At 58.6% G+C, this 56049-nt stretch carries 54 protein-coding genes (1 of these 54 only partly in view); 24 read left to right on the top strand and 30 right to left on the bottom strand.

Annotated features, from left to right (window positions below):
- The 4 genes in view from BR48_RS0118465 to BR48_RS0118450 are tightly spaced (at most 15 nt apart) and all read left to right on the top strand, a layout consistent with a single transcriptional unit that may run on beyond the window.
- Positions 1-140, top strand: the 3' end of a protein-coding gene (locus tag BR48_RS0118465; protein WP_051615233.1) for an ABC transporter substrate-binding protein. Its footprint begins 829 nt before the window's first position; only the last 140 of its 969 coding nucleotides appear in the window; its start codon lies off the left edge, out of view; the stop codon is at positions 138-140.
- A 15-nt stretch (positions 141-155) separates the two neighbouring features.
- On the top strand, positions 156-1160 hold the full coding sequence (locus BR48_RS0118460) for an iron ABC transporter permease (RefSeq protein ID WP_027232668.1): 1005 nt from the start codon (positions 156-158) through the stop codon (positions 1158-1160).
- The gene (locus BR48_RS0118455; RefSeq protein ID WP_027232667.1) at positions 1157-2194 is read left to right on the top strand and encodes an iron ABC transporter permease; all 1038 of its coding nucleotides are present in this window, start codon (positions 1157-1159) and stop codon (positions 2192-2194) included. The genes BR48_RS0118460 and BR48_RS0118455 overlap by 4 nt, the downstream gene beginning before the upstream one ends.
- 8 nt (positions 2195-2202) lie before the next feature.
- A complete protein-coding gene (locus BR48_RS0118450) occupies positions 2203-3000 on the top strand; it encodes an ABC transporter ATP-binding protein (protein ID WP_027232666.1) in 798 nt (265 codons plus the stop codon).
- On the opposite strand, the gene BR48_RS0118445 is transcribed toward BR48_RS0118450, so the two are convergent.
- On the bottom strand, positions 2990-3673 hold the full coding sequence (locus tag BR48_RS0118445) for a class I SAM-dependent methyltransferase (RefSeq protein ID WP_027232665.1): 684 nt from the start codon (positions 3671-3673) through the stop codon (positions 2990-2992). The genes BR48_RS0118450 and BR48_RS0118445 overlap by 11 nt on opposite strands.
- A gap of 155 nt (positions 3674-3828) precedes the next feature.
- On the opposite strand from BR48_RS0118445, the gene BR48_RS0118440 reads away from it, so the two are divergent.
- From BR48_RS0118440 to BR48_RS0118430, 3 genes are all read left to right on the top strand, one after another.
- Positions 3829-4620: a pyrroline-5-carboxylate reductase dimerization domain-containing protein gene (locus BR48_RS0118440; protein WP_027232664.1), complete on the top strand. Its 792-nt coding sequence runs from the start codon at positions 3829-3831 to the stop codon at positions 4618-4620.
- Positions 4621-4632: 12 nt separating this feature from the next.
- Positions 4633-5622 carry a GlxA family transcriptional regulator gene (locus tag BR48_RS0118435; protein WP_027232663.1) on the top strand — a complete coding sequence of 330 codons (990 nt, stop codon included), beginning with the start codon at positions 4633-4635 and terminating at the stop codon, positions 5620-5622.
- 362 nt (positions 5623-5984) lie between these two features.
- A complete protein-coding gene (locus BR48_RS0118430) occupies positions 5985-6809 on the top strand; it encodes an alpha/beta hydrolase (protein ID WP_027232662.1) in 825 nt (274 codons plus the stop codon).
- Positions 6810-6865: 56 nt separating this feature from the next.
- On the opposite strand, the gene BR48_RS0118425 is transcribed toward BR48_RS0118430, so the two are convergent.
- The 8 genes from BR48_RS0118425 to BR48_RS0118390 all read right to left on the bottom strand — a co-directional run bounded on the left by BR48_RS0118425 (position 6866) and on the right by BR48_RS0118390 (position 16243).
- Positions 6866-8293 carry a gamma-aminobutyraldehyde dehydrogenase gene (locus tag BR48_RS0118425; protein WP_027232661.1) on the bottom strand — a complete coding sequence of 476 codons (1428 nt, stop codon included), beginning with the start codon at positions 8291-8293 and terminating at the stop codon, positions 6866-6868.
- A 22-nt stretch (positions 8294-8315) separates the two neighbouring features.
- A complete protein-coding gene (locus BR48_RS0118420) occupies positions 8316-9125 on the bottom strand; it encodes an ABC transporter permease (RefSeq protein ID WP_027232660.1) in 810 nt (269 codons plus the stop codon).
- Positions 9115-10068, bottom strand: a complete 954-nt coding sequence (locus BR48_RS0118415) for an ABC transporter permease (protein WP_027232659.1) — start codon at positions 10066-10068, stop codon at positions 9115-9117. The genes BR48_RS0118420 and BR48_RS0118415 overlap by 11 nt, the downstream gene beginning before the upstream one ends.
- On the bottom strand, positions 10065-11066 hold the full coding sequence (locus BR48_RS0118410; protein ID WP_027232658.1) for an ABC transporter ATP-binding protein: 1002 nt from the start codon (positions 11064-11066) through the stop codon (positions 10065-10067). The genes BR48_RS0118415 and BR48_RS0118410 overlap by 4 nt, the downstream gene beginning before the upstream one ends.
- A 126-nt stretch (positions 11067-11192) precedes the next feature.
- A complete protein-coding gene (locus tag BR48_RS0118405) occupies positions 11193-12353 on the bottom strand; it encodes an ABC transporter substrate-binding protein (RefSeq protein WP_027232657.1) in 1161 nt (386 codons plus the stop codon).
- Positions 12354-12482: 129 nt separating this feature from the next.
- Positions 12483-13391 carry a LysR family transcriptional regulator gene (locus BR48_RS0118400; RefSeq protein ID WP_027232656.1) on the bottom strand — a complete coding sequence of 303 codons (909 nt, stop codon included), beginning with the start codon at positions 13389-13391 and terminating at the stop codon, positions 12483-12485.
- 55 nt (positions 13392-13446) lie between these two features.
- On the bottom strand, positions 13447-15030 hold the full coding sequence (locus tag BR48_RS0118395; RefSeq protein ID WP_027232655.1) for a DHA2 family efflux MFS transporter permease subunit: 1584 nt from the start codon (positions 15028-15030) through the stop codon (positions 13447-13449).
- A 22-nt stretch (positions 15031-15052) separates the two neighbouring features.
- Positions 15053-16243: an HlyD family secretion protein gene (locus BR48_RS0118390; protein ID WP_027232654.1), complete on the bottom strand. Its 1191-nt coding sequence runs from the start codon at positions 16241-16243 to the stop codon at positions 15053-15055.
- A gap of 126 nt (positions 16244-16369) precedes the next feature.
- Here BR48_RS0118390 and BR48_RS0118385 point away from each other — a divergent pair, with 126 nt between their 5' ends.
- The gene (locus BR48_RS0118385; protein WP_027232653.1) at positions 16370-17017 is read left to right on the top strand and encodes a TetR/AcrR family transcriptional regulator; all 648 of its coding nucleotides are present in this window, start codon (positions 16370-16372) and stop codon (positions 17015-17017) included.
- 64 nt (positions 17018-17081) lie between these two features.
- Here BR48_RS0118385 and BR48_RS0118380 read toward each other — a convergent pair whose 3' ends face one another.
- The 6 genes from BR48_RS0118380 to BR48_RS0118355 form a co-directional block, all read right to left on the bottom strand.
- Positions 17082-18020, bottom strand: coding sequence for a GlxA family transcriptional regulator (locus BR48_RS0118380; protein ID WP_027232652.1), 939 nt, complete (start codon positions 18018-18020; stop codon positions 17082-17084).
- Between the two features lie 165 nt (positions 18021-18185).
- Entirely contained in the window at positions 18186-19301 is a 1116-nt protein-coding gene (locus BR48_RS0118375) for a porin (protein ID WP_027232651.1), read from the bottom strand.
- A 159-nt stretch (positions 19302-19460) separates the two neighbouring features.
- Positions 19461-19709 carry a hypothetical protein gene (locus BR48_RS0118370; protein ID WP_036814894.1) on the bottom strand — a complete coding sequence of 83 codons (249 nt, stop codon included), beginning with the start codon at positions 19707-19709 and terminating at the stop codon, positions 19461-19463.
- The gene (locus tag BR48_RS0118365) at positions 19709-20944 is read right to left on the bottom strand and encodes an aminomethyltransferase family protein (protein WP_027232649.1); all 1236 of its coding nucleotides are present in this window, start codon (positions 20942-20944) and stop codon (positions 19709-19711) included. The genes BR48_RS0118370 and BR48_RS0118365 overlap by 1 nt, the downstream gene beginning before the upstream one ends.
- A gap of 4 nt (positions 20945-20948) precedes the next feature.
- A complete protein-coding gene (locus BR48_RS0118360; protein ID WP_027232648.1) occupies positions 20949-22517 on the bottom strand; it encodes an NAD(P)/FAD-dependent oxidoreductase in 1569 nt (522 codons plus the stop codon).
- Positions 22504-24123, bottom strand: a complete 1620-nt coding sequence (locus BR48_RS0118355; protein WP_027232647.1) for an NAD(P)/FAD-dependent oxidoreductase — start codon at positions 24121-24123, stop codon at positions 22504-22506. Before BR48_RS0118355 ends, BR48_RS0118360 begins: the two co-directional genes overlap by 14 nt.
- 274 nt (positions 24124-24397) lie before the next feature.
- Here BR48_RS0118355 and BR48_RS0118350 point away from each other — a divergent pair, with 274 nt between their 5' ends.
- From BR48_RS0118350 to BR48_RS0118340, 3 genes are read left to right on the top strand one after another with little or no spacing between them, the layout of a single operon-like run.
- A complete protein-coding gene (locus BR48_RS0118350) occupies positions 24398-25069 on the top strand; it encodes a TetR family transcriptional regulator C-terminal domain-containing protein (RefSeq protein WP_027232646.1) in 672 nt (223 codons plus the stop codon).
- 22 nt (positions 25070-25091) lie between these two features.
- Positions 25092-26171, top strand: a complete 1080-nt coding sequence (locus BR48_RS0118345; RefSeq protein ID WP_027232645.1) for an extracellular solute-binding protein — start codon at positions 25092-25094, stop codon at positions 26169-26171.
- The gene (locus BR48_RS0118340) at positions 26168-27484 is read left to right on the top strand and encodes an FAD-dependent oxidoreductase (RefSeq protein WP_027232644.1); all 1317 of its coding nucleotides are present in this window, start codon (positions 26168-26170) and stop codon (positions 27482-27484) included. The genes BR48_RS0118345 and BR48_RS0118340 overlap by 4 nt, the downstream gene beginning before the upstream one ends.
- Here the strand turns inward: BR48_RS0118340 and BR48_RS0118335 are convergent.
- Genes BR48_RS0118335 through BR48_RS0118325 form a run of 3 tightly spaced genes read right to left on the bottom strand, consistent with a single transcriptional unit; the run spans position 27448 to position 30264 of the window.
- Positions 27448-28521: an ABC transporter ATP-binding protein gene (locus tag BR48_RS0118335; RefSeq protein ID WP_027232643.1), complete on the bottom strand. Its 1074-nt coding sequence runs from the start codon at positions 28519-28521 to the stop codon at positions 27448-27450. The two genes, BR48_RS0118340 and BR48_RS0118335, sit on opposite strands and share 37 nt — an antisense overlap.
- A 7-nt stretch (positions 28522-28528) precedes the next feature.
- The gene (locus BR48_RS0118330) at positions 28529-29350 is read right to left on the bottom strand and encodes an ABC transporter permease (protein WP_027232642.1); all 822 of its coding nucleotides are present in this window, start codon (positions 29348-29350) and stop codon (positions 28529-28531) included.
- Positions 29347-30264 carry an ABC transporter permease gene (locus BR48_RS0118325; protein ID WP_027232641.1) on the bottom strand — a complete coding sequence of 306 codons (918 nt, stop codon included), beginning with the start codon at positions 30262-30264 and terminating at the stop codon, positions 29347-29349. The genes BR48_RS0118330 and BR48_RS0118325 overlap by 4 nt, the downstream gene beginning before the upstream one ends.
- 259 nt (positions 30265-30523) lie before the next feature.
- Between BR48_RS0118325 and BR48_RS0118320 the strand changes: the two genes are divergently transcribed.
- Positions 30524-31930 carry an aminotransferase gene (locus BR48_RS0118320; RefSeq protein WP_091924373.1) on the top strand — a complete coding sequence of 469 codons (1407 nt, stop codon included), beginning with the start codon at positions 30524-30526 and terminating at the stop codon, positions 31928-31930.
- Between the two features lie 78 nt (positions 31931-32008).
- Here the strand turns inward: BR48_RS0118320 and BR48_RS0118315 are convergent, their stop codons facing one another.
- The 9 genes from BR48_RS0118315 to BR48_RS0118275 form a co-directional block, all read right to left on the bottom strand.
- Positions 32009-33199 (bottom strand): aromatic ring-hydroxylating dioxygenase subunit alpha, encoded by a 1191-nt coding sequence (locus BR48_RS0118315; RefSeq protein WP_027232639.1) that lies wholly within the window; start codon positions 33197-33199, stop codon positions 32009-32011.
- 261 nt (positions 33200-33460) lie between these two features.
- Entirely contained in the window at positions 33461-34258 is a 798-nt protein-coding gene (locus tag BR48_RS0118310; protein WP_027232638.1) for a tetratricopeptide repeat protein, read from the bottom strand.
- Positions 34259-34572: 314 nt separating this feature from the next.
- Positions 34573-36414, bottom strand: coding sequence for an adenylate/guanylate cyclase domain-containing protein (locus BR48_RS0118305; RefSeq protein WP_027232637.1), 1842 nt, complete (start codon positions 36412-36414; stop codon positions 34573-34575).
- 104 nt (positions 36415-36518) lie between these two features.
- Entirely contained in the window at positions 36519-37520 is a 1002-nt protein-coding gene (locus tag BR48_RS24940) for a hypothetical protein (RefSeq protein ID WP_036814891.1), read from the bottom strand.
- A 99-nt stretch (positions 37521-37619) separates the two neighbouring features.
- Complete coding sequence (locus BR48_RS0118295; protein WP_027232636.1) at positions 37620-38753, bottom strand: helix-turn-helix domain-containing protein; 1134 nt, start codon at positions 38751-38753, stop codon at positions 37620-37622.
- Between the two features lie 146 nt (positions 38754-38899).
- The gene (locus BR48_RS0118290) at positions 38900-40207 is read right to left on the bottom strand and encodes an MFS transporter (RefSeq protein WP_027232635.1); all 1308 of its coding nucleotides are present in this window, start codon (positions 40205-40207) and stop codon (positions 38900-38902) included.
- The gene (locus BR48_RS24935) at positions 40197-41222 is read right to left on the bottom strand and encodes an AraC family transcriptional regulator (protein WP_051615181.1); all 1026 of its coding nucleotides are present in this window, start codon (positions 41220-41222) and stop codon (positions 40197-40199) included. The genes BR48_RS0118290 and BR48_RS24935 overlap by 11 nt, the downstream gene beginning before the upstream one ends.
- A 170-nt stretch (positions 41223-41392) precedes the next feature.
- Positions 41393-41806 carry a nuclear transport factor 2 family protein gene (locus BR48_RS0118280; protein WP_027232634.1) on the bottom strand — a complete coding sequence of 138 codons (414 nt, stop codon included), beginning with the start codon at positions 41804-41806 and terminating at the stop codon, positions 41393-41395.
- 41 nt (positions 41807-41847) lie between these two features.
- A complete protein-coding gene (locus BR48_RS0118275; RefSeq protein ID WP_027232633.1) occupies positions 41848-42111 on the bottom strand; it encodes a hypothetical protein in 264 nt (87 codons plus the stop codon).
- A 108-nt stretch (positions 42112-42219) separates the two neighbouring features.
- On the opposite strand from BR48_RS0118275, the gene BR48_RS0118270 reads away from it, so the two are divergent.
- From BR48_RS0118270 to BR48_RS0118255, 4 genes are all read left to right on the top strand, one after another.
- Positions 42220-43440 (top strand): hypothetical protein, encoded by a 1221-nt coding sequence (locus BR48_RS0118270; protein ID WP_027232632.1) that lies wholly within the window; start codon positions 42220-42222, stop codon positions 43438-43440.
- Positions 43441-43449: 9 nt separating this feature from the next.
- On the top strand, positions 43450-44082 hold the full coding sequence (locus tag BR48_RS0118265) for a DUF5074 domain-containing protein (protein ID WP_027232631.1): 633 nt from the start codon (positions 43450-43452) through the stop codon (positions 44080-44082).
- A gap of 182 nt (positions 44083-44264) precedes the next feature.
- Positions 44265-45353, top strand: coding sequence for a patatin-like phospholipase family protein (locus BR48_RS0118260; protein ID WP_027232630.1), 1089 nt, complete (start codon positions 44265-44267; stop codon positions 45351-45353).
- 6 nt (positions 45354-45359) lie between these two features.
- Complete coding sequence (locus tag BR48_RS0118255; RefSeq protein ID WP_027232629.1) at positions 45360-46814, top strand: GntP family permease; 1455 nt, start codon at positions 45360-45362, stop codon at positions 46812-46814.
- A 5-nt stretch (positions 46815-46819) separates the two neighbouring features.
- Here BR48_RS0118255 and BR48_RS0118250 read toward each other — a convergent pair whose 3' ends face one another.
- A complete protein-coding gene (locus BR48_RS0118250) occupies positions 46820-47254 on the bottom strand; it encodes an SRPBCC family protein (RefSeq protein ID WP_027232628.1) in 435 nt (144 codons plus the stop codon).
- A gap of 120 nt (positions 47255-47374) precedes the next feature.
- Between BR48_RS0118250 and BR48_RS0118245 the strand changes: the two genes are divergently transcribed.
- The 7 genes from BR48_RS0118245 (at position 47375) to BR48_RS0118215 (ending at position 54043) form a co-directional block, all read left to right on the top strand.
- Positions 47375-48445 (top strand): adenylate/guanylate cyclase domain-containing protein, encoded by a 1071-nt coding sequence (locus BR48_RS0118245; protein WP_027232627.1) that lies wholly within the window; start codon positions 47375-47377, stop codon positions 48443-48445.
- A gap of 123 nt (positions 48446-48568) precedes the next feature.
- Complete coding sequence (locus BR48_RS0118240; RefSeq protein ID WP_027232626.1) at positions 48569-48898, top strand: hypothetical protein; 330 nt, start codon at positions 48569-48571, stop codon at positions 48896-48898.
- A gap of 152 nt (positions 48899-49050) precedes the next feature.
- A complete protein-coding gene (locus BR48_RS0118235) occupies positions 49051-49833 on the top strand; it encodes a DeoR/GlpR family DNA-binding transcription regulator (protein WP_027232625.1) in 783 nt (260 codons plus the stop codon).
- Complete coding sequence (locus tag BR48_RS24930; protein ID WP_036814885.1) at positions 49830-50912, top strand: ABC transporter ATP-binding protein; 1083 nt, start codon at positions 49830-49832, stop codon at positions 50910-50912. Before BR48_RS0118235 ends, BR48_RS24930 begins: the two co-directional genes overlap by 4 nt.
- Before the next feature lie 63 nt (positions 50913-50975).
- The gene (locus BR48_RS0118225) at positions 50976-52244 is read left to right on the top strand and encodes an ABC transporter substrate-binding protein (RefSeq protein WP_027232624.1); all 1269 of its coding nucleotides are present in this window, start codon (positions 50976-50978) and stop codon (positions 52242-52244) included.
- Between the two features lie 69 nt (positions 52245-52313).
- On the top strand, positions 52314-53207 hold the full coding sequence (locus BR48_RS0118220) for a sugar ABC transporter permease (protein WP_027232623.1): 894 nt from the start codon (positions 52314-52316) through the stop codon (positions 53205-53207).
- Positions 53204-54043 (top strand): carbohydrate ABC transporter permease, encoded by an 840-nt coding sequence (locus tag BR48_RS0118215; protein ID WP_051615179.1) that lies wholly within the window; start codon positions 53204-53206, stop codon positions 54041-54043. Before BR48_RS0118220 ends, BR48_RS0118215 begins: the two co-directional genes overlap by 4 nt.
- 53 nt (positions 54044-54096) lie before the next feature.
- On the opposite strand, the gene BR48_RS0118210 is transcribed toward BR48_RS0118215, so the two are convergent.
- Positions 54097-54717: a hypothetical protein gene (locus BR48_RS0118210; RefSeq protein ID WP_027232621.1), complete on the bottom strand. Its 621-nt coding sequence runs from the start codon at positions 54715-54717 to the stop codon at positions 54097-54099.
- A 397-nt stretch (positions 54718-55114) separates the two neighbouring features.
- On the opposite strand from BR48_RS0118210, the gene BR48_RS0118205 reads away from it, so the two are divergent.
- A complete protein-coding gene (locus tag BR48_RS0118205) occupies positions 55115-55468 on the top strand; it encodes a hypothetical protein (protein WP_027232620.1) in 354 nt (117 codons plus the stop codon).
- 380 nt (positions 55469-55848) lie between these two features.
- On the opposite strand, the gene BR48_RS24925 is transcribed toward BR48_RS0118205, so the two are convergent.
- On the bottom strand, positions 55849-56049 hold a 201-nt coding region (locus BR48_RS24925; RefSeq protein ID WP_036814881.1), incomplete at its 5' end, for a DUF2950 family protein.

Genomic DNA, 56049 nt, shown 5'->3' with positions numbered 1-56049 from the left:
AGTGGGTCGAAACAAATGGTCCGATCGCTCGCGAGATCGTTCTGAGGGAAGCGGCGCACTATCTCTATCCGGACACCTTCCCGGCCGTCGATGTCCGTGCGGAAGCGGCAAAGATCATTCCCGCGACCGTCCAGGACTGACGGCCAGTCCGACGAATGAGCCCAAGCCGATCATTCCTGCTCATTGGGCTGATCGTGCTGGCCTGCCTGGCAACGATCGCCGTCGGTTTGCTGGTTGGCGCAAAAACACTTTCGGTCGCGACGGTTTTCCATGTTCTTGTCGCGCCCGATGGCAAGATCGATTCTATCCTCGTGTGGACGCTGCGGCTGCCGCGAAGCCTGACAGCTGCCGCCGGGGGTGCGGGGCTCGCTGTTTCAGGCTACCTGTTGCAGACGCTGACGCGCAATCCGCTGGCCGATCCCGGCATTACCGGCGCGACGGCCGGAGCCGTTGCGCCGATCGTTTGTTGCTTTGTGTTCGTGCCGTGGCTCTCACCGGTTTATTACCCGGTCATCGGGCTCCTGGGCGGGCTCGCGGCTTCTTCCGTGACGTTCTGGGTTTCACGCGGCGGGCAGGGGCGTCCGTTGCAACTGGCACTTGGCGGTGTCAGCGTTTCCCTGTTTCTCGGCGCGATAACCACCTATGTCCTGTTGATGACGGGGCCGCAGGCCGCGTCACTGCTGTTCTGGCTATCGGGCGGTTTTCAGGGAAGGACTTGGACACATCTCATGCATATGCTTCCCTGGACGGTAACAGGTGTCGTCGGGGCGCTCGTTTTTCGTCGTGTAATCGGAATGTTCATGCTGAGCGACCATGCCGCTGCCGGAATGGGCCTGCATCTTGGTCTCTGGAAGCCGGTCATTCTCATTCTGGCGATTATCCCGGTCGCGGGTATCGCGCCGATCGCCGGTCCGGTTGCCTTTGTCGGCCTTGCGGCACCCCACATTGCGCGCCTTCTCAGACCAGGCGGGACTGGATGGGACATCGGGTTGAGCGCGGCCATCGGTGCGCTCATCGTCACCTTTGCCGATGTTGTTGGACGCAGCATCGCCGTCCCGCGGGAATTGCCAGTCGGGATAATCACGGCGCTGCTAGGCGGCCCAATCTTCATCTACCTTGTCCAGCGCGGCCGGCTCAACCTTTCGGGCGCTGAGCGATGAATGCAGTTGCCTCCACGCGAGCGGGCTCGAACGCCGGCTGGATCGTTTTCGCTCTGGTCGCCGTTACCACCGCTTCGATCGTCGCAGCGGCGTTGCTGGGCGTCGCCGATATTTCCCACAACGACATCATGGCTGTCCTGAAGGGCAACGGATCCGATGAGGCCCGGGCGATCATCCTCGATATCAGGCTTCCACGCATCGTAACCGGCGTATTGGCAGGAATTCACTTTGCATTGGCGGGGTTCCTTCTCCAGGCAATCACACGCAACCCGCTTGCGGACCCATCGCTGATGGGGATCTCGCAAGGGGCCACGCTGTCGGTAACGACCTTCCTGATGTTCACGGTCTATATCTTCCAACCGGGCTCGAACACGCTCGCAGAGTTGCCGGTGGCTTGGCTTCCGGCGGCGGGGCTCGCCGGGGGACTGCTTGCGGGCGGCATCATCTACCTGCTGGCGTTTCGCCTCGGTCTCAGCGCCATGCGGATCACGCTCTGCGGCGTGGCGGTCGGCGCTGTGCTGCATGCGATAGCCATCGGCCTTATTGCAGGATGGGGCTCGGCACGCATCGAGATCATTCTGGAATGGTTGTCCGGAAGCCTTTATGCCCGGACCTGGGACCATGCGCTCTTCCTACTGCCCTTTACGATTGCCGGCCTGTTAATGCTTCCAGTCATCTATCGGCCGCTGCGCCTCCTCAATTTCGATGCAACGGTGGCGCAATCGTTCGGGCTTGCTTATCGCCGCCAGTTTTCCATCGTTCTTGTCGTTGCCTGCATGCTCGCTTCAAGCGCCGTCGGAGCGGTCGGGCCGCTTGTCTTCGTTGGCCTGATCGTGCCTCATATGGCAAAATTCATTGCCGGCCGAAACTTTGTGCTGTCGCTGGCGCTAACGATAGGCCTCGGCGCCATTGTCGTCACGCTTGGCGATCTGATCGGGCGTTTGCTCGGACAGGCCGAGGAAATTCCCATCGGGGTTGTGACCGCCATTGTCGGCGTCCCCCTACTTCTAGCATTGTTGCGCAAAACCACGTGAGACCGCTCATGCCACTCTCCTGTTCCAACGTGTCGGTTGCCTATGGAGAGCGCAGGGCGCTCAACCAGTTCGGCCTTTCGCTGGAGCAGGGAGAAATCCGCGCGCTCATTGGCCCTAACGGTTCGGGCAAGAGCACTGCCCTTCATGCTTTGGCCGGATTGATCCGACCGGTCGAGGGCCGGGTGCTCCTTGGCGAAACGCCGGTCGCAACCTTGTCACGGCGAGCGCTTGCCAAGAAGCTCGCATTCCTGCCGCAACAGCCGGCAGCGCCGGACGAATTGACCGTGGCCCAACTCGTTCGGCAAGGGCGCTATCCGCATGTGGGATTATTCCGCTCCTACGACAGCACGGACGAAAAAGCCATCGACTGGGCGCTAGAAAGCACTGGATTGGGCGGTCTCGCCGACCGCAGCCTCAACGAGCTTTCGGGCGGCGAGCGCCAGCGGGCCTGGATATCGGCCGCTTTGGCGCAGGAAGCAGCCATTCTTCTCCTCGATGAACCGACATCCTTCCTCGATATCGGCTACCAGGTGGAAGTCCTTGACCTTATCCACCGCCTCAGCCGCGAAAAAGGCGTCACCATCGTCATGGCAATCCACGACATCAACCAGGCGATCGCCGTTAGCGACCGCATTTCATTGTTGGAGAAGGGCAGGCTTCGATTTGACGGCTTGCCGGAAGACCTGGCCGGCAGCGGGTTGATCCAGGATATTTTTCGCGTGAGAGGCCGTTTCGTTCAAGTCGCCGCCGACAGCCCGCCGCACTTTGACGTCGAGCTTGCCAGGTTGCAGCGGCCTATGGTTTGACCAATCGGAAGACGATCTTGGTCTGCGTATAATATTCGAGCGCGTCGGCGAAATTCGGGGTCCAACCATCGGCCACGAAGGGGATAAAACCATTGAATTCAAGCTTGCGCGCCGAAACTCCGAAACCCGCCTTCTCGAAGGCGCGCCCGTAATCCGTGATCGAGCGATCCTGTACGATCGTATTGGTCCGCTTGGCCACAAGCTCGCGCCATTTCGGCCACAGCGGATTGTCCATATGACAGCCGGTTACCGCATAATAGACGCCGCCGCGCTTCAGCGCCTGCCAGATGTCCGCGGCATGCGCATCGATATCGGGAACGAGGTAGATTACTTCGTGACTGATCGCGACATCGAATTGATCCGCCCAACCCGTAAGACTGCTTGTGGCCTGATGCTGGATTGGCAGGTTGCCTTTCAGTGCCTCGGCCTTGGCGACGGACGTGTCGGCGATATCGACGCCAAGAGCCTTGTGAAAGGGCCGGATCGCATAGAGATGCCTCAGAAGGCCACCTTGATTGCAACCGAAATCAAGCACGCTCTTGGCGGTAAGATCCTTCTCCACGATAAGGTCGATAAGGTGCCGCCAGATCGGCGCATGACCGTCGGCCATCTTGTCTTCTGCATCGGGATCGATATACCACGTGCCGATGTTTGCTGATTGAGTTTGAGCCATACCTGTCTCGTTCACCGGGATCGGAGCGCGGTTTTACAATGGCTTGTCTCGCTTGGCCAGCGTCTCAGACGTGTAAAGCCGTAAGACGACAACCATATGTCGCGGTCATGGAACCGCAGATCGCGTATGATGCTTGAAAGCAAGGAGGTCCCCGCATGGTTGACATCGGTCGCGTAGGCATCATTGGAGGGTCGGGGTGGCTGGGAACAGCCATAGCGAAAGCTCTTGTCGGTTCGGGAACAGTCGGGTCTGAACGGCTCACTTGCTCGTTCCGCAGCGGACGACCAGAAAATTCGCTCGGCTGTCATTGGACGTCTGACAACACGCAACTCGTAAATAATTCTGATGTCATTGTGCTCTCGGTGCGGCCGAACGACTGGAATGCTGTCGATATCGACGCCGCGGGAAAATTAGTGGTGTCGGTAATGGCCGGTGTGACGATCAAGGACATCAAGCAACGAACCGGCAGCAACAGGGTAGCCCGCGCACTGCCCAATGCGGCAGCAGAACTCGGCTATTCCTATACCCCCTTCTTCATCGATTCGCCTGAACCCGGAGATAGCGATACGATAGCGAGGCTGTTCCGCAGTTGCGGCGTGGTCGACGCGGTCAGCCAGGAGGAGCACATTGATTACTTCACCGCCATGTCGGGTTCGGGCGCTGCATTCCCGGCCTTGCTCGCCGAAGCGATGATGAATCATGCGGTCGCCCGGGGTGTTTCCCCTGACGTCGCGCGACGCGCCGCACAGCAGGTGATCATTGGCGCTGGCCGGCTTCAGGAGTTCAACGGCGCATCGCCATCCGAGACGGTCAAATCGTTCGTGGACTATAAGGGGACGACGGCGGCAGGCATCATTGCCATGCGGCAAGGGGGCTTTGACGCCGCGGTGGACACCGGTCTTGATGCCGCTTACCGCAAGGCCAAGGCATTATCGACGACGCCATAGAAGGACTGACGGATGAATGCGAGACCCCTGACCTCCGAGACGGCGCGATTGAAAATCGGATTCGTGCTCGCGCGTTCCTTCACTCTGTCGGCCTTTGCCATGTTCGTCGATACGTTGCGGCTGGCAAGCGATGAGCTCGACCGTTCTGGACGGGTGCATGCCGACTGGCAGGTGCTCGGCAGCACCCGGCATCTGATCACGTCAAGTTGCGGCGTCGAGGTGGCTCCGACGTCGGATTTCGTTGATCCCGGCCAGTTCAGCTACATCGTGGTGGTCGGGGGGCTGTTGACCGTAGAACGCCCCATCGACAACGACACGATCGCTTTCCTCAAGCGGGCAGATCTGCAAAAGGTGCCTCTGATCGGCGTGTGCACCGGATCGTTCATTCTAGCGGAAGCCGGATTGATGGATCATCATGAGACGTGCGTCAGCTGGCTACACTACCAGGCATTCAGGGAGCGCTTTCCTGATCTGGCGGTACGTTCGGATCGACTGTACAACCTCGACAAGGCGCGCGGATCATGTGCTGGCGGCACCAGTGCCGCCGATCTGGCGGCGTCGATCGTGCGCCAGTCGATCAGCAGGGACGCCGAACGCAACGCGCTCGAAGTGCTGCAGATAGAACGGGCACGAACTGCGCTGGATATTCAGCCGCGCAGGCCGCTGGATATCGACTGCAGCGACGATCGCCTGAAGTCGATCCTGATCACCATGGAACGGCATGTCGAGGACATTATCAGCATCCCCGACCTCGCAGCGTCTGTCGGCATCTCGCGTCGCCAATTGGAGCGTCTCTTCCATGAAAAGACAGGCCGCTCGCCCGCCCAGGCCTATATGGCGTTGAGACTGCATCGCGCACGGGCGCTGCTCCTGCAGACCAAGGCGCCGCTGATCGAGATCGCCATTGAGGTAGGCTTTGAGACCGCGGGGCACTTCATAAAGGCCTTCAAAAAGGCTTACGGGGAGACGCCGGGGCGGGTACGGGGCGCAACGACGCACTGATACGCAGAGTGCGCATGTCTGTACCAAACGATTGCGTGCGATCCATTCAGCAGGCCTCGTCCCTTGCTACAAGCCACCTCACGCTAGAAACAAATGCGCCCGCCGCTGCCAGGGGTTTGCAGCAGCGGCGGGCCAAGTTTCAAGTCTAGAGAGGGGAACTTGAGATATCGACAATATTGAGAGGATCAGCACGCCGCAATCAGCACTAACCCTAGCCTCTGCCGAGAAAACTACGTAGAGCAGCCAATGATTGACTTCGATCGGAATATTTCCCCGATAAGTTGTGTCTAGATGGCATTTGCTTTCGGGCGCGGCTGCAATACCCTCCGTCCGTCCAATTCAAACCGTCAGGAGAGAGCGATATGCCAACGATCAACACAAAGGATGGGGTCGAGATTTTCTACAAGGACTGGGGAGCAGGGCAGCCCATCGTCTTCAGCCACGGGTGGCCGCTATCGGCGGACGATTGGGATGCGCAGATGATGTTCTTCGCCAACAACGGTTTTCGCGTCATCGCCCATGATCGGCGCGGTCACGGGCGTTCAAGTCAGGTGAGCGACGGCCACGACATGGATCATTATGCCGATGATCTTGCTGCATTGACCGAAAAGCTCGACCTGAAGAACGCCATTCACGTCGGCCATTCCACCGGCGGCGGGGAAGTCGTGCACTATATTGCGCGTCATGGCGAAAGCCGGGTAGCCAAGGCGGCGATCCTGAGTGCCGTCCCGCCGCTCATGGTCAAGACCGACGCCAACCCCGGCGGACTGCCGAAGGATGTATTCGACGACTTCCAGAAGCAGCTCGCCGCAGGCCGCAGCGATTTCTATCGTGCGATAGCCGCCGGCCCGTTCTACGGCTACAACAGACCCGGCGCAAATGTGTCGGAGGCCGTGATTCAGAACTGGTGGCGTCAGGGCATGATGGGCGGCGCCAAGGCGCATTATGACGGCATCGTCGCCTTCTCGCAGACCGATTTCACCGAAGATCTGAAGAAGATCAAGGTCCCGGTACTCGTGATGCACGGCGACGACGACCAGATCGTTCCTTATGCCGATTCTGCTCCTTTGTCGGCAAAGCTTTTGCAGAATGGAACGCTCAAGACCTACAAGGGCTTCCCGCACGGCATGCCGACGACGCACGCGGAGACAATCAACGCGGACCTTCTCGCATTCATCCGCAGCTGATCGACGCGGCGGGGCCGACCCTTGGCCCCGCTTCTTTTTTTACAAGGCGCAAGGCCTTACCCATGATTGATCATGATGTGGCGCACGGCCGTATAGTCCTCCAGCGCATAGACGGACATGTCCTTGCCGTAGCCTGACTGCTTCACGCCGCCATGCGGCATCTCGTTGGTGAGCATGAAATGCGTGTTGATCCAGGTGCAGCCATACTGCAGGCGTGATGCTGCCTGCATCGCCTTGGTGATGTCGCGAGTCCAGACCGACGACGCCAGACCGTAATCGCTGTCATTGGCCCAGCTAACTGCCTGCTCGTCCTCTTTGAACCGTGTCACGGAAACGACCGGTCCGAACACTTCCCGGCGCACGATTTCGTCTTCCTGCGTGGCGCCGGCGACCACCGTCGGCTGAAAGAAAAATCCATTGGTGCTGCCGGGGCCGCCGCCCGTCGTGATCTCGATGTGCTTCTGTTCCGTTGCCCGTTCGACGAAGCTCGCAACCCGGTCGCGCTGGCGTCCCGAGATCAGCGGCCCGATCTCGTTGACCGTGTCATCAGGGTCGTTATAGCGGATTGTCGACACCGCCGAAGACAGGTCGGCTACAAGGCGCTCATAAATGCTGTCCTGCGCGTAGATGCGGCAGGCCGCAGTGCAGTCCTGGCCGGCATTGTAGTAGCCGAACGTGCGGATGCCATTGACGACGGCTTCAAGGTCGGCGTCTCCATATACGATCACCGGCGCTTTGCCGCCAAGCTCGAGATGGGTGCGCTTGACGGTCTTGGCCGCCGCCTGCAAGACTTTCTTGCCTGTCGCAATGTCACCGGTAATGGAAACCATGGCGATCTTCGGATGGTTGATAAGGGCGTTGCCGACGGTCTCGCCGCGGCCAAGGATGATGTTCACGACACCTTCAGGCAATATTCCGGCGAGCAGGCGCGCCATTTTCAAGGCTGTAAGCGGTGTCTGCTCCGATGGCTTGAACACGACTGTGTTGCCCCCCGCGATCGCTGGCGCGAGCTTCCAGGCCATCATCATCAATGGATAATTCCATGGGGCAATCGAGCCGACGATGCCGATCGCATCGCGGCGGATCATGGAGGTATGTCCGGGCAGATATTCTCCGGCAACAGGGGAGGTCAATGTTCGAACCGCTCCGGCAAAAAACCGCCAGCAGTCGATGATGGCCGGCAGTTCATCGTTGCGCACCGCATTGATCGGCTTGCCGCAATTCAGTGCTTCGAGCGCGGCAAAACCGTCCGCCTCCGCTTCGATGGCGTCCGCAATCTTCAGAAGATACCCCGCGCGCTCGGCCGGCGTCGTCCGCGACCAGCCCAGGAAAGCTCCTTCGGCGGCATCTACCGCCGCGTCGATCTGACTGTGGGAAGCCTCGGCGAGATCGATAATCCTGGCGCCGGTCTTGGGATTGAGGATCTGTTCCTCCGTTTCCGTTCCGGCTTCGAACCTTGACCCGATGAGCAATTGCGTATCCATGACATGTTCTCCCATAGTCTTATTATTTGCCTGAACCGGCGATCTGGTCGCCGTCACGTGTGAGGTAATAGGCGGCAAGGATCGGCAGGAACGTCACGAGCACCACTACCATTGCCACGACGTTGGTGACGGGCCTTTGGCGCGGACGAATAAGCTCCTGCAGCATCCAGATCGGCAGTGTCGATTGCTGGCCACCGGTAAAGGTGGTGACGATCACCTCGTCGAACGACAGGGCGAAGGCGAGCATGCCCCCGGCCAACAGGGCGGTTCCGATGTTCGGCAGGATGATGTAGCGGAACGTCTGGAAGCCGTTGGCGCCGAGGTCCATCGATGCTTCCATCAGCGAGCCGGAAACGCGGCGGAAGCGGGCCACCGCATTGTTGTAGACGACGACGATGCAGAAGGTCGCGTGACCAAGGACGATGGTCCAGAACGAGAAGGGTATATCGGCCAGGCTGAAGGCGGAACGCAGCGCAATGCCGGTGATGATGCCGGGCAGCGCGATCGGCAGGATGACGAGGAGCGAAATCGTCTCGCGGCCGAAGAAGCGCGTCTGGCTCACGGCGGCGGCGCAAAGCGTGCCGAGAACTAGCGCCAGTATGGTCGATACCGTCGCGACACGCACAGAGAGAAACAGCGCCTGCCACACATCGGGCCGTTCCCAGGTCACGGCAAACCATTGGAGGGTCAGGCCGGGCGGCGGGAACTGGTAGCTCTTGTCTTCGGTCGTGAAGGCATAGAGAAAGATCAGAAGCAGGGGCACATGCAGGAAGAGGAGGCCGCAACCGGCAGCGATTTTCAGTCCGAGCGGGGCAGAGCGATCAGAGCGCATCGAATGCCCCCATGCGCCGCGCCATCCACAGATAGAAGCCCATGATCAAGATAGGGACAACGGTGAACGCCGCTGCCAGCGGTATGTTGCCCGCCGTGCCCTGCTGCGCATAGACCGCCTGTCCAATAAACAGCCGCGACGAACCGATGATCTGCGGAATAATGTAGTCGCCGAGCGTCAGCGAGAAGGTGAAGATCGAGCCCGCGACGATTCCCGGCAGGGCAAGAGGGAAAAGGACATGGCGGAAGGTTTGTTGCGGCGTGGCCCCAAGGTCGGAAGAAGCTTCGATGAGGTTGCCGGGGACCCGTTCGAGCGCTGCCTGGATCGGGAGTATCATGAACGGCATCCAGACATAGACGAAGACGATGAACGTCCCCGTATAGCTGACCGAGAGGGAATTGCCTCCGATGACCGGGAGGGAGAGCCAGGCGTCGAGCAGCCACATCAGATTGAGCTTGGTCAGAAACCAGGTGAGGATGCCTTCCTTGGCGAGGATCAGTTTCCAGGCATAGATCTTCACGAGGTAGCTCGACCAGAGCGGCAACATCACGCCGAGGTAGAAGAAAGCCTTCCATTTTCCTTGCGCATAGCGCGCAGCATAGTAGGCGATGGGAAAAGCAATGACCGCCGAAACTAGCGTCACGATCGAAGCCATGAGAACCGTCCGGAGGATGATGTCCAAATTGGCTTCGTTGAGCAACTGGCCATATGTGGCGAGTGTAAACTGGTAGTTGATAAGCCCGGAGTAGTCGTCAATGGAAAAGAAGCTTTGCAGCAGGAGCGCAAAGAGGGAACCGAGATAGATTATGCCGAGCCACAGCAGCGGCGGGGCGAGCAGGAGCATGAGCAAAACATGCGGATGCTTCCACAGGAAGTCCGAGAGCCGCCCGCTCAGGCTGCCGCGATCGGTGAGGGTTGATCGTTGTTGCGCGATGGCGCTCATGACGCCTGGTCCATCAGGTGGAGATCGGCCCGGTCGAAACTCAATGTTACGCGTCCGCCTTCGGCGGGGACCGTCGCTGCGGCCGGGCTCATCACGTGGATGCGCGTGCCATTGACGCTGACGAGGATGCGGTTGGTCGCACCAAGGAAGCTGCGCGACACGACGGTGCCGTCAAGCACCAGCTTACCGTCGCCAGCGCGGCCGAGCGTGATAGCTTCGGGGCGCAGGCTTGCATAGCGGTTGGCAGCGCCAAACTGGCTGACGAATTCCGGTGGCAGCACGTTCGACGAACCGACGAAGTCGGCGACGAAGCGCGTCTGCGGTCGCTTGTACACCTCCTCCGGTGTGCCAAGCTGTTGAATTTTTCCATCATTGAACACAGCAATGCGGTCGGCCATCGACAAGGCCTCGCCCTGGTCGTGGGTAACGAAGACAAAGGTGATGCCGAGCGACTTCTGCAGGGACTTCAGTTCCTCCTGCATCTGCTCGCGCAACTTCAGATCGAGCGCGCCGAGCGGCTCGTCAAGCAGAAGTACTTTCGGTTTGTTGACGAGCGCACGGGCGAGCGCCACGCGCTGGCGCTGGCCGCCCGACAACTGCCCCGGACGCCGCGAGCCATAGCCGGGAAGCTTCACCATGGCGAGCGCGTCCTCAGCCGCCTTGCGCCGCTCGTCCTTGCCTGCGCCCTTCACCATCAGCCCGTAGGCAACGTTGTCGAGAATATTGAGGTGCGGAAACAGTGCGTAGTCCTGAAACACCGTGTTGACGCTGCGCTTGTAAGGTGGAACGCCCTCGGCGGTTTCTCCGAAGATCTCGATGTGACCGCTCGTCGGTTGTTCGAACCCGGCCATCAGCCGCAGGCACGTCGTCTTGCCCGATCCCGATGGGCCAAGCATTGCGAAGAACTCGCCTTCAGCGACTGCCAGATCAACTGCATCTACCGCACGAACGGCACCGAAATGGCGGGATACGTTCTGGAATAGAACAGCAGGTGTCATGGCCTTGCTCCACTAAGTTGGGTTATGATTGGTCCGGGCCTAGCCTATGCAGTTCGCGATCGACCGGCGTCCATGGCCGGTCGACAAATCTGCAAACATCAAGCGGCGTAGCGGCAGTGACCGGTATCAGCGTCCGCCAATGACGGCGATATAATCCGAGACCCAGCGGTTGTAGGGAATGCATTGGCCCTGTGATTCACACTTGGCAACCGGCGTCTTCCAGAACTTGATCTTGGCGAAGTCGTTATAGCCGTTGGCGGTGCAGCCCTCCTCCGTCAGCAGTTCATTGCCCTTGCAGGCAGCACCGACCGAAGGATTGGCGCCGAACCATGCCGAAACGTCACCCTGCACCTTGGGCGAAAGTGAATGTTCGATCCACATATAGGCGCAGTTGGGGTGCTTGCTGTCAGCGTGCAGCATGGTCGTATCGGCCCAGCCTGTCGTTCCCTCCTCCGGGAAAACCGATGCGACCGGCTGTTTCTCGCCTTTCAGAAGATTGACCTGGAACGGCCAGGATCCCGATGCGACAACACCCTCATTCTTGAAATCGTCAACCTGTACCATCGCATCGTGCCAGTAGCGGCCAGCGAGCGTGCGCTGGACGCGCAAGATGTCGAGCGCCGCCTTGTACTGATCCTCATTCAATTCATAGGGATCCTTGATGCCAAGCTCGGGCTTGTGGAACATCAGGTAGTTGGCAGCGTCGGCAATGTGGATTGGACCATCGTAAGCCTGAATCCGGCCCTTGTTGGACTTCCCGTCCGGCAGATTCATTTCCTCGAACACCACGCTCCAGCTCGTCGGTGCCTTGTCTTTGAAAACATCCGTATTGTACATGAGGATATTCGGACCCCAGACATAGGGGACGCCGTAATGGACGCCATCAATCGTATGCCATGGCGCATTTTGCATGCGCTCGTCGATGGTCTTCCAACTCGGGATAAGATCAGTGTTGATTGGTTGGACCCGCTTGCCAGCGATCAGGCGCCGTGTCGAATCTCCGGATGCGGTCACAAGATCGAAGCCGCCTTCGTTCATCAGCGCTACCATCTCGTCGGATGTGGCCGCCGTCTTAACGGTGACCTTGCAGCCGGTTTCCTTTTCGAAGCCGGTCACCCAGTCGTAGTTCTTGTCTGTGTCGCCTCGTTCGATATAGCCAGGCCAGGCGACGATCGAGACTTCACCTTCACCTTTGCCGAGTTCCTTCAGCGCTTCCTGCGCCATGACCTGTGTCGCGAACACCAACGAAAGCGTTAGCGCAGTGCAGGATTTGAGTAGCTGCTTCATGTTCGAATCTCCCCGATTCGGCCGCGATTTTGCGAGCCATGTTCCCTGAGAAGAGACTGCCTCTGTTTCGCTGCATTCGCAAATTCATTTACGAGAAGGTAGGTATCGGAAATTCCGATATCGCCAATGTTAACGGGTGCGCCCGCTACGAAGCGCTTCGGCTATGCCGACGAAATCCCGCGCCGCCTGCGGCAGGCTCGAGCCCTTGCGCCAGACCATGCCGACCTGCACGACGGGGAGGGCGCCCGAAACGTCGCGGCTTTCGATGCGGTCGCCTTCCAGTGACCACGGGCGGTACACGAGATCGGGAAGAAGGGCGATGCCAGCACCCGTCGCCACGAGACTACGCACGGCTTCAACCGAGCGCGTGCGAAAGGCCACGTGCGGACGGGCACCAAGAGCGGTCAAAAGCTTGCCGGTATTCTCCTCGATTTCGTCGACGGTCAGCATGATCAACGGCTCCTTGGCGATATCGTTGATCGAAATGATGTCGGCGCTGACCAGCGGATGCCCGAGGGGCAGCCACAATCGATAAGGCGAGGTCTCGATAATTTCAGCCTGTAGCGCCATCCGATCGCGCAGGTTGGAGATCACCATCACGGCGACGTCCAACTCGCCTCCGATGAGCAGATGTTCGAGATAGGAACCATTGTCCTCGATGGCGCTCACTTCGACGCCGGGACTGGCACGGCGAAACCGGGCAAGCAGGTCGGACAGCACATACCCTGCCACCAGCGAGGTGACGCCAAGGTGCAGCTTTCCACCCATGGCTGGCGCATCGTTGGAAAAAGACCGGCGCGCATCGGAAACGTCGGCGAGGATCTTCGTCGCGTGCCGCAGGAACTGGTGCCCGTTATAGGTGATATCAAGCCCGCGCGGATGCCTCTCGAAAAGTTCGACGCCAAGGTCGTTTTCAAGTTCCTTCACTGCTTCGGTGATGGATGACTGCGATATGGAAAGATTCTGTGCTGCTCTGGTGACGGAGCCTTGCTCCGCCACCGCTACGAAATATTGCAGTTGCCGCAGTGTAAATGCCATGCCACGAGTTAATGGCCCTGCGCGCAATTGGCAAGGCGCGAGGCATTGGCAGCCTTCAGTGTGCGCCGGCCGCTGCAGGGCCTCTCGGCTTTTCGGCGAACAATAGGGCAATTGCCGCAATAGCAAGCAGGACGCCAATAACCGCAAAGGTGTCGCCGAAGCCGAGGATCAACGCCTGTCGCTTGACAAGCCGGCCAAGGACGACGACGGCCTGTTGGGCGGCCAGGGCGTGATCGGAAACGCCGTGGGCGATGAAATAACCCGTCAACTGGTCGAGGCGCTGATGAACCTCGTCGCGCGCCAGGGTCACAGACTGGCCGATGATGTTCGAGTGGAACTGTTCCCGCTTGGTCAGAACGGTTCCGAGCGTTGCCGTACCGACCGCGCCGCCGAGATTGCGCAGCATGTTCGTCAAACCCGATGCTGCAGCGGCGTCGGCGGCGGCGATCCCGGCCGTGGTGATGGCAGTGATCGGCGTTAGGACAAGCGCCTGCCCGATTGCACGAACAATGTTCGGGATCCAGAATTGGTCGCCGGCATTGTCGGGTGAAAGCATGACGTTCATGAAACAGCTGACAGCGAAGATGCTTATGCCGAGAAAGCCGATGTAACGGGCGTCGAAACGTTTCATCAGCATCGGTACCAGCGGGATCAGCAGCAATTGCGGCAGACCGGTCCAGGCAAGGACATTGCCGATCTGCTCGGCATTGTAACGCTGCACCTGCCCGAGGTATTGAGGCAGGATATAGACGGTGCCGAACAGGGCGACACCGACCAGAACGTTGACGACGACACCGATGGCGAAGTTGCGCTGCTTCAAGAGGCTGAGTTTCACCAGGGGTTTGTCGACCGTTAACTCAATCCAGATGAAAGTCACCAGAAAGACGACGGCGACAGCGCTGAGCTTCAGGATGAAGGGCGAAGAGAACCAGTCCTCCTTGTTGCCCTCTTCGAGCACGGTTTGCAGAGCCGATAGCCCGACAGCCATCGTGAAAATGCCGGCCCAGTCGCCTTCCTTCAGCAGATGAAGCTGCATCGGCGCCTTGTCCAGCGTTGCCGCCAGGGCAACCGCCATGACGGCGCTCGGAACCGCGTTGATGAAGAAGATCGTTTGCCAGCCGTAATTCTCGGTAAGGTAGCCGCCGATCGTCGGGCCAATCGCCGGAGCGAAAGTGACGGACAGGGCGAACAGCGCAAGGCCAACCGGCTGTTGTGCCTTTGGCAGCTTCGTCAGCACCATGGTGAAGGCCATGGGGATAAGCACGCCGCCGGCAAAACCCTGCAGGCCGCGCATGACGATCATCGAGCCGAGATCATGCGTGAAGGCACAGGCGATCGAAAACAGCGGGAATAATATCGTGTTCACCAGCATGTAGCGGCGAAACGAAAAAACGCTGCTGAAGTAGGCCGTAAGCGGGATGACGACGATTTCGCCGATGAGGTAGGACGTCGAGATCCAGGCGCCGTTATCGACGCCGGTGCCGATGCCGCCTTCGATATCGAGCAGCGATGCATTGGTGATCTGGATGTTGAGGATTGCCATGAACGCGCCGATCATGCCGGCGAGTACGGCTATCCACTCCTTTGTGCTTGCGCGCGGCTGCGGCACGGCTGGGGCGTTGAATGTGACGGCAGACATGACACGATCCTCCTGCCGGCCATCAACGGCTCTGACGCTGGGCAGCGTCGGGCTTGGTGTCGATGCTTGGTTGAACGGACATGCCGGGCCGCAAGTCCCCGGCCGCGGCACTATCGGCATCGAGGACGATCTTCACGGGAATGCGCTGCACGACCTTGGTGAAGTTGCCGGTCGCATTGTCCGGCGGCAGGAGCGCAAATTCCTGTCCACTCGCCGGAGCAAGGCTATCGACGTGACCGTGATAGACCCGGTCCGGAAACATATCGACGTCGATATCGACCGCCTGGCCCGCATGGACATCGGTAAGCTGCGTTTCCTTGTAATTGGCAATGACGTAGACCGAAGCTGTCGGCACCACCGTCATGAGCTGCGTTCCAGCCTGGACATATTGTCCGACCCGCAGCGTACGGTTGCCCACGACACCATCGACAGGCGCAATTATCGTGGCATAGGACAGGTTGAGTTCGGCCTGGTGTTGAACAGCAAGATCATGCTCCAGAGCCGCCTTTGCCTGCGCAAGTTCGGCCTTGAGCAGGTCAACCTGCTTGGTCGCAGCGTCCAGGGCAGCGCTATCGCGAACGACCGTGGCCTTTGCCGCCGCGATCTGCGAGGCAGCCTGCTGTGCATTCTGGATGTTGCCATAGCCGCTGGTTGCGAGCGTCGCATAACGCTTGTTGTTCTGTTCGGCAAAGATTGCATTGGCCTGATCGACATCGACCGTGGCGCGCGCGGCTGCGATGATCGACTCCTGAATCTCCAGCGAGGCTTGCTTTGCTTCGATCGTGGCCTCGGCGGCAGCGACATCGCCCTTTGCTTGTTCAAGTGCGGTCTTGAAATCGCGATCGTCGATGCGGGCGAGCGGCTGACGGGCCTTCACCGTTTCGTTGTCCTTGACCAGAACTTCGGCGATATAGCCCGAGATTTTGGGAGCGACCGAACTATTGTCCGCCTTGACATAGGCGTCGTCGGTTTCGACGTTGAAACGGCCAACCGTCCAGTAATTGTGGCCGTAGTAGACGCCGCCGGCCAGCAGCACGATCGCGGCCGTCCCGAACAGCAGACGTCGGCCGCGTTTTCGCGCCGGCTTTGCGTCGGCCGCCGGTGTCGGCACAACGTCAGGCACGAGTACGGGCCTGCCGGCTTCCGCGGTTGGTGCAGTTTCGTCGGGCTTGGCGACATTATTGTTCAAGGCATGCAGCTTGCTCATTTTGATCTCCGAATTTACGGGTCGCCGTCACTTCGGGCTGCGGCCTTTGTCGATAATTTCCATTTAGGAAACTTGATGTTTTCCAAAATACGCTCTATAAATGACTTGTCAATAATATTTTGGAAAATAAGGATGGTCGTAATTCACAAGATCGAGAAGCGCCCCCGAGGACGCCCGCAAATCCGTTGCGACGATGATACGAAGAGCCTCATCATCGAAGCTGCCAATGCGCAGTTTCATGAGAGCGGCTACGCCGCTGCGAGCATTAGCGCGATCGCGCAAAACGCCGGCGTTTCCACCAAGACCCTTTACCGGCTTTTTCCCACCAAGGCGGATCTGTTTGCCTGTATGATTTCCGATCGAATCGGTCGCTTTTTCCTTGCGGTCAATCCCGATGCGCACGCAAACGAGGATATGAGAGAAGGTCTCGAACGCATTCTGACGGCCTACGGCATGCTGACGCTCTCGCACGATACGATTGATATTATCCGGCTTGTCATTGGCGAATCCGACAGGTTTCCCGAGCTCGCGGCATCGTTCTATGAGCGGGCTATCGTCAAAACGAATACGGTGATGGAGTCCTGGCTCCGTGATCAGATCAAGCGGGGGCTAATAGCGCTCACCGATCCGCATGCTGCCAGTGGCATGCTGCGCGGAATGATGGTGATGGAGCCGCAGCGGGCGGCGATGCTGCGCCAGGAACCCGCGCCGCAGAGCGAAGAAATTGTCGCCCGCGCAAAAATGTGCGCTGAAATCTTTCTCAAGGGTTGCGCAATCTAGCACCTCCAAATCACATTTGCTCCGCTCGGAGATTACTGAACCTGAAGCGGCTTTTTGGATCGGCTCAGGCGGAAAGTCTGGAGATCCGCCGCATGGCCTGCGGAGGCTGGCCAAAAGCGCGCAGAAACGCGCGGCGCATCCGCTCGCGGTCGGCAAAGCCGGTCTCATTTGCGATCATGTCCATGGAGAGGCGGCCTTGCTCCATCAGCAGGCGCGCGGTTTCCACACGCAGATTTTCGACTGCCTTTGCCGGCGACTGACCGGTTTCCGCGCGAAATGCCCGGCTGAACTGGCGCGGACTCAAGTTCGCGGCATCCGCCAGGTCCTCGACCGAAAGGTCTTTCTTGAGGTTCTGCTTGGCGAAATCGACCGCCTTCTGGATGCGATCGGATTTCGGATCAAGCTCGAGCAAAGCGGAAAACTGCGACTGGCCCCCGGCACGGCGATGATACACGACAAGTTTTCGAGCGACTGTACGCGCTACCTCAGCACCGAGATCCTTTTCGACCATCGCTAATGCCAAATCGATGCCAGCGGTCATGCCGGCAGAGGTCCAGACCGGGCCGTCGATGATGAAAATCCGGTCCTCTTCCACCTTCACCCGGGGAAAGCGGTTATGAAGCTCGCGGGCGAAGGCCCAATGCGTCGTCGCCCGCCGATGATCGAGGATGCCTGCTTCGGCAAGCGTAAAGGCGCCGAGGCATGGCGCGGCAATCCGGCGCGATGTCTGCGTCGACTTCTGCACAAAGTCGAGGAGCGCTGGGGTTGCCGGTTGCAATGAAGTCCCGGCACCGAAGATGACCGTGTCGAATATCGACTTGCCGAAGGGCTCTGTCTCCACATTGAAGCCGGCCGAGGCACGCACCAGGCCGCCCGTCTCGGAGAGCAAGCTAATGGTGTACACCGGCTCGTTGACCGTCAGATTGGCGATCTCGAAAGCAGTGAGCGCAGCAAATCCCATGACTTGAAAGTCCGGGAAGACGACGAAACCAATGGTGTGCATATCGATGTCCTGAAAAATGGGATGTCTTGATATGCAGCATATTGTAGTTTTCAGACAAACAACAGCATTTTCGCTGACGCTCGCTTTCAGGACGGAAAACGCTGGGTTTGCCCCAAGAAAAACGGCCCCGAACGGGGCCGTTTCCTATCCACCGACAGTCGAGCGTTAGAAGTTGCGCTGGAAACGGATCGTTCCGCCGAGCGCGTCGTCGCCGCCGCCATTGGCCTCGGAAAATGCCCGGCGCGCGCCGTCAAACTTCGTGTAGTTGATTTCCGGCGTGATGACCAAGCCGGGGACCAGCGTGTATTCGACGTTGGCGGCCAGCGCCCAGGTCCCTTCCGATTCATAAGCAGCCTGGCCGTTGAGGTTTGCCTTGTCCGTGAGAGCTGCGGTAACGCCGGCCCAGGCAGCCCAATCGCCTTCCCAGGTGCCGAACCAGTTGCGATTGTTGGGATCGACGTCGCCCGTATCCGGGTCGAAATTGTCATCATAATCTGACTGGTAGCCGCCCATGACAAAAGCTGAGAACGTCTCGCTGAACTTTACATCAAGACGCAACTTACCCGCGAATTCCTCAACGTTGGAATCATAGCCGGCGACGCCGGAAATGCCGCCCCAGTTCTGTTCCCATTTCGCGCCCGCCAGGACATGCGGCATATAATCTTCAATGACGTAGTTGCCGCCGAGACCGGTGACGTCATCCTGGCCCTGTTCGGCGCCGATCATGGCGGAGAAGCCGTTGCCGCCCGTAAACGTGTAGCTGACCTGATTGCTCTCGCCGGACTGATAGTTGATCACATCGTCATTGATGATGTTGCCGGCATAATTGGTCCACGAACCGAAGAGTTCGTCGGCCGTGCCGATGCGAAAGCCACCGAGTTCGATGAAGGCCTGGGAAAGCGTCGCGCCAATATCCGATCCGTTTTCGAATTCCACACGTGTTTCGGCATAGGAACGCAAGGTGCCGAGTTCGGTTTCGGAACGGGCATCAAACCGAATTTCGGCACGTGTCTTCTTGTACCAGGTTTCGTTGTCGTCGGCGCCGACATTGGTGCCGTCATATGGATCATCGCCGCCGGCGGCATCGTAGCGGACATAGCCGTCGATCTTCAGGCAGGTCTCGGTTCCAGGTATGTAGAAAAACCCGGCGCCATAGGCGTCGCAAACGCGGACATATTCGACCGGTTCCGGTTCGGCGACCACGACAGCATCGGCGGCATAGGCGCCCGATGCACTTATGAGGGCGGCGGCTGAGCCGAGAAGCAAGCTCTTTATATTCATGCGAAGGTTCCCCTTTCCATCAGTCCTGGTCCCAGAGTGTCAGTTGCCCCGTGACGAACTCCCGTCACAGAAGTATTTCGATATGCTTGCTGAATGCAATTGCCTTGTCTCGGTTTGAACGCCTCTTGCTTGATATTTTCTTGGTTAGTGACATTAATACTACTCGTATGCTTCATTGAGCCTGTTGAGCCAGGCGATACCAACATGCTGGGATTTCAAAACGGCAATCGGGTCTTCACCGTCCATCCGCGCGCAAATCCGGTATATCTCGAGGGCCTCATCGCTCAATTCGCCGCGTTTGTTGAAATACATGGCCGCAGCGTAGCGGGCGCGGCCTGACCATTGCAGTCCGAGGGGCGTATTGAGCAGGGCAAATTGCTCGCGGGCTTCCTCGCCAGAGCCATTCATCAGAAATCCCCGGGCGGATTGGCCGTGCGCCGGTCAAGCTTGATGAACGGCCTCGGCACGACCCTGGCGCGCTTCATCATCTTTTCGTAGCGCAGTTCGCGCATCGCATAGATCTCGACCCAGAGATCTTCGGTGACCGTATCGCCATAGGGCCGTTCGAGACTCGCGATCGCAATATTGCGCTTGGCAAGGGGTGACCAGATGGCGGCACTGACAAGGCCCACTTCGCGCTTGCCCTTGTGATAGACGATTGCATGTTCGGCCGGGATGTTGCCTTCGATTTCCAGCCCAACGAGGACATGGCGCAACTGCTTCTTGAACCGCGCTCGCTCGATTGCCTTGCGGCCGTTGAAATGGCCCTTCTTCAAGTCGATCATGAACCCGAGGCCGATCTCGTCCGGCATGCGCGTGCGATCAGCGCGCAGCGCGTGGTCGGCGGTGATGAAGTCGGCATTGGCAACGATCAAGCCCGCTTCGATGCGGGCACGATTGAGCGATGCATAGCCTATCGCTCGAAGGCCCCGCTGCTCGCCGGCACGGAAAAGCCGGTCCCAAAGGCTGAGCGCCGCCTTTGCCTCGATGAAGAGTTCGTAGCCAAGATCGCCGGTGAACCCGGTGCGCGATATGGTGACAGTACCGGTCTCATGGGCGAATTCGGCAAGATCAAAAACCTTGAGCGCTTCGACCCCTTCGAAACCTGCGTCGCGCAACACCGCGAATGAAGCAGGGCCCTGCAACGCCAGTGCAGCCACCGCTTCCGTCTCTTCGACAACGGTGACATCGAAGCCGATCGCGCTATCGAGGAGCCAGGGCAAATGTCGCTCCTGACAGCACAGGCGGAACCGGTTTTGCGCAAGCCGGAAAAGAGTGCCATCGTCCAGCACATGCCCCTCGTCGTCGCACCAGGCGGTATAATGGACGCGTCCCGGCTTGAGCCTGGTCACATCGCGCAACGTCAGGCGATCGAGATAGGCCTCCGCATCCGGGCCATCGATGCGATATTTCACCATGGGCGAAATATCGAACAATGCGGCCTGGCTGCGGATCGCGAAGTATTCGAGTTCCTCGTCCCACAGCGACATGGGCGCCTTGTAGCCGCCCCAGGCGTGCCATTCCTCGCTCTGCATCAGGGCTTCAAGGCGCGGCTGGAAAGGCGTTGCAATCAGCGGCTTGCGAAAATGACCCTGTTTGCGCGTGCGGGCTGGCAAGAGCTTGCTCAAAGGTGTGTGTTCCATGGTCTCAGCCCTTCATTGCAATGATGCGGCGCGCGGCGTTGAGGCCCGGTACTCCGGATATGCCGCCGCCCGGATGCGAGCCCGCACCGGCGAGGTAAAGCCCGTCGATGGGGGTGTCGTACCCCTCGGCGCCGAAGACGGGACGCGACATCAGCATCTGGTCAGCCTGCAATTCGCCATGGTGCCAATGACCGCCGGGAATACGATAGCGCTGTTCGATATCGACCGGGGTCAGCAGTTCGGCATGGCGGATCGAGCGGCCGATGCCAGGGGCGTATCGCTCCAGTTGTGCGATGACCGCCGCCTGAAGTTTTGGCTTGCCAGTGGCCCAGCCCTCTTTCAGGGCGTAGGGCGCATATTGCACAATCGCCGACAATGTGCAGGCGCCCTCCGGCGCGAGCGAGGCGTCGACGAGGCTCGGCAAGGTGATTTCCATGACCGGCTCGGGCGAAAACTCACCGTATTTCGACGGGTTGAAAGAACGCTCGACATGATCAACCGAAGGAGCAATGACGAGACGACCGCGATGGCCGGCATCATCGACGCCGAGAAACTGTGGCAATTTGTCGAGTGCAAGGTGGAGTTTGGCGGCATTGCCGTGGGTGCGGATATTGCTGACGCGGCGAACGAAGCCCGTATCGAGATTGCGGGTTCCCACGAGATTGAGGAAAGTCGTCTTCGTGCTGATCGCCGAGACAACCGTATTGGCGCGCAGGATTTCGCCGTTTTCGAGGACCGCCCCGACGGCCTTGCCGCGTTCGACCAATATGCCGCCGACCGGCGCATTGGAACGTACGCGCACGCCGGCTTTCTCTGCGGCAGAACGAATTGCGGCGATGACAGCATCAGCCCCACCTGCAGCGCCGACCTGGGCGCCCGAGGCGCCGGCGACTTCGCCTGTCAATCGATAGTAGAGCCCGAGCAGCGAGGTGGGAGAGCGCGGGCCAAGGTGACTGCCGAGCGTTGCGTCGAAGGCGAGGAGGCCCTTCAGCCGGTCATCCTCAAGATGTTCGTCGAGGACGTCCGAAACGTTCATCAGCAGCATGCGCAGGAAGTCCCGCATCCCCTCCTTGCCAAGTCGTTTCAACGAAACGCCGAGCATTGCGAGGGCTGCGGTTTCCGACAATGCCATATTGCCGCGAAGGTCGGGAGGACGGCGGATCAGCATCGGCTTCAGGATCCCGGCGAACTGCAAAAGCTGTTCGCGCAATCGCCCCCACGCAGCGGTTTCGGAGGGCGCAGCACCTTGAACGCCTTCCCCGTAGGCACCGGTCAGCACAAGCGGTTGCCCCGTGGCGGAAAGCCCGATGCTCGGCATGAAGTCGGTCTGCGCAACGCGCAGGCCGTTGCGTTCGAGCTCCAGCGAACTCACCACTTCGGGATGGAGACGGTTGATGACATGGGCGAGGGTGGAGACGGAAAATCCAGGTGCGAATTCCTCGGTCCGCGTGCCGCCCCCGGTATCGTTTCCTGCCTCAAGGATCAGCACCTTGCGTCCGGATCGGCCAAGCGTTGCGGCCGCGACCAATCCGTTATGGCCGCCGCCGATTACAATTGCATCAAATGACGTCATGGGCAGGGCTCATATGTTTGGTGCCGCGCCTCAGGTCGCGGAGAATTTCAGCTGCAGCATTTCGTCCAGGGGCGCCCATCACGCCGCCGCCCGGATGGGTCGACGAACCGCACATGTAAAGACCGCCAATCGGAGACCGGTACTGCGCGTATCCAGGCACCGGTCGATTGAAGAGCAATTGGTCGAAGGTGAGTTCACCCTGGAAGATATTGCCTTCGGTCAGGCCGACTTCCGCTTCGATCTCACGCGGGGTACGGATTTCCATGTGCACAATGCGATCGCGGAACCCAGGTGAATAGTCGGCGATCTGTGAGATAACCGTCTCGCCAAAGGCGTCCCGGTCGGCGTCGGTCCACTCCCGGCCCTCCACTTTGGGCGGACAGTACTGCACGAAGCAGCTCATGAAATGCTTGCCGGGCGGCGCCATGGTGGGGTCCAGCGTCGTCGGAATGACCATGTCGAGGAACGGATCGGCCGACCAGCGTCCGGCTTTCCAGTCGTCATAGCCACGCTCCATGCGCTCGACAGTGTCGGTAAAGTGCATGTCGCCGCGATAGACGGGAGAGTCCTTCGGCAATGCCGGAAATTCCGGCATGGAGTCGAGGGCTATATTCACCTTGCCTGACGATCCGCGCATCTTGAAGTTCTTCACGCGGCGCAGGAACGGGGAGGGGAGTTCCTTTTCTTCCACAAGCTTCAGGAAGGTTCGTTTGACGTCGGCATTGGAGATAACCATCTTGCCGTGAATTTCGTCGCCATTGGCGAGAACGATCCCTTTGGCAATGCCATTGCGGACGAGCACCCGATCCACCTCGGCTCCGGTGCGGATTGTACCGCCGGAGGCTTCGAACGACGCGGCGAGCGCTTTAGTGACTGCTCCCATGCCGCCGCGCGCATAACCCCAGGCGCCGACCGAACCATCGACTTCCCCCATATAGTGGTGCAGGAGCACATAGGCCGTGCCGGGCGACATAGGACCAAGCGCGGTTCCTATGATTCCTGACAGGGCGAAATTCGCCTTGATCACGTCGGTTTCGAAATACTCATCGAGGAAGTCCGATATCGACATCGTCCAGAAACGCAGCGTGTCCGCCATTTCCTTTGCTCCAAGACCGGAGAATTTCTTGGCGAGAAACATGAGTTCGGAAATGTCGCGCGGGCGCAGGCTCGTCGGATCGGCAGCCGTGCGCATCAAGAGCGGCTGAATGAACCGGCACTGGCGGGTGACATCGCGGGCATAGCGGTCATAGGCCTCGGCGTCGCGCGGCGAAAAGCGGGCAAACTCGCGCCGATGCGCATTGTGATCACGGTAATTGGCAAGATAATCGCCGTCCTGGGTGAAGACCGCGCCGCCTTCATAGGAAATGACCTGAAGTCCGAAGCGGGGTAGCTCGAGATCGCGCATGATCTCCGGGCGGAACAGCGAACACACGTAGGAACAGTTGGAGTAGAGGTAGCCGGGCGTCAGCGAGCGGCTTGTCGCGGCGCCACCGATCCAGTCGTTCTTTTCGACGACCAGCACATCAAGGCCGGCGCGTTGCAGGTAGCAGGCATTTACGAGGCCGTTATGCCCGGCGCCGATTACAATTGCATCCCAGCTTTTCATGCGATTTCGTTCCACCTTATTTTCTTATTGCATAATTTCACACGGAAAATTGTCTTCTGTCCAGCAGATATTGAATGAATGTTCAACAAATTTGATTGCGTTTTGAAGACAGTCGGTTAATCTCTCCCCGACCGCGTGGATCGCGACGATAGCTAACCTTGGAGTTCCTGGCGCCCAATATGATGCAGACCAAGCTTGACAATGCATCCCATCGCTTCACTCATCCGTTGACCGGGTGCAGCTGCAAGCCGGCGCGATGCAGGAAGGGTCAAGAATGAAGGTCACACCAATCAAGGAAGCAGAGCCAGGCAAACGCGGCCGAAAGGCCTCGAAGGAGACGCGGCAGCTTCAGCTCATCGAGGCGACGATCGATTCGCTGGCCAAGCGCGGCTATTCGGAAACAACGATGGCGGATGTTGCCGATGGTGCGGGCCTGTCGCGCGGCATTGTCAACTTCCACTTCGAGAGCAAGGAAAAACTCCTCGTCGCGACCCTGCAATACATGTCCGAGGAATATGCGGTTCACTGGCGCAATGCGCTCGCCAAGGGAGGGGACGACCCGGCCCGGCAATTGGCGAGCGTCGTTGCCGCCGATTTCGATCGTGCGATCTGCAACAAGCGCAAGCTTGCCGCCTGGTGCGCCTTCTGGGGCGAGGCCAAGTCTCGGCCAACTTATCAGAGTCTGTGCGGCGCACGTGATGAGGACTACCAGAATGTCATCATCGATATCTGCGCGGCATTAAAGTCGAGCGGAGATTATGACTTCGACCCGATATCTGCGGCGCTGGCGTTGAGCGCAATGCTCGAAGGCTTGTGGTTGCGGCTGCTGATGGGAACGGAAAATGTCACGCGCGCGACCGCATATGCGGCGGCATGCGATCACCTCGTTTCGGTGTTTCCGAAGCACTTTTCCAGGGAAGAGCTGCGCGCAAGAAAAATTGCCTAACAATCAAAATGGGGAATGAACCATGACAGGACTTGGCAGAAGCGTAAGCGTATTTTTGGGAATAGCCGCACTATCGGCAACGGCGGCGACAATCGCACGTGCTGCCGACGGCGATCTGATCGTCTTCGACTGGGCGGGCTACGAGGAGCCGTCTTTCCATCCGGGCTACACAGCCAAGAATGGCGATTCGCCGACCTTCGCCTTCTTCGGCGACGAGGACGAGGCGTTCGAGAAGGTTCGTTCAGGCTTCAAGGCCGATCTCGGTCATCCATGCTCGCAAAGCGTCGCCAAATGGCGTGATGCCGGCCTGCTGCAGCCACTCGACACATCAAAGATTGCCGGCTGGAATGATCTCCTTCCCGACATCATGGCCATGAACGACCTGGCCACCACCGCCGACGGCCAGGCATGGTTCATGCCATGGGACTGGGGCAATACCTCGCTCACCTATAATACCGAGAAGGTGGATGCAAAGGACGTCCAATCGCTCAAGGCCTTTGCCGATCCGAAGTTCAAGGGGCGCGTATCAATCGACGACAATGTCGACGATGCCTATGCCCTCGCCAGCCTGGCCATCGGCCTCCACGACTGGACGAAAATGACCGATGAACAGTTCAAGGAAGCGTCAGACTTCCTCCGCTCCGTGCACAAGAACGTCCGGCTCTACTGGACCGACACGACGGAGATCGTACAGGCCATGGGCGGCGGTGAGGTCGATCTCGCCTGGGCATGGAATGATGCGGCGACCCAGCTCAGCATGAATGGCACGCCAGTCGCACGCAAGCCCGATACTGATGAAGGCATCTCGACATGGGTCTGCGGCTATGTCCGCTTCAAGGATGCACCGGGCTCCGAGCAAAAGGCTTACGATTTTCTCAATGCGGTAAATGACCCGGCCATTGCCAATTACATGGTCAAGGATTGGGGTTACGGCATGGCCAACGGTAAGGGCATGGCTTCCGTCGATCCGAAACTCCTCGAAGAAAAGGGCTATGCGAACAACCAGGAAACGACGAAGAACGTTCTGTTCCAATCGCCGCTTCCCAACGAGCTCAAGGCGAAGATGATTGCCGAGTTCGAGAAGATCAAGGCGGGCTATTGAACCCAAAGGTCACAGAGACCGATGTCGTCGTCGTGGGGGCCGGCTTTGCCGGTCTTTCCGCCGCCCGCGAATTGCACAGCGCCGGCGTCAATTACGTTGTTCTGGAGGCACGTGACCGCGTCGGAGGTCGGGTCGAGGCCAAGACCAACGGGCTCGGAGAATTGTTTGACGTCGGCGGCCAGTTCTTCTGCGAGGACATGAAGGAAATCACTGGCCTCGCTCGAGCCTACGGCAAGACGTTTCTCGAGCCGCCAAAGGGCGGCGATACGATGGCCCAACCTCCGCCGCATGGCCGGCATGATGCCGGGCAAATTTCTGCCGGATCCGCAGCCATTCGCCGCCGCTTGCGCCAGCTCGATCCGCGCGATCCGTCGCTCGCTGGCCTGAGCGTGGCAGAATGGCTGCAGCGTCAAGGCGACCCACCGGACGCAAAATCAATGTTCCTGTCGCTCGTTGAAGGCCTGTGGTGCCGCGCGGCCGAGGGCATGCCGTTCTGGTTCCTTGTCGATAATGATGAGCGGATCACCAACAAGGTCTCGGAGCTTCAGTATTTTCTGAAGGAGTCGATGCATTCGCTCGCCGCAGACCTTGGCAGGGAACTAGGGAGCAGATTGAAGCTGGGGCACGCGGTCGAGCGGATAATACGGCAGGGATCGGGCTTTGAAGTGGACACGGCGCGCCAGCGCTTCGCTACGCAGCACGTCATTCTCACTGTCCCGCCGACCATGGTGCGCAAGATAGCGTTTGACCCGCCGCTACCGGCACCAATCTCCCGCGCACTTGCTGCCTGGAAGAGCGGGACCGTCGCCAAGCTGCTGCTTCGCTACAGAACGCCATTCTGGCGCACTACCAATTTGAGCGGAAGCGTGATTTTCCTCGAACCACATGGACTGTTCGCCTGCGACATCAGTCAGGATCAGGAACATCCCACCCTCGTGGTGTTCGTCGGCGGACGCTGCGCCGTTGAATGGCCTGCCTTGGGAGAAAATGCTCTAAGGGATGAAGTGCTGTCGCGGCTGAGCACGGCCCTTGGACCGGAGGCAGGCAAGCCGCTGGACATCCTTTTGAGGAACTGGTCGCATGATGCGTGGAGCGGTGGCGGTTATTCCGATGTCATTGACGTTGGAACGTCCGACACTGAAACGGAGAATGTGCTGAGACAAGGCTTGCCGGGTATCACGTTCGGCGCATCGGAACTTTCGCCGTCCTTCCCCGGCTACATCGAAGGCGCGATCGTCGCTGGCAGGTCAGCTGCCGCCCGAGCCATCGTTTCACTTCAGTCCGCAAGCGCGACGAGCGCATCCGGATCGTAGGCCAGCCTGATCGGCGCGCCGACAGGAATATCGTCCGCGCCGAAATTATTCGTCTCGGTGACGGACAGGGGCTTTTCGAAGCCGGGGATCTCGATGACCAGGTGCGTGATTTCCCCGAAATAGTGCCGGTCTACCACCTTCCCCGCCACCTCATGCTTGTCGGTTGCGTCGTCCCACAGGACGCGCAGCCGTTCCGGGCGAATGCCGAGCGTCGCCGCATTGCCATTGCGGGCAAACGCGATCGGCTTGTCGGTCTTGACGCGCCCGAACACCGGGGTATCGAGCGTGATCGTGCTGCCATTTTCTTCGACGATGTTGGCCTTGACGAAATTCATGCCGCCAAGAAAATCCGCGACCTGGCAATTGGTAGGCCGCTGGTAGATTTCCTTCGGCGTTGCCACCTGTGCAATCCTGCCACCGAACATGACGGCGATGCGATCGGACATGGCGAGCGCCTCATACTGGTCGTGCGTCACGAGGATGAAGGTAATGCCCACCGCCTGCTGCAGCCGGCGCAACTCCACCTGCATCTGCTCACGCAGTTTTTTGTCGAGCGCAGAGAGCGGCTCGTCGAGGAGCAGCACCTTTGGCCGCATGACGAGCGCCCGCGCGAGCGCAACGCGTTGCCGCTGGCCGCCTGAGAGTTCGGTGGCGCCGCGTTTGCCGAGCCCACCGAGCGAAACCTGGGCAAGCGCTTCCTCGACGCGCCGCTTTTCTTCGGAAGGATCGAGACGGAGCCGCTTCAGGCCATAGCTGACATTTTGCTCGACGTTCAGGTGCGGAAAGATCGCGTAGCTCTGGAATACCATGTTGGTCGGGCGTCGATTGGCCGGGATCCCGTCCATTGGCTGGCCATCTACGGAAATCGTGCCACTCGTCGGCGTATCGAAACCGGCTATCATGCGCAGCAAGGTGGTCTTGCCGCAGCCGGACGGTCCGAGCAGTGAAAAGAATTCACCCTCGCGGATCGAGAGCGACGTCTCGTCGAGCGCCTTGAAGGCGCCGTAGCTGCGCGTCACGCGCGAGATTTCGATCATCGTACGTTCAGGCAATCAAGCCTCCCATGTTCTGGGTGCGGCGGCTGGCACGGCGGCGCACAATTTCGGCAATGGTCAGTAGAATGACAGAGGCGATCAGCAGCAGCGTACCGAGCGCAAGGACGCCGGGGAGCTTGGCGGCAAATCTGAGCTGGCCCCAGATATAAACAGGTAGCGTTGCATCGGTCCCGGTCAGGAAAAACGCCATGATGAATTCATCGAGCGAGATGGTAAAGGAGACGAGCAGGCTCGAAATGATCGCCGGGGCGACCATCGGCAAGGTAACGCGGCGGAATGTGCCGAAGGGCGATTCCCCGAGATCGGCAGATGCTTCCTCAAGGCTTCTGTCGAAGCCTTCGAATCCGGAGGTGAGAACGCTGAGCGAATAGGGAATGCAGATCAGCACATGTCCGAACACCACTGTGATCAAGGACAGATTAAGCCCAAGCTGCAGCATGACCAGCAGCATGGAAACGGCAATAATGATTTCCGGCAGGACAAGCGGTGCCATGAGCAGGCCGTTAATGCTGCGGCGGGCAGGAAAGCGATAGCGCGTGATCGCCCGGGCCGCGCAAATGCCGAACATCGTGGCGAGAAGTGACGCCGAAACTGCGACCATGAGGCTGTTCCAGGCGGCGTCCGTCAGGGCAGGGGTCGTGGCGAGGTCGCGGTACCATTTAAGCGTATAGCCGCTCAGCGGGAATTTCGGCGTCGCTGCCGTGTTGATGGAAAAGATCGGCAGGAAGATCACTGGCAGATAGAGGAAGCCGATATAGAGCACGGCATAGGCTGTCAGCCAGCTCGGGAGCATTTTGCGCAAAGCCGTCATCTTATGCGCCTCGCAGCCGTGCGGATGGTGAGGACGACGGCCGCAGCAATTGCCGTCACAACCGCCATGGTCGTAACCGAAAGCGCGGCGCCGAGCGGCCAGTTGGCAGCCTTGCCGAACTGTGCCTGAATGGCATTTGCGATCATCACGCCGTCCTTGCCGCCGACAAGCTTCGGTGTCACGAAATCGCCCACGGTCGGGATCATCACGATGAGCACCGCCGAAATAATGCCGGGCGCTGAAAGCGGCAATGTTATGCGCAGGAAGCGCCGCACCGGACCATCGCCGAGATCGGTCGCGGCCTCGATCAGCGTGCGGTCGATCTTTTCCAGCGACACGAAGATCGGCAAGACCGCAAACGTCGCCCATGCATGGGTGAGCGTGATGACCACTGCACTCGTATTGTAGAGAAAGGCATCCGACGGCTGGTCGGTGATGCCGAGCCCCATGAGGGTGGCGTTGAGAACGCCGTTATAGCCAAGGATGACCTTCCACGACATGACGCGCAGCAAATAGCTGGTCCAGAACGGGATGGTGATCAGGAACAGCCACAGCCCCTTGTGTCTGCCACCATGAAAGGAGATGAAAAACGCGATGGGGTAGGCGAGGACCACCGTGAAGAAGCTGACCAGAAGCGAGATCCACAGCGATCGCATAAGAAGATCGCGGTATATCGGATCCGTCAGTGCGATCCGGTAGTTTTCGAGGGTGAAGGTTCTGTCGACAACCAGATAGTGCTGGGTCCAAAAGCTGTTGGCGATGACGAGAAGTATCGGCACCACGAGGAAGATCAGGGCGTAGATGAGTGTCGGACTAATGAGGCCGAGGCCCGTCGCAGATTCGGATTGCAGCCAGTTTCTTTTTCGGCCTCGTTCAGGAGGCATGGCGACAATTGTTTCTGCAGGTACCGTCATTGGCACGGTCCATACAGATTGAACAGATTACAACAACAATGAAGCATTCTATCCCATTCCGAAATGTGGCGCGTTCCCGTTAGTCGCCATCTTTCCTCCATCATGCGCTCAATCTACCGTTGAAATCAAGAACTATTTCTGACATATTGATTGAACGAACATTCAATATATTCGAGAAATATGTTTTATTTCCGATAATTGGTATCGAAAATCTGTGGGGATACCGGAAAGCGAGGACGGCGTGGCTGCTGCGAAGCAAATGACGGACGCAATCAGGGAAACGGCCCAATCCAACGCTCAGGACGTGGTTGAGCTCGCAAAGCGTCACCTCGTCCAACCCTGGCCCACGGCCGGCGAAGTCGGTGTGGAAGCACGCCCGCTTATTCGTGGGGGCGAGGGCATCTACATCACTGACGGCGCGGGAAAACGGCTCATCGACGGTCCGGCAGGCATGTGGTGCGTCAATGCCGGCCACCGCCGCGAGGAACTGGCAAGCGTCATGTACGAGCAGGCAATGCTGCTCTCCTACAATACGCCGTGGTATACGATGAGCGAACCCTCGGCGGTCCTGGCGAAGCGTATCGCCGATTATGCTCCGGGCGATCTCAATCATGTGTTCTTCACGACAGGCGGCTCGTCAGCAGTCGAGAGCGCACTGCGCTTCATGCAGTTTTACAATAATGTGCGTGGCCGTCCGGAAAAGAAGCTCATTTTGTCGCGCGGCGGCGCCTATCACGGCTCCACCTATCTTTCCGCTTCGCTGAACGGACGTCCTCGTGACCGCGACTGGATGGATGGAGCTGATGACCTCGTCGTCAAGCTGTCGTCGCCCAATCCTTTCCGCAGGCCAGAGGGCATGAGTCTTGCCATCTTCTCCAACATGCTTGTTGCCGAGTTCGAGGAAACGGTGAGCCGCATCGGCGCCGACAAGATCGGCGCTTTCATTGGCGAGCCCATCCAGGCGTCCGGCGGCGTGATCGTGCCGCCCGATGACTATCTGCCGCGCATCCGCAAGATTTGCCGCGACAATGACATCCTGTTCATCGCCGACGAAGTCGTAACCGCCTTTGGCCGCCTCGGCCACGTGTTCTCGTCCGGTGAGGAATTCGGCCTTGACCCGGATATCATCACCTTCGCCAAGGGCGTCACCTCCGGCTATTTTCCTTTGGGGGGCATGGTCGTATCGGAGCGCCTGCTGGCGGAACTTCGCCGCTCCAATCATCCGACCGCGATGTATGCCCATGGGCTCACCTATACCAGCCACCCGGTCGGCTGCGCCGTGGCTCTCGCCAATCTCGATCTGCTCGAAGGCGGCATCCTGGCGCATGCCCAGGCCATCGCGCCCTATTTCCAGGAACAACTCCGCACATTGGAGGAATTGCCGCTTGTCGGCGAGGTGCGCGGCACCGGTCTCATGGCCTGCGTCGAATGCGTTGCCGACCGCGAAAGCAAGAACCCGCTCGAACTCGACACCAGTGTCGGCATGCGTATCGATGCGCATTGCCATGAACTTGGGCTGCTGGTGCGGCCGCTCATCAACATGTGCGTGATGTCGCCGCCGCTTGTCATAACCCGTGATCAGATCGACGACATGGTAACGATCCTGCGCGAAGGCATCTCGCGCACCATGGACGATTTGAGAAGAGAGGGCGTCTGGCAGGGCTGAGCTCGGTCATAAGACCTCAAATGAAATCGGCCCGGCAAGTTACTTGCCGGGCAGTTTTCATTTGCTGATCGCTTCGTTTCAATGGCGGGCGCAGAGACTTTCGTTAAGGGCCGAGACCTCGCGTTCGTCCGGCGCCTTATCGACGTTCAGGACCGGCAGAACCTTGCGCAGATGGTCGTGGTGCGAACGCACCGTATATTCGAGATCCGACAGGTAGAAGCCGGAGAAGGATTTGGACATCATCGACTCGTTCGACCATTTGGTCAGCTGGATATCCTCGGAGTTGGTCTCCCGGTCGATGCGCGAGGCAAGATAGCGTGCTGCGGTTTGCTCGCGGCTTTCGTCCCTGTAACGGAAGACCGCGCCACGCAGCAGCGTCTCGCCCGTGGAGAGCGGAAACTCCTGGTAGTATTGCGCGCCTTCAGGGGTCACCGCGATGACTGCATTCGGGAAGAACCCGTAATAGATCCAGGCCTTGCGCAAATGCTCGGGGAGATGCGTCGCTTCCGGGGCAATCTTGATGTAGTTGCGCACGCTCCAGCGACGCCCCGCATGCGGGTTGTAGCGGGCAAAGGAACGCGAGACGCCATCGATGAAGGGCTCGTCGTAATATGTCGAGCCGTAAAGGTCCTGCAGGGCAGGGTGCGCCATGGCGACATGGTAGCCTTCGTTGTCGACGTCGCGCACCGATTTCCAGTTGACCGGTGACTTCTGCTTCCAAAAACCGGAAGGCACCATTTCGGCAATACGGTAATGTGTGAGTTCCTGCTCGAAAGGCTGCATCAACGTGGCGACCGACGGCTGATTGCCCTTGCGGAAGCGAACGAAGACAAATCCCATCCAGATTTCGAGGTCGAGCGGCAGCAGCCCGAATTCAGTCTTGTCGAGATCAGGGAACGAGCGCGGCCGGGCGGCGCCGCGCAGCGTCCCGTCGAGATTGTAGACCCAGCCATGGAAAGGGCAAACCAGCGCATTGTTACAGGTGCCCTTATTGTCCGTGACAACGCGCGAGCCCCGATGGCGGCAGATGTTGTGAAAGCCGCGCACTTCACCGTCCTTGCCGCGCACAATAAGCGCCCGCTCGCCGACGACGTCGAGTGTTACGTAATCTCCGACATTCGGCACATCAGAAATGTGACCGGCGATCTGCCAATGGCTGCGGAAAATATGTTCCTTCTCGAGTTCCAGGAGCGCCGGGCTGTTATAGCACCAGGCCGGCAGTCCCCGCCGGTCCCAACCTTTCGGAATCGTCAAGTCGCGCGCTTGCATAAGTTCACCAGTATTTATTGAACGTTCATTCAATATAATCATGAACAATGTTTATTTGCAAGCTATTAGCCACGGAGAATCGGAAATGTTCACTGCGAATGTTCCGATGCCCAGCGAATATTCAAAGGTCTGTTACGTGTCATGAAATTAACGCCGCACGCCGAGTTGGCGTGCGGTTCACCTCTATCCGTGGTGGGCGCTCGGTTCCGCGCCGGCAGACCCCTTGGGAGCCTCAAAAGCTCCTCAACATGCGGCGAAAGCTCATTTTTCCCTTAGCTCGGCCATACGCAGCCCTTCTATCCAATGCGTTTTTTGATCCGGGTCTCCGTAGATGTAGGATTCCGACAGCTTAACCGTCCAATCGGGATCATTCTTGCTGAACTCTGCCATTATGGTCTTCGCGTCATCAATGTTCCCACGCCGGGCTTCACTGGCCGCCAAAATCAGGAGAACGTCATTGGGCTTTTTGGCGGGGTCGATGCTGTTGATTTCATTGATCGCTTCAGTGTAGTTCCCAAGCTGATAGTGCGCGCGGGCAGCAAGCCATTTCAACCACCACGGAAACTCGGGATAAGAAGCTTCTGCCCCGAGGATCAGGTCCAGAGCCGCGCCTGGATTGCCGTAATAGATCAAGGCCTCGGCCTTGTCGGCATCGAGCTCGGCGGTGTTTTTAATCTTCCAGACGGGATCGGTTATACGCGAGCGTGCCGCATCATATTCGTCGAAGCTTCGCTTAAAATCGCCCGCATTCCACGACACCATCGCGCGGTACCAGAGCCCCCTGAAATCAAAGTGCCAGTCACTGTCGGGATCGTTGCTCAATGCGACTGCTTTATCGGCCAGTCTCGCAGCTTCGGTAATAGAGTCATTCGATCGGAGCTGGGGCGGCCAGTTGTTCTGATAGGCTCGCAGGTGCACATAGGAGCACTCCGCGTAAGCGGGCAAATAGCCATCGTCCGCCTTGATCGCGAGGCCGTAGAGCCTTGCAGCTTCTATGTTTCCTGCAGGCGTTAGTTCCTGCTGACGTGCGTCGTGGCAATATTGTTTAGCGGTTGGCATGATATTCCCCCTTTTGATCGTGACATTGAAAGCTCATGCGCTCGTTTGAACGCCGGCTCGTTTACTCAATTCAATGCTTAACTCATAAGACAGGGTATCAATGGCAGGTGACACCCTGGCGGAACTGTCCGAACGGGGGTGCACTGCCAGTCTGAGATCAGCTCAAGTACAAATTTGAAAGAGCTCTCTCAGCTTCATTCGCCAAGAAAAGACATCCACCGAAGTGGGCAATAATTACAAGTTACGGTGCAATTTTGCCGCTCTGTTTCGAGGAATGTCAACGTTTGTCCAAAGTATCCATTTGCTTGTCGGTGCTAATTCTCCTTCAATCCCGCTTTCCGCAATCCGTCCAGCCAATGCTGACGATCGCTGTCGTTTCGATAGTAGTATTCGGCCGATTTTTCGATCGACCAATCCGGGTCGATCTTACTGAATTCGGCCATGATCGCCTTGGCGCCAGCAATGTCGCCGAGTTGGGCTTTGCTTGCAGCGGTGATTAGGCGAACATCGTTTGGCGGCGAGGCAATCTTGTTGATGGCGTCAATGGCCTGCTGGTATTGGCCCGCCATGTATCTGGCTTTGCCCTCGTTCCAAAAGTACCAGAACGGGACCCTTACGTTGCGCTTCTTGGCTTCTTCGATCTGCTCAATGGCCCTCAGCGGTTCTCCACCATAGATAAGCGCCTCCGCCATATCCGCGGCGAGATCCGGATCGTTCGGATTTATCTGTCGCGCGGCCTCATACTCGCTGAAACTCTTATCGAAGTTGCCCTTGTTCCAAGCGACGATGGCAAGATACCAATGGCTGTTGGCATTATCACTGAGTGCGAGGGCCTTCTCCGCCAAAGCTTCCGCCTTGTCGAGATTCGCCTTGCCGCCATCGTCGAGGCCGCTCTGATAGGCACGCACATAGACATAGGATAGTTCCGCATAGGGCGCCGAATAGTTCGGGTCCAGTTCGATGGCCTTCTCAAAGAGTTGACGTGCTTCCTCATTGCCTTCCGCCGTGACTTTGGTCGGGTCGGCCCATATCTGCTTGCCTTTGAGGTAGTAGTCGTAGGCATCCATGTTTGCCGGAGGCTTCAGGCGGGTACGGCGCTCCTCGGCGTCGGTCACTTTGACCGCAAGCGTCGTCACTATATTTTTCGTAATGCCTTCCTGCACCGCAAAAGTGTCTCCGAGCGGCTGATCGTAGCGGTCGGCCCACACGTGATAACCGGTTTCGGCATCGATAAGCTGGGCATTGATGCGGAGCCGCTCGGCCGTCTTTTGAACGGTGCCCTCAAGGACGTAACGCACACCCAGAGCCTTGCCTATATCCTGAATCTTGGCAGGCTTGTTCTTGAAGGTCGACGACGAATTGTATGCGGCGACGAGAAGGCCGGAAAACTTGGAAAGATCGCTGGTAATGTCATTGGTGACGCCATCGCTATAATATTCCTGCGAGGGGTCGCCGCTTATATTATCCAGCGGCAACACCGCGATCGAAGGCTGCGAGGAAGCCACGATTTGCGCCCCGGTAGTCTGATTGCCTGAAACGCCCGGTACGTACTTCCACCAGATCGGCAGCGCGATGACGGCAAGCAAGGCTGTCGTTGCCGCCGCCAGTCCCCATATAGGCAGGCGTTTGCGGGAGCGCTTTGAATGGATGCTCTTGACAGAGTAGGCATGGACCGGCAGCGGGATATTTTTCAGTCTCTTTGTGCCGAGATCTTGAAACCCGACATCCGGAAGGTGCTTCACCTGTTCATAGAGGCTCCCCGAAACGCAAATTCCGCCCGGCTCGGACAAGCCTTCGAGGCGGGCAGCAACGTTTACGGCTTCCCCGAGAAGATTGTCCTGTTCGACAACAGCATCGCCAAGGTTGAGGCCGACGCGAAACAGCATGCGCCAATCTTCGGAGAGTTTTTCATCCAGGTGCGCTATCTGGCTCTGGATTTCGATGGCGCACCGCATTGCTTCAACAGGGCTTGGAAATTCCGCGACGACGCTATCGCCGGCGCCGCCAAATACGCGGCCGTTATGGGCCCGAACCCGCTCGTCGATGATTGTCGCACATTCCTTGAAGAGCTTGAGGGCCGCATCTTCATCCTTGCCGACGAGACGACTGTACCCGACGGCGTCAGCGGCCAGTATCGTGACAAGCCTGCGCTGCATCTTTGCTTCCCCCAGCACTCCCATCATACCATGAGTAGGGTAGGCACAGGAAGGATGGCCAAAGGCATTAGAACGGCGCTGGAAAGCGCTGAAAATCGCCGGTTTTATAGGGGATTGCGCTGCCCGGATTGGAATGCATGTCTGGTTGAAGCGGAGAGTATGATCTGCTCGATCAACCCCTGATATGACATGCCTTTCATCCGGGCGAGCAGGGGCAAATCCGAATCTCTCGGATGCATGCCTGGAAGCGGATTTGCCTCAAGGAAATGGGCTGTGCCGGCATGGTCGCAGCGTATGTCTATGCGACCTGCATCGCGGCATCCCAGATGTTTCCATGCCGCGAGCGCGAGCCGCGTCGCCTCTGCGCCTGCCGCGTCGTCCACGAGCCTGACAGTGACCCTGTCGTCAAAGTTCTTCTTGTTCTGATATGAGTAGATTTCAGGCTCGGGCCCATCTCTCACCATTATTTCCATAATCCCAAGCACACGAGCATGATTGCCGGTTCCGAGGATTCCAACCGTGAATTCGCGGCCTGGCAAATAAACTTCAACCAATACCGGCTGCTTGTGTCGCGCAAGCAGCCTTTCGCACCCCTTTCGAAGCTCTTCCGGATCATGGACCTTTGATGCCGCCGAGATCCCCTTGCTGGTACCTTCCGCGATGGGTTTTATGAACAGAGGATATGGCAATGCAATACGTCCAACATCGCTCGGCGTTTCCACAACGGCGAAATCCGGCGTGGGAATGCCACAGTCGCGAACGACATGTTTCGCGGTGGCTTTGTGCAGCGTTATCGTCAGGGTGAGGGGATCGGAAAAGGCGCAAGGCACGCCATAGGAGTCCAACAAGGCGGGAGCCAGGGCCTCGCGTCCAAAGCCGTGCATTCCCTCAGCCGAATTGTAGACCAGATCCCATCGATCACCATTTTCGAGCCGCTGTGCGAGCGTCAACGCAGAGCCGATGCGTTCCGTTTTGTGACCAAGCGAGAGTAAAGCCGCTTCAATAGCCTCAATGGTCTCTATACTGTCGAACTCGACAATGTCTTCCTCGTCATATCCGGCGTTCGCGTAGTCATCACGAAGATCGAATGCAATGCCGATTCTCATCGCGTGCCCCCATCACCCGGACCCAATTCGGTCGTGCCAAATCTACGCCCGGCAGATGAATGCAGCAATGCTAGTCATCTGGCTACCAGGGTTGTTTTATCAGCCGTGAAGTCGGCGCAGGAGAAGGCCGAGCCTGTCTTCGGGAGCGCTTGCCATGAGATCGGCTGCCGGATGGATCGAGGGACGTTCCTTGCCGCTAAGGCGTGCCTCGCTCGGTGTGTACCCGAACTCACGCTTGAAGGCGCGGCTGAATTCGGCTCCGTCACTGAAGCAGCGTTGCTCGGCTATCTCGATGATGCGCCGGCCATCGTTCGGATCGGCGAGCGCGGCATGTGCATCGAGAAGCCGCCGATGCTGGACATAGTGCATCACGCCGCCAAAGGGCTCGAACATCCGGTAAAGGCCGGTGCGGGAGATGGCGAGTTCGCGCCTCAGGACTTCAGCGTTGAACGTCGGATCATATAGTCGCGACTGAATGATGCCCCGTGCGCGTTCCAGCAACACGCGCACGACAGGCCCTTGCGCCTCGTCGACGTTGTCGCTTGATGGCAAGACGCAGGCGCGGATCATGGCACGAGTGGCGGCGACAAGTTCGGGCAGGTTTGCCGCGTCGATGATGGGCAACCGCTTGGCGAGACCAATGAAATAGTCCGACAAGAGCTGCCCCATCGCTGTATCCATGACGGAAAACTCTGCTCCCCTCAAGGCATGGGCAACCTCGCTGCAAAAATCGCGCGGGATGAAAAGGGTCAACATTTCGCCGGCAGCCATATGGCACTTGAACGGGGCGCCAAGTGCGTGAACCTGGATGACGCCGGCGCCGCCGCCAAAGACGCCGGATGTGCAGGCGGTGTTGATCCTGCCGTCGAGGGGCAGCGTCATGGCCCAGTGGTCGATCGGCGTTTTGGGCGTGTCGGCACTTACAAGACGTAGCGGATCAGTATTGATACGAGCAAATACAAGAGATCCGAGATCCCATATCAATTGCCGGCCCTTGAAGCCGGATGCGTGGTCATAGGGCTCGTCGATGGCGAATATGGATGAGAAGCTCCTGCGCCAGGCCTCGAACCTGAGTTCTACCGGAAGATCGCGCGTGTCAAATTCGAAGGTCGGGATGCCGCTGTGGTCCGACAGGCCGAAGTCGGTGAGCGGCGATTGCGACAGGCCGGCAATCACATTGGCGGATATGATATCCGCCAGCGCATGGGAATTTAGGGCATTTTCATATCCCATTGCGTCATTCCCCTTTCCAACGCAGTGCCCTAGGCAATTCTTCCCCTAGTTGGGACTGGAATTGTCAGCGTCGGAGCGGGTCGGGTAAAGACGGGTTGGAAAATTCGATACATCGCCGTGCCAAATTGCAACGTCTGCCACCGCGACTAATGGAACGACTTTCCAGCAGTTTCAGGGATGCGAAGCACCACCAGCAGGCTGACGAGTGACGCGGATACGACGTAGAGCGCAGGGGCGTACGGACTCCCCGTCACGTTGATCAGCCAGTCGGCAATAAAGGGCGCAAAGCCTCCAAACAGGGCGGCCGCGAAGGCGTAGGATGTCGCCGCCAGCCTCGCGCGATTTTGCGTTGGAAAGAGTTCGGCCATGAGTGCCGGGGCGGGGCCCGAATAAAGAGCAATGGCCAATCCGAAGACAATCTGTACGGGGACAATGACCGCGAAGCTTTTCGTCGCAAGGATAAGCCAGAGTGCCGGAAGGGTCATCAATGCAATTGTCGAACACGACATGATAAGGAACGGCCGTCGTCCGTGCCGGTCCGACAATAGCCCGACAATTGGAACAAGGATGACGATCGTCAGCAGGCATATGGTGTTTGACCACGCGGCCAAAGCCGGAGCGATACCGGCCTGCACCCGCGCATACGTCGGAAGATAGACGAGGAACATATAGAAACAGACCGTCCAGTGAATGGTGAGGCCGAATGCAAGCAGGCCGCGCACAAGGTCCGATCTTGGGATTGGAGCACTGCTGTTTTCCGGACGTGTGCGTTGCAGTTGCCGGTAAGCGGGCGTCTCATCGACGCTGGCCCGCATCCACCGGCCGATCAGCCCGAGCAATCCCCCAATCAGAAAGGGTATACGCCACCCCCAGGCCGCCATGTCTTCAGGTTGCAGGAATGAAATAAGGATGGCGGCAATTCCGCTGGCAAGAAGGCTGCCGAGCGCCACTGTCATTGAAAGAAAGCTGCTGAAAAAGCCCCGTCTTCCGGGCGGTGACCACTCCGAAAGAAAGGAAATCGCAACACCAAGTTCTCCGCCGGCCGAAAATCCCTGCAGAAGACGCGCCAGCAGCAACAGAAGCGGAGCCGTCATACCGATCATCGCGTAGGTCGGCAGGAACGCGATCATCAAGGTGCCGGCCGTCATGGTGACGATGGTCAAAAGAAATGCGGGTTTTCGACCGTAGCTATCGCCAACCCAACCGATCACGATCGCCCCCAAAGGTCGCAACACGAAACCGACGCCAAAGACCGCGAACGTCTCCAGCAACGCGGTATCACCGTTGTCGGCGCGGAAGAAAGCCCGTCCGATATAAGTCGCGAGGATGCCGTATGTCACAAAATCGAACCACTCGAGTGTATTGCCGAAGAAGGTCGCAACGAGTGCGCTCATTCGAGCGCGGTCGATGGAAGTACCGGGTTCCGCTAGAGCCTCGTCCGCCTCAGTTGCCATGCCGGGCATCGATCCCGATTGCGGATGCATGGGAACCGGCAATCGGCCTTTCACCCTCATCCTTGACGGCCGACGGCGCATGGCCAAAGTGCTCGCTGAAGGCACGCGAAAAGCTCGCATAGCCGCCATACCCGACACGGCGCGCGATCTCGCTGATCGACAGATTGCTGTTACGCAGAAAATTCTGCGCCTCCTCCATGCGAAGGTTAAGTGAGAAGGCGTGCGGCGTTACTCCGAAATTCTCCAGAAAACCGCTCACGAGCGCATTGCGGTTCACCCCCACACGGATCGCGAGTTGCTCCAGTGTCGGCGGCCGGTGCAACTCGCGTCTGTAAATCGCTGCCGCGGCTTCGATAGCGTGAAACACGCTTGGTGCCTGCGCGATGCGTGACCTTGAGGGAAGCATGCTGTTGAGTTGGTAGACGATGTCGCAGATGATTTCCGTGGTCTTGTTGATGAAATAGATACTTCGCAACGGCTCCTGATATTTGCACGAGAGGATTTGCTCCGCGGATATGCGAACCGAACTCACCGCCGGAATTTTCATGGCCTGGACCATGCCCACATCCGACGCAAAGATGGGCCGGTAGGCAATCGGGATCCGATCCAGGTTGACGCCGAAATGCTCTAGCAAATGGGACCGCTCCACGGCAATCAGGATGCCTCGCAGCCTTTCGCCGGCACGCGCTTCGCTCACCGATCGCGGAAAGTTGGTGATCTGCACCGAGGCCGAATTGACAGTGTCGACATAGTCGCTGGCCAGGCGATTATAGGTACCGGTAAGAATAATCTGGATGCACACCAGATTTTTTCGCGATGTATCTATCGCGTAAGGCTGCACGACCTGGAAATCCATAACATGCAACACCGTCGAATCGTCTATTCGCCGGTATTGATGATGCCGCGTTGCAAAGATGTCTTCTGTCGGACCCCACGCTTCGCTGCTGCGGATGATGGGCCTGGTGCGCAATTCGGCCTGAATGGCTTTAAAATCCAGTTGTAGCGACTTCCGCATGCGTCCCCTGAGGAAAAGTCTCTGGTCGTTTTCTTATGATCACCTAAACTCAACTAGAAATATCATCTGGTTGTTATTGATACGGCGACACGCAAAGCGATAAATCAAGGATTTTCTGCATGCTCGCTTGAATATGTCGTCCTTTGCAGCCTTCCCGCCCGGTGCAACGGCTACGTGGAAGCTTCGTCGTCGATTGGATTTTGCCTGAACAGTTCACCGACCAGCCAACTATCGAGATAAGCGCGCACTTCGACGATCTTGGCGTCAGCAAACCGGCACAGCCAGCAATAGCGGTTGTCAAACCGCAGGCCGCTATGGGCCGTCGCCATCGACCGGAGTTCGACCACCGCCCATGCGCCATCAATCAGGACATTCTGAACAGTGAGTTGTACGCCGTCGGGCAGCACCTTCGCCAGCTTTTGAAACGTGCCGGCGACGAAATCCTTCTTGCTGTGATAGTGGCCCGCAAGAGGGTGTGTGCCCTCTACGATCCAATCGACATCATCGACAACATGCGCGAAGAAATTTGCGCCGTCGCCGTGCTCGAGATGCGCGAAGAGCGCAATGACATCCTGCTTGTTCATGGCGATGTCCCCGTGTTGTCGCCACTATATACGGACAATGCTTAAACGCGAAGATGTGAGCTTCCCCGCCTCGCAGCAAGGCGCAGCCACGTCGGCAGATGGAAGACGCTCATAAGCAGATACATAATGGCCATATCATTGAGCGGGGACATGCTTTGAACGGAGCCGCACATATCCGCCGTGCCACTTGCCGCCAGCACCGCCATCAAAACAAAGGCGGGCGTCGCTGCGTAGCTCAGTCCGTCCGCAATACGCAGCAGCAGATTAAGCTTCGGCGAGCGTGCAGTGACCTTGGATGCAGTCATTCTCCTTCTCCTGCTTTTATCGTAGCATCGCCATTGCGAGCGGTTGTGTGATGGGCAGACTAGGATGGCGGTGGAAATGCCGAGAGTTACAAGTTTGACGGGATCTGCATGGACTCGATGATTACCGCCGCCGCACGGCTGCTCGCGACCGGAGATCTCCTCGGCGCATTGAAGCGGGTCGCGCTTCGTGACGACGCACCGGCACTGGCGCTACGCGGCATCGCAATGGCGCAGCTCGGTGAACTTGCTCGCGCCAGAGCGCTGTTAAAGTCTGCCGCGCGCGCATTCGGGCCGCGCGAAGCGGTCGCCAGGGCGCGTTGCATTGTCGCCGAGGCGGAGATTGCACTCGTCTCTCGCGACCTTGCCGGCCCCCTCAAGACATTGGCCGACGCCCGGGCCGTGCTCGAGACGCATGGAGACCGATTGAATGTCGCGCATGCTCGCCACGTGGAAGCTCGGCGGCTGGTTTTGATCGGTCATGTTAATCAAGCGGAGCAACTGCTCGGCGATCGCGATGCTACGAGGCTTCCCCCGCCCTTGCGCGCCGCCTACGAGTTGGTGATTGCCGGAATCGCCATCCGGCGCTTGCAGACCAAAGCTGCGCGCGTCGCCCTGCAGCGCGCAGCCGATGCTGCAATGCAGGCGCGTATCCCGGCACTTGTTGCAGAAGTTGAAAGCGTCTCGCGCGTGATGGAGATGCCCGCCGCGCGCCTCATCGCGCGCAGCCATGAGCGGCTTGTACGGCTCGAAGATGTCGAGGCGCTTTACGCGTCGGACACTCTCGTCGTCGATGCCTGCCGCTACGAGATACGCGATTCAAGGGCCTGCGTTTCGCTGGCCAGCCGCCCGGTGTTGTTCACACTCGCCCGCACCCTCTGCGCGAATTGGCCAGGCGATGCATCGCGACGTGACCTTATTGCCGGCGCCTTTCGCAGCAAGGAAGCCGATGAATCGCATCGGGCTCGCCTGCGCGTCGAGATCGGCCGGCTCCGCAGTGCGCTTCGTGCAATAGCGGATATCAAGGCGACCGGCGAAGGCTTTGCACTGCATCCGCTGCATTCTCAAGCCGCGGTCGTCCTCGCTCCACCTGTCGAAGAGCAACATGGCTCGCTGCTCGCCTTGCTTGCCGATGGCGAAGCATGGTCGAGTTCCGCCCTGGCCATCGCTCTTGGAACTGGCCCTCGCACCGTTCAGAGGGCGCTCGAAGCCTTGGCGGCTGCTGGCAAAGTACAGGCCTTCGGTCGCGGGCCGGCACGCAAATGGATGATCCCGTCCATGCCGGGATTTCCGTCAACTTTGTTACTCCCCGGTCCATTGATGAACGGCTAGGATATAGCGATGAAACACTCCCAAGCTGAAATTCTCCGCGAGTATGGACCGTTTCCCGGCGTGGAACGCGTCCATGGCGTCACCTATGACGGTCAACACGTGTGGTTTGCATCTGGCGAGAGGATCAATGCTCTCGACCCCGCTGCCGGAAAGGTCGTGCGGTCGATCGATGTCCCCGCGGATGCCGGAACAGCCTTCGACGGTAAATATATCTATCAAATCGCCGAAGATCGCATCCAGAAGATAGAGCCAGAGACGGGTGAAGTCGTCGCGACGATCCCGGCGCCAGGCAATGGCGGCGATTCCGGCTTGGCCTGGGCCGAGGATACGCTGTGGGTCGGGCAGCATCGCGGCCGGAAAATCTACCAGATCGACCCCGAAAGCGGTGCAATCCTGCGGACGATCGAGTCCAACCGCTTCGTCACGGGTGTTACCTGGGTGGACGGTGAGCTTTGGCACGGCACCTGGGAAGGCGACCATAGCGATGTCCGGCGCATCGATCCGAAGACCGGAGAAGTTCTGCAACGCATCGACATGCCGGAGGGCTCGGGCGTGTCAGGCCTCGAGTCCGATGGGAAAGACCGGTTTTTCTGCGGCGATGGCAGTGAAAGCAAGGTCAGAGCCATCCGCAAGCCGAAGTAAGGAAGTTATCCGTCGACCCCCGTCTCGTACACCGGCGTGCTAATTTCTGGCTCCCACTTGCCAAGCTTGCTGCACTGCAGCATAATTCAACTCAAAGAGCCGGATTTTGCTCGCTTGAGTTGCAACGGTATGCTGCCCTTGCAGCGTTTTGGCTTCGCAAGTTTCTGGCGGAGTAGGGGTCCATGGGCGCGGCGAGTGACGACAAGTCTGAAGCTTCCAATGCTAATGCGCGAAATCCTCTCCCAATAGACCTCGCCCTGCAAGGCGGCGGGGCCCATGGCGCCTTCACATGGGGTGTCATCGAGCGACTGCTCGATGAGCCATGGCTGAAGATCGAAAGCGTGACAGGAACGTCGGCTGGAGCAATGAACGCCGCTGCGCTCGTGTCAGGCTACGCCTTGAATGGTGCTGAAGGCGCAAAGACCGCGCTGGAAGTGTTTTGGCGCCGCGTCAGCGATGCGGCAAAATACAGTCCGATCCAGCGGACGCCGTTAGACAAGATGGTCGGCAACTGGTCTCTCGATAATTCGCCCGGCTATCTGTTCTACGATATCTTCAGCCGGCTCTTCTCGCCCTATCAAACCAATCCGGCCAACCTCAATCCTCTTCGCGACGTTCTTGAGGAATGTATTGATTTCGATCGGCTGAAGCAGTCTGAAATCAAGATCTTCGTGAATGCGACCAATGTGCGGACTGGTCTGCCCCGGGTGTTCCGCAATGCCGAAATGCATGTCGATGTCCTTTTGGCCTCGGCCTGTCTGCCCCTCATTCATCAGGCCGTCGAGATCGATGGCGATCCATATTGGGATGGCGGCTTTTCCGGCAATCCTTTGCTGACGCCGATCATTCGGGAGAGCAAGGCGCGCGACACGGTGCTCATCCAGATCAACCCTATCGAGCGGCCGGGCGTGCCAAAGACGGCCCCTGACATTCTCAACCGGCTCAACGAAATCTCCTTTAATTCCAGCCTCAAGAAAGAGCTTCGCGGCCTTGCAATGTTTCAGCGCCTCATCGCAGAGGAGGGCGGGCTCGAACATGCCGAGTGGGTCGAACAATGGGCCGACATGCGCATCCATCGCATTACGAGCCCGAAGATGGTCGAACTCGGCGTGTCCTCAAAGCTCAATGCGGAGTGGGAATTCTTGACGATGCTGCGGCTCGAAGGTCACGCATGCGCCGAAGCATTCCTCAAGGATCATGGCACTGATCTCGGCGTTCGATCTTCCTTCGATATCGACAGCCTTCTTGATACCATCCTCGAACAGGTGTGACGTCCGATGGGCATTCTTGGCATCCTGATCGCGCTCGGTCTGCTCATCTGGCTTGCTTATCGCGGTTGGAGCATCTTGCTCCTTGCTCCCCTTTGCGCGCTTCTGGCGGCCTTGCTTGCCGGCGAACCGCTGCTTGCAAACTGGACGCAGACATTCATGAGCAACGCCGCCCAGTTCGTTGCACAGTTCTTTCCCATCTTTTTGCTCGGCGCCCTTTTCGGCAAGCTTATGGAATCAAGCGGCTCGGTCGAAGCGATCGCCGCCTATATGACCGAGAAGCTGGGCACGCAGCGCGCAATCCTTGCGATTGTGCTCGCGGGAGCCTTCATCACCTATGGCGGCGTCAGCTTGTTTGTCGCCTTCTTCGTGCTGGCGCCGATGGGACACGCCTTGTTCAAGGCCGCCAATATACCGCATCGGCTGATGCCGGCCGCCATCGCGCTCGGAACCTCCACCTTCACCATGTCGGCCATGCCGGGAACCCCCGCAATCCAGAACGCAATTCCCATGCCCTTTTTTGGCACCAACCCCTTTGCCGCACCGGGTCTGGGGCTGATTGCTTCGGCCATAATGCTGGCATTCGGCATGTGGTGGCTCAGCCGGGCCGAAGCCAGAGCAAGGCTGAAAGGGGAGGGCTACAGTTACGCCGGCTCCATCAACCCCAACGATGCTGCCGAGGATGAACTTGTTCGCGAGCGTGCAACCACGGCCCGGGAGTTCGATCCCGGCGAGATCAAGCGTGGCGGCCATGCGAGCAGCCTGCCGTCGTTCCGCCTGGCCGCCCTGCCACTGGCGGTCGTGGTCCTGACCAATTTGATCATGTCCTTCGTGGTCCTCCCGAGGATGGACGTGTCGTTCCTGCAGGACGCCCGATGGGGAAACACATCGCTTGCCGCAGTTGGCGGCGTCTGGTCCGTGATCGTGGCGCTGGCGACCGCCATTCTGGTCCTGATCGCGACCAGCCACAGGCGCTTGCCGAGCTTGCGCGCTACGATGGATGCCGGTGCCAATGCTTCGGTGCTGCCGATCCTCAGCGTTGCCAGCCTCGTCGGGTTCGGCGCCGTCGTAGCCGGGCTGCCGGCATTCGAAGTCGTCAAGAACTGGGTGCTCGGCATCGAAGGCGGTCCGCTGGTGTCGCTGGCGCTCGCGACCAATATCCTCGCCGCTCTGACCGGGTCCGCGTCGGGCGGATTGACGATAGCGCTCGATGCGCTCGGACCCGCCTATATGACGATCGCCAAGGAGATCGGCCTCGATCCGGGTCTGATGCATCGCGTCGCGGTCATCGGCGCAGGTACGCTCGACAGTCTGCCGCACAATGGTGCCGTCGTGACGTTGCTCGCGGTATGCGGTTCGACGCACAAGGAGAGCTATGTCGATATCGTCATGGCGGCAATTGTCGGCGCGCTCATCGCCCTGGTTGCCGTTATCGGACTTGGAACGGTTCTCGGGTCGTTCTAGCCCGGTTATTCGACAGGCATGTCCGGTCCGGGGTCGCCCCCGGCCGCTGCGATGGCAAGCCGGTCCAGATAATGGTTCCAGCCCTTTTCGTGGCTCGCTCTTTCCTTTTCGTCCGGCAGGCCGCCATGGGTGAAACGCACCAAAGTGCCGCCTTCCTTTTCGATAAGGTCGATCTCGATGAGACCGGACTCAGGCGGCACGGTCTCGCTTCCCTCCCAGCCAAAGCTGTATGCGAGGCGATGCACGGGGATAACTTCCGTAAAATGGCCACGGGCCGTATGCGCGTCATCCATGCTGACGAGATAGATGCCGCCTGGCTGCGGGTCCACCGTCGCCTTGGTGCCCATCCAGCGCAGGATCTTGTCCGGATCGGTAAAAAAGGCGAATACTGTTGCCTGCGGCGCTGCTATCTCGATTTCCCGTTGAAGCGTCTCGCTCATCGTCGGCTTCCCTCAATGGCACATTTCATTCAACCTTGAGTGGTAATTTAAGCCAATCGCGGCCCGAGACAAGGATCAAATCCCATGACAGGGGCGCAATGCCGTTCCATAGTGACACGCATGGGAATGCCATCTTCACTTTCCTTCCTGATCGACAACGCAATTCAGTTCCAGGATGGTGCTGCCTTGCTGAAGGAGCTCGCCGCACAGATTGCTGCCGACAATATATCGCTGGCCGGCGGTACGCTTACGCTATCGGCACCGCACCCGATCATCAAACAACGCACCTTCCTGTGGCGCGCCGACGCGGGGGAGGTCATCGAGGCGCTCGGCCTGGCTGGCCCAGCCGACCCTGACCCGGCCGAACTCGCGCGCAACTGGCTGACGGGTATCGGCACGCATGTGCAGGTGGATTTTACTGGCGGCTCCACTGACGGTGCGATACTGGGCTGGGCCGCCAGGCGGCCGTTCAGCCCAGCCGAGTCGGCGTTGCTTCGGGAAGTGGCGCGCTTCGCTGCGACGCCTCTGGCACTACTGGCAACGCGTTCGACCCTTGCCGTGTTGCTGACAGCCTATCTTGGCAAGCGCAGCGCTGCGCGGGTCCTGGCCGGCCGCTCGCGGCGGGAACGCGGCGAAACGATCCGGGCAGTGCTGCTTTATGCCGATCTGCGAGGCTTCACCGAGCTGTCAGAGGCCTCGGAACCCAAGGATGTGATTGCCGCCCTCGACGCCTGGTTCGATCGCATTGCGGGAGCCGTCCACGCCTTTGACGGCGAGGTTCTGAAGTTTATCGGCGACGGTGTCCTTGCTGTCTTTCCTATCGGAACGCGAAACGCCGCTGCCTCCTGCGACGCGGCGCTGCGTGCCGTCGTCGCCGCACGTGCGGGCATGGACCATCTGAACCGATCCCGTAGCGCCAAAGGATTGCAGCCCTTGTCCTTCGGCACCGCGCTGCATCTCGGCGAGATGCTTTGGGGAAATATCGGGACCGCCGACCGGCTTGATTTCACCGCGATCGGCTCCGCCGTAAATCTTGTGAGCCGCCTGGAGGGCCTGTGCCGTCCGCTCGGCCATAAGGTATTGTTGTCAGGGGCGTTCGAGGCGGAAACGACAAGGCCGCTCGTGCCGCTTGGGGATCACAAATTGCGCGGCATTGCCATGCCGTGCCCGGTGTTTGCCCTGCCGGAGTGACCAGGCCTTACCCCAGCCGTTGCAGTCATTTTTCGCCGTGGAACAAAATTGAATCGAGGAGCGTTTTATTGACGTATTTGAACCAGGCAATTTTTCCATGCCATTTTTGAGGAATTCAAATTGATGAAGAAGCTTTATTTCGCAACCGCTCTTCTCTCGCTTCTCGCTCCTGCTGCATATGCTCAAACCGCCGATCCGGTCATTGATGCTTGCAAATCCACGGGTTTGATCGCTCTCCAGCAGAAATCTCCGGATATCACAGATCTCACAATCGATCTCGAGAGTGTCGCAGTATCGGCCACGACGGCGAAAATTGAAGACGTGCCGCTCAAGACGGTTGTTCTTGGAGAATCCTACGTCGTCCGCGGCACAAAATCCGGCAAGCCCGATCGATTCGTTTGCCTGGTGGGTGACAAGGGCAAGGTTCTTTTGACTTTCTTCACGTCCAAATAGTGTGCGATTTTCTTCGCTAGGTAAATTGCGGGTAGCCCGTTTTTGACGGGCTACCAAGCACTTTCACATGAATGACACAAAACTGAAATCTAGTTGTCATTTAACCCATATAACGAGTGTTCATCGTTCATATGAACATTCGGATACGCATAATGAATATATCTGCAAGGCAACAGGACATCGTCGAACTTATTCGCCAACGCGGTTTTTTATCAGTCCAAACCCTTGCCGATCATTTCATGGTCACGCCGCAAACGATCCGGCGCAATATCAACGAGCTTTGTGATGCCAATCTCCTGCGCAGAAGGCACGGGGGCGCGGAATACATCGACGCGCCGTCGATCAATCTTTCCTATGATTCACGCCGGATAAGCTATCCCGAAGAAAAAAAAGCGATCAGTATTTGCGTCGCAAACATGATCCCGAGCCGCTCCTCCGTATCATTCGGTATCGGAACGACGCCGGAATTCGTGGCGCGGGCGATGCTCAACCACGAAGACCTGACTGTCATCACCAACAACGTCAATGTGGCGGTGACGCTGAGTGCAAACCCCTCGAACCGCATCATCATGCCGGGCGGCGTGATGCGCCTGCCTGACCTCGATTTTCTGGGACCGCATGTCGAGGAGATGTATCGCAACTACCGCGTGGACTTCGCGGTCTTTGGCGTCGGCGGCATCGATCCCGATGGCACTTTTGTGGATTTCGACCGTCCCGAGGTTTTGGTCCGTGCTGCGATGCTCCAGAACTGCCGGACGTCCATTCTGGTCGCGGATACAAGCAAGTTTGGCCGTCTGGCGCCGGCGCGCGGAGGGTCTCTCGCCGACCCCGACATGATCGTACTCAACGCATTGCCGGACGTCGCCGTTACTCCGCTCCTTGCTGACAGCACCATTGCGGCAAAGCTGCGCCTGGCGAACGAAGATTCAAAATGACCGGACAACCCTTCGTTCGCCTCAAGAATATTACCCGCAGGTTCGATGGAGGCGGCGGGGTCAACAGCCTTTCGATCGATATCCCCGAAGGTGGATTCACGGTCCTACTCGGCCCGTCCGGCTGTGGAAAGTCGACGACGCTTCGACTGATAGCCGGGCTTGAGCCGCCGGACAGCGGCCGTATCGAAATCGGCGGGCGCGATGTTACGGCTCTGGGTCCCTCGGAGCGCGGACTGACGATGGTATTTCAATCTTATGCTCTCTTTCCCCATCTCAATGTCGCCGAGAACATCGTATTCGGGTTGCGCGTGCGGGGCATGGCCAAGAAGGAACGAGAAGCGCGCCTTGCCGAAGCCCTCGACCTAACCGGTCTCAACGGCTACGCCGACCGGAAGGCCGCCCAGTTATCTGGCGGGCAACGGCAACGCGTTGCCCTCGCGCGGGCTATCGTCGCCCGCCAGCCACTTTGCCTGATGGACGAGCCGCTCTCCAATCTCGACGCCAAGCTCCGGCACTCCGTGCGCCAGGAGATACGCTCCCTGCAGCGCCGGCTCGGCATGACGCTGGTTTACGTAACCCATGACCAGACGGAAGCCATGGGCATGGCCGACCAGATCGTGCTCCTCAATCAGGGACGTGTCGAACATATGGGACCGCCCGCCGAGCTCTACGAGCGGCCGGCAAGCGCCTTCACCGCGAGCTTCATCGGCAGTCCGGCGATGACGCTACTCCCGGCCGATATTCTGCCTTTCAACCTGCAGGCGGCGGGAATCTTGCCCGCCGGCCTCAACGCAAAATCTCTTCAGCTTGGCGTCAGGGCCGAAGATTTCATTCTTTTACCCGAGGGCAGCGGCCGACTTCCGGCCACGGTTGTCTTCAGCGAGTTTCTTGGCGCCGAAACCTATGTCTATCTTGCTGTCGATGGCGCCGAGCAAGTGATAGCGCGGTTGCCAGGTCGAAACGAAAAGGCTCCGGGAACTCGCCTTTCGCTCAACTGGTCGCCTGCCTCCGCCAATTGGTTCGACCGCGAAAGCGGCCGATGCCTGCCAAATACACTCCAATTGGTCAGTCAGCCGTAAAAAAACGCTGCCTCCAACATGCGTGACTGCTTTCAATTAAATCATTCAAAGAGGAAACTTTTCATGAGACATTTCACAACTGCTGCCCTTCTTTCGGCGACATTGTTGACGGCCACCGCCATGCCGGCCTTTTCGCAGACTGAACTGACCATGTATTACCCGATCGCCGTCGGTGGCCCGCTCACCAAGGTTGTCGACGGAATGATCGAAGGTTTCCAGAAGGAAAATCCGGAGATCAAGGTCAACGCCGTCTATTCCGGCAATTATGACGATACGCGCGTTCGCGCGCTCTCCGCCATTCAGAGTGGCCAGCCGGCGCAACTTTCGGTGCTTTTCTCGATCGACGCCTACGATCTGATCGAGCAGGACCTGATCGTTCCGTTCGAAGATATCCTCAAGACGGACGACGAAAAGAAATGGCTGAACAGTTTCTATCCGGCATTGATGGCCAATGGCCGCGTCGAAGGCAAGACATGGGGCATCCCGTTCCAGCGTTCGACGATCGTCATGTTCTACAACAAGGACATGTTCCGCCAGGCTGGCCTCGACCCCGAGAAGGCGCCGAAGACCTGGGACGAAATGGTGACGGCGGCCAAGGCCCTGACCAAGGACGGGCATTACGGCCTAATGGTCCCGAGCACCGGCTATCCTTACTGGATGCTGCAGTGCTTCGCCATCGAGAACGGCAAGGAACTGATGAGCAAGGATGGCACGAAGGTCAGTTTCGATGACCCTGCCGTCGTCGAAGCGCTCGAATTCTGGCGCTCATTCTCGACCGAGAAGAAAATCTCGCCGGAAGGTCTCATCGAATGGGGCACACTGCGTCAGGCGTTCGTCCAAGGCCAGACCGCTATGATGTGGCATACGACAGGCAACCTTGCCGCAGTCAAGAAAGAGGCGAAATTCGATTTCGGCGTTGCCGAGCTCCCGGCCAACAAGCAGCCCGGCTCGCCGACCGGTGGCGGCAACTTCTACCTGTTCAAGAAGGCTTCCACGGAAGAACGCGCCGCTTCGCTCAAGTTGATCCGCTATCTGACCGCGCCGGAGCGCGCCGCGCAGTGGTCGATCGAGACCGGCTATGTCGGCGTCAGCCCAGCCGCCTACGAGACGGAAAAGCTCAAGGCCTATGGTAAGGAGTTTCCGCAAGCCCTGGTCGCCCGTGACCAGCTCAAGGTTGCAATTCCGGAGTTCTCCACCTGGAAAACAGCCCGCGTTCGCGAAGCCTTGAACAATGCCGTCCAGGCTGCCCTGACCGGCACGCAAAGCTCAGCCGATGCGCTGAAGGCCGCACAGGCGACCGCCGACGACCTGCTCAAGCCTTATCAGAAGTAACGCATGCCAGGCTGGAACGGAGGAGTTCCTCCGTTCCAGCAATTTCAGACACTACTCGAGAGCAGTCGCATGGATCAAATAGCTGTCTACCAAAAACGCAGGCAATCACTCTATGGATGGATGCTGGCGGCTCCCGCTCTGATCCTGCTCACGATCTTCGCATTCATTCCGACGATCACCACAGTGTGGTCGAGTTTCTTCTCGTCGGGAACGGCGAGGCTTCCGGCGGCGCTCACCGGCCTCGGAAACTATTCCGACCTGATCAATGACCCCGCCTTCTGGACCGTCGTTCGCAACAATGCGGTCTATGCCGGGGTTACGATTCCCTTTTCGATCGCGATCGCCCTTGCCATGGCTCTCTGGGCCAATGCCAGTATTCCGCTGCGCGGTATCGTGCGGGGCGCCTATTTCACCCCGACGATGCTGCCGATGATCGCCGCCGCGAATATCTGGCTCTTCTTCTATACGCCGGGGCTAGGCGTGATTGACAGCATCACGGGCTTGTTCGGCATCGCACCGACGAACTGGCTGGGCCAGCCGGGAACGGCGTTGTGGGCGGTGATCGTCGTCACGATCTGGAAGGAAGCCGGCTTCTTCATGATCTTCTATCTCGCCGCCCTGCAGACGATACCTCCCGATCTCAAGGAAGCCGCAGCCATCGAGGGCGCGGGCCGGATCACATACGCGCGGCGCGTGCTGTTTCCCCTTTTGATGCCGACGACCGCTTTCATCTTCATCAACGCGCTGATCAACTCGGTCAAACTGATCGACCATCTCTTCATTCTCACCAAGGGCGGACCAAACAACGCCACCAAGCTGGTGCTCTACTGGATTTGGGAAATGGCATTTGCCTATTTCGACCGTTCGCACGCAGCCGCCATGACGGCCCTGGTTCTGATCGCGCTTGGAGCAGTGGCGGTGTTTCAGTTCCGCGTCCTCGACCGCCGGATACATTACCGATGACCATCGCCGTTTCCACCGCCTGCCGTGGCCTGCGGCTCGACAGTCTGCTTGATGCCGCTGGAGCCTGGCTCCTGGCCTTGATCTGGATCGCGCCGCTGCTTTTTGCTGTTTGGGCGTCGTTGATGCCCTCCGGTCATGCGCTCGATTTCAGCGGCCGCGTCGCGCCGACGCTGGACAATTATCAAAACGCCTGGAACGCCGCGCCCTGGGGGCTTTACTTCCGCAACACGCTGCTGCTGGTCAGCTTCACACTCGTCGGACAGCTTATCCTCTGCACCCTTGCCGGCTATGCATTCGCACGCTTCGAATTCGTTGGGCGGGAACCGGTTTTCATGCTCGTCCTCCTGCAGCTTTTCATCCTGCCGGAAGTCTTGATCGTCGAGAACTATGCGATGATCTCGCGCCTGTCCCTCTTCGACACGATTGCAGGCATGGGCTTGCCCTACGTCGCCAGCGCCTTTGGCATCTTCCTTCTGCGCCAAGCGTTCAAATCGGTTCCGGTCGAACTCGAGGAAGCCGCGCGCATCGAAGGCTGCAGCTGGCTTGGCGTGCTCTGGCGAGTTTATGTTCCTGCTGCGAAGCCGGTTTACCTCGCCTATGCGCTGGTCTCGGTGGCGACGCACTGGAACAACTTCCTGTGGCCATTGATCGTCACTAATTCCGCCGAAACGCGGCCCGTTACCGTTGGTCTTTCGCTGTTTGGCGCACCAGAGAGCGGCGTTAACATCTCGACGATCAGCGCGGCTACGGTCATGGTCGTCGCTCCGCTGATGATCGCCTTCCTAATCTTTCAGAGACAATTCATCCAGGCATTCCTGCGCGCTGGCATTCGTTAGGCGAGGGCCGGCGCTGCGGCGCTGGCCAACTGCCTGCCGCGCCTCTGTTTCGATCAGCGCTGCCGGTTGAAGGACCGTGCGACGACGATCTCGCCGGTCGTCTTGCGCTCGGTATGATAGGTCCCCCGCAATTTGTTTCTATCTTCATCGAAGTAGAGATCGAGGTAGCACACGCCCTCATGCGGCATGCTGCGGCTGCGAAACTGCGCCTGGGGATCGGTATCGTAGATATACCAGATACGAAACTTGCCAATCTGGTAGAACGGCTTCAGGAAGCATTGCGTCGTTTGCGACTTCGTCTCTCCGGACTTGAACGCAACCGACGTGGAGAAGAATCCCTGCCGTATGGCAATCGCGACTGGAATAGGCGGCACCTGAATTCCAGTCGCCGGATCCGAATAGGTCGAGACCACTTGGCCAGTCCATGTGCCATTGAGATCAGGGAAGGTGTGGCGCTGCAGCGAGGGAAGCCAATGCCAGGCAAGGCTCCAAATCAACTGCACGAGACCAGCAAGGATCGCCGCTGACGCCAGAAATACGAGCGACCAATTTTCAGGGGTCGCGGGCATGTCACCGAACACATATCCATATGCATACTGGGCGAGGTAGAAACTCAGCACCACGCCAGCGAGAACCAGACCGAACTGATACTTCGTCGGAACAAGCCGCCACATCTACGCATCTCCCAAAGAAAAGGATTGGCAATGATGCCTCATGGCGTTGTGTCTGATGTCGCCGCTGGACGCTCTTCTTCATAGTCAAGTTTCATCAACAGCCCGGTCATCGATTCCCCCCAAAATCAGCCCCTCACAAACTCTATGGAGGACCGATAAATGACAAGGCCGTTTGTTGCGATCGGGCTTGATATAGAAAACGTCGTTACCAGTCGGTGTATTCGTTAAATTGGCACCGGTGTCGATAACGCGCCGACGGAATTCGATATGTGAGAGAGGTTGATTTGGGGTACCCGGTAGAAACAGATGAATTTAATGGGTTTCAAGCGACGTCAACAATGACAATATTGACGGACCGCTTCGGCAATCTTGTTACGGTTACACCGTTGAGAATTAAATGAAGCTGATTCGGAGTGGACTTGAGAAAAAATATCGTGATGAACTTCAGAGCAGTCACCATGCGCTTTTCAACGACAGCACTAATCGTCGTCTGCTGAACTCAATTAGACGCGCGTTTCCGAAAATGTATTCGGCATATGTCTTGGATTGGATACCAGAGCAAGGGGAGGACATCTTTACTGTTCTGGTCGATGACAACACTGTTGCTACTTTCGAACTGTCGAGATTGAATTGTGAATTGGCAGAAGCACAAAATGTTCGGATGACCAAAGACTATCAACGTGCTCTCCAGAAGCACAAGATGATCAAACTTCTGATCGCTCTGGAGTTGGCCGCAGAGAACGCTGAGTAAGTATGATTGCAAAGGAAGAATTTAAGAAACTTTGTGCGGTCGCAGCGAGTGACAAGTGCGAATTGAAGTCCTGGCTCTCGTAAATAGGCATGAGTGTACGATCGGTGTAATATTGAACATGTGAATTCTCGCTGAATGGCGACGTCGGAGCAATCGTCATCCGGCCGTCGATCACCTTCGACAAACCTCGATCCGCTGCAAATCGCGCTCGCTCATTACAATCAGTCCCATCCGCAATCTCCCACGTCATCAAAAACGCCGGGAGAGTGACATTCTTACTTTGCAGAAACAGGACACTTCAACTTTGCGGCTACACACACTTGCATAAGGCGTATTATGGAACTAGCGCCCAGCCAGCCGCAAGGTCGCGTACGACACAGCTATTGCCTTACGATGCAGCGGAAACCGATATGTGATGTCGCGGAGATGACGAAATCGTATTTGCCACCGGCAATATTGCTGCCTTGGGACTTAAGGATGCGATAACGATAGCCGAAATAGCCATGGTCCGATGCGGCTGCACCCTCGACCTTAGCCGGATCGGCAAAGCTGCCGGCCGGACTTTCTTCGCCGCCATCAGA

The sequence above is a fragment of the Phyllobacterium sp. UNC302MFCol5.2 genome, assembly GCF_000686005.1.
GTDB lineage: Bacteria > Pseudomonadota > Alphaproteobacteria > Rhizobiales > Rhizobiaceae > Phyllobacterium > Phyllobacterium pellucidum.
Note: the sequence above shows the minus strand (reverse complement) of the source record. Positions and strands in the feature narration are given on the sequence as shown.

What these genes read in the sequence shown, in the direction of transcription:
- BR48_RS0118460 (WP_027232668.1), top strand. Translation starts at nt 156, where the DNA reads ATGAGCCCAAGCCGATCATTCCTGCTCATTGGGCTGATCGTGCTGGCC.
- BR48_RS0118455 (WP_027232667.1), top strand. Translation starts at nt 1,157, where the DNA reads ATGAATGCAGTTGCCTCCACGCGAGCGGGCTCGAACGCCGGCTGGATC.
- BR48_RS0118450 (WP_027232666.1), top strand. Translation starts at nt 2,203, where the DNA reads ATGCCACTCTCCTGTTCCAACGTGTCGGTTGCCTATGGAGAGCGCAGG.
- BR48_RS0118445 (WP_027232665.1), bottom strand. Translation starts at nt 3,673, where the DNA reads ATGGCTCAAACTCAATCAGCAAACATCGGCACGTGGTATATCGATCCC.
- BR48_RS0118440 (WP_027232664.1), top strand. Translation starts at nt 3,829, where the DNA reads ATGGTTGACATCGGTCGCGTAGGCATCATTGGAGGGTCGGGGTGGCTG.
- BR48_RS0118435 (WP_027232663.1), top strand. Translation starts at nt 4,633, where the DNA reads ATGAATGCGAGACCCCTGACCTCCGAGACGGCGCGATTGAAAATCGGA.
- BR48_RS0118430 (WP_027232662.1), top strand. Translation starts at nt 5,985, where the DNA reads ATGCCAACGATCAACACAAAGGATGGGGTCGAGATTTTCTACAAGGAC.
- BR48_RS0118425 (WP_027232661.1), bottom strand. Translation starts at nt 8,293, where the DNA reads ATGGATACGCAATTGCTCATCGGGTCAAGGTTCGAAGCCGGAACGGAA.
- BR48_RS0118420 (WP_027232660.1), bottom strand. Translation starts at nt 9,125, where the DNA reads ATGCGCTCTGATCGCTCTGCCCCGCTCGGACTGAAAATCGCTGCCGGT.
- BR48_RS0118415 (WP_027232659.1), bottom strand. Translation starts at nt 10,068, where the DNA reads ATGAGCGCCATCGCGCAACAACGATCAACCCTCACCGATCGCGGCAGC.
- BR48_RS0118410 (WP_027232658.1), bottom strand. Translation starts at nt 11,066, where the DNA reads ATGACACCTGCTGTTCTATTCCAGAACGTATCCCGCCATTTCGGTGCC.
- BR48_RS0118405 (WP_027232657.1), bottom strand. Translation starts at nt 12,353, where the DNA reads ATGAAGCAGCTACTCAAATCCTGCACTGCGCTAACGCTTTCGTTGGTG.
- BR48_RS0118400 (WP_027232656.1), bottom strand. Translation starts at nt 13,391, where the DNA reads ATGGCATTTACACTGCGGCAACTGCAATATTTCGTAGCGGTGGCGGAG.
- BR48_RS0118395 (WP_027232655.1), bottom strand. Translation starts at nt 15,030, where the DNA reads ATGTCTGCCGTCACATTCAACGCCCCAGCCGTGCCGCAGCCGCGCGCA.
- BR48_RS0118385 (WP_027232653.1), top strand. Translation starts at nt 16,370, where the DNA reads ATGGTCGTAATTCACAAGATCGAGAAGCGCCCCCGAGGACGCCCGCAA.
- BR48_RS0118380 (WP_027232652.1), bottom strand. Translation starts at nt 18,020, where the DNA reads ATGCACACCATTGGTTTCGTCGTCTTCCCGGACTTTCAAGTCATGGGA.
- BR48_RS0118375 (WP_027232651.1), bottom strand. Translation starts at nt 19,301, where the DNA reads ATGAATATAAAGAGCTTGCTTCTCGGCTCAGCCGCCGCCCTCATAAGT.
- BR48_RS0118370 (WP_036814894.1), bottom strand. Translation starts at nt 19,709, where the DNA reads ATGAATGGCTCTGGCGAGGAAGCCCGCGAGCAATTTGCCCTGCTCAAT.
- BR48_RS0118365 (WP_027232649.1), bottom strand. Translation starts at nt 20,944, where the DNA reads ATGGAACACACACCTTTGAGCAAGCTCTTGCCAGCCCGCACGCGCAAA.
- BR48_RS0118360 (WP_027232648.1), bottom strand. Translation starts at nt 22,517, where the DNA reads ATGACGTCATTTGATGCAATTGTAATCGGCGGCGGCCATAACGGATTG.
- BR48_RS0118355 (WP_027232647.1), bottom strand. Translation starts at nt 24,123, where the DNA reads ATGAAAAGCTGGGATGCAATTGTAATCGGCGCCGGGCATAACGGCCTC.
- BR48_RS0118350 (WP_027232646.1), top strand. Translation starts at nt 24,398, where the DNA reads ATGAAGGTCACACCAATCAAGGAAGCAGAGCCAGGCAAACGCGGCCGA.
- BR48_RS0118345 (WP_027232645.1), top strand. Translation starts at nt 25,092, where the DNA reads ATGACAGGACTTGGCAGAAGCGTAAGCGTATTTTTGGGAATAGCCGCA.
- BR48_RS0118335 (WP_027232643.1), bottom strand. Translation starts at nt 28,521, where the DNA reads ATGATCGAAATCTCGCGCGTGACGCGCAGCTACGGCGCCTTCAAGGCG.
- BR48_RS0118330 (WP_027232642.1), bottom strand. Translation starts at nt 29,350, where the DNA reads ATGACGGCTTTGCGCAAAATGCTCCCGAGCTGGCTGACAGCCTATGCC.
- BR48_RS0118325 (WP_027232641.1), bottom strand. Translation starts at nt 30,264, where the DNA reads ATGACGGTACCTGCAGAAACAATTGTCGCCATGCCTCCTGAACGAGGC.
- BR48_RS0118320 (WP_091924373.1), top strand. Translation starts at nt 30,524, where the DNA reads ATGACGGACGCAATCAGGGAAACGGCCCAATCCAACGCTCAGGACGTG.
- BR48_RS0118315 (WP_027232639.1), bottom strand. Translation starts at nt 33,199, where the DNA reads ATGCAAGCGCGCGACTTGACGATTCCGAAAGGTTGGGACCGGCGGGGA.
- BR48_RS0118310 (WP_027232638.1), bottom strand. Translation starts at nt 34,258, where the DNA reads ATGCCAACCGCTAAACAATATTGCCACGACGCACGTCAGCAGGAACTA.
- BR48_RS0118305 (WP_027232637.1), bottom strand. Translation starts at nt 36,414, where the DNA reads ATGCAGCGCAGGCTTGTCACGATACTGGCCGCTGACGCCGTCGGGTAC.
- BR48_RS24940 (WP_036814891.1), bottom strand. Translation starts at nt 37,520, where the DNA reads ATGAGAATCGGCATTGCATTCGATCTTCGTGATGACTACGCGAACGCC.
- BR48_RS0118295 (WP_027232636.1), bottom strand. Translation starts at nt 38,753, where the DNA reads ATGGGATATGAAAATGCCCTAAATTCCCATGCGCTGGCGGATATCATA.
- BR48_RS0118290 (WP_027232635.1), bottom strand. Translation starts at nt 40,207, where the DNA reads ATGGCAACTGAGGCGGACGAGGCTCTAGCGGAACCCGGTACTTCCATC.
- BR48_RS24935 (WP_051615181.1), bottom strand. Translation starts at nt 41,222, where the DNA reads ATGCGGAAGTCGCTACAACTGGATTTTAAAGCCATTCAGGCCGAATTG.
- BR48_RS0118280 (WP_027232634.1), bottom strand. Translation starts at nt 41,806, where the DNA reads ATGAACAAGCAGGATGTCATTGCGCTCTTCGCGCATCTCGAGCACGGC.
- BR48_RS0118275 (WP_027232633.1), bottom strand. Translation starts at nt 42,111, where the DNA reads ATGACTGCATCCAAGGTCACTGCACGCTCGCCGAAGCTTAATCTGCTG.
- BR48_RS0118270 (WP_027232632.1), top strand. Translation starts at nt 42,220, where the DNA reads ATGGACTCGATGATTACCGCCGCCGCACGGCTGCTCGCGACCGGAGAT.
- BR48_RS0118265 (WP_027232631.1), top strand. Translation starts at nt 43,450, where the DNA reads ATGAAACACTCCCAAGCTGAAATTCTCCGCGAGTATGGACCGTTTCCC.
- BR48_RS0118260 (WP_027232630.1), top strand. Translation starts at nt 44,265, where the DNA reads ATGGGCGCGGCGAGTGACGACAAGTCTGAAGCTTCCAATGCTAATGCG.
- BR48_RS0118255 (WP_027232629.1), top strand. Translation starts at nt 45,360, where the DNA reads ATGGGCATTCTTGGCATCCTGATCGCGCTCGGTCTGCTCATCTGGCTT.
- BR48_RS0118250 (WP_027232628.1), bottom strand. Translation starts at nt 47,254, where the DNA reads ATGAGCGAGACGCTTCAACGGGAAATCGAGATAGCAGCGCCGCAGGCA.
- BR48_RS0118245 (WP_027232627.1), top strand. Translation starts at nt 47,375, where the DNA reads ATGGGAATGCCATCTTCACTTTCCTTCCTGATCGACAACGCAATTCAG.
- BR48_RS0118240 (WP_027232626.1), top strand. Translation starts at nt 48,569, where the DNA reads ATGAAGAAGCTTTATTTCGCAACCGCTCTTCTCTCGCTTCTCGCTCCT.
- BR48_RS0118235 (WP_027232625.1), top strand. Translation starts at nt 49,051, where the DNA reads ATGAATATATCTGCAAGGCAACAGGACATCGTCGAACTTATTCGCCAA.
- BR48_RS24930 (WP_036814885.1), top strand. Translation starts at nt 49,830, where the DNA reads ATGACCGGACAACCCTTCGTTCGCCTCAAGAATATTACCCGCAGGTTC.
- BR48_RS0118225 (WP_027232624.1), top strand. Translation starts at nt 50,976, where the DNA reads ATGAGACATTTCACAACTGCTGCCCTTCTTTCGGCGACATTGTTGACG.
- BR48_RS0118220 (WP_027232623.1), top strand. Translation starts at nt 52,314, where the DNA reads ATGGATCAAATAGCTGTCTACCAAAAACGCAGGCAATCACTCTATGGA.
- BR48_RS0118215 (WP_051615179.1), top strand. Translation starts at nt 53,204, where the DNA reads ATGACCATCGCCGTTTCCACCGCCTGCCGTGGCCTGCGGCTCGACAGT.
- BR48_RS0118210 (WP_027232621.1), bottom strand. Translation starts at nt 54,717, where the DNA reads ATGTGGCGGCTTGTTCCGACGAAGTATCAGTTCGGTCTGGTTCTCGCT.
- BR48_RS0118205 (WP_027232620.1), top strand. Translation starts at nt 55,115, where the DNA reads ATGAAGCTGATTCGGAGTGGACTTGAGAAAAAATATCGTGATGAACTT.